The organism is Aquidulcibacter sp. (assembly GCF_049239865.1).
Taxonomy (GTDB): Bacteria; Pseudomonadota; Alphaproteobacteria; order Caulobacterales; family Aquidulcibacteraceae; genus Aquidulcibacter.
On sequence record NZ_JBMLTR010000009.1, the window covers coordinates 1 to 57,671 of the forward strand.

Annotated in this window: 49 protein-coding genes, 3 tRNA genes and 1 pseudogene (1 of these 53 running past the window's edge); 23 read left to right on the forward strand and 30 right to left on the reverse strand. The window is 56.2% G+C overall.

What is annotated here, in order from left to right:
- A partial coding sequence (locus ACOVRA_RS01325) for a hypothetical protein (RefSeq protein WP_421718739.1) occupies positions 1–646 on the forward strand: 646 nt, incomplete at its 5' end.
- 93 nt (positions 647–739) lie between these two features.
- On the opposite strand, the gene ACOVRA_RS01330 is transcribed toward ACOVRA_RS01325, so the two are convergent.
- Positions 740–1,183 (reverse strand): winged helix-turn-helix transcriptional regulator, encoded by a 444-nt coding sequence (locus ACOVRA_RS01330; protein ID WP_346382415.1) that lies wholly within the window; start codon positions 1,181–1,183, stop codon positions 740–742.
- A 116-nt stretch (positions 1,184–1,299) separates the two neighbouring features.
- Here ACOVRA_RS01330 and ACOVRA_RS01335 point away from each other — a divergent pair, with 116 nt between their 5' ends.
- The 3 genes from ACOVRA_RS01335 to ACOVRA_RS01345 are packed head-to-tail and all read left to right on the forward strand — an operon-like array spanning position 1,300 to position 3,453.
- Positions 1,300–2,040: an SDR family NAD(P)-dependent oxidoreductase gene (locus ACOVRA_RS01335; RefSeq protein WP_421718740.1), complete on the forward strand. Its 741-nt coding sequence runs from the start codon at positions 1,300–1,302 to the stop codon at positions 2,038–2,040.
- 7 nt (positions 2,041–2,047) lie between these two features.
- Complete coding sequence (locus tag ACOVRA_RS01340) at positions 2,048–2,647, forward strand: 2-hydroxychromene-2-carboxylate isomerase (RefSeq protein WP_421718741.1); 600 nt, start codon at positions 2,048–2,050, stop codon at positions 2,645–2,647.
- Complete coding sequence (locus ACOVRA_RS01345; protein ID WP_421718742.1) at positions 2,644–3,453, forward strand: thioesterase family protein; 810 nt, start codon at positions 2,644–2,646, stop codon at positions 3,451–3,453. The genes ACOVRA_RS01340 and ACOVRA_RS01345 overlap by 4 nt, the downstream gene beginning before the upstream one ends.
- A 6-nt stretch (positions 3,454–3,459) precedes the next feature.
- On the opposite strand, the gene ACOVRA_RS01350 is transcribed toward ACOVRA_RS01345, so the two are convergent.
- The 5 genes from ACOVRA_RS01350 to glmU all read right to left on the reverse strand — a co-directional run bounded on the left by ACOVRA_RS01350 (position 3,460) and on the right by glmU (position 11,105).
- Positions 3,460–4,008: a response regulator gene (locus tag ACOVRA_RS01350; protein ID WP_421718743.1), complete on the reverse strand. Its 549-nt coding sequence runs from the start codon at positions 4,006–4,008 to the stop codon at positions 3,460–3,462.
- A 121-nt stretch (positions 4,009–4,129) separates the two neighbouring features.
- Positions 4,130–5,512 carry a glutathione-disulfide reductase gene (gene gor / locus ACOVRA_RS01355; RefSeq protein WP_421718744.1) on the reverse strand — a complete coding sequence of 461 codons (1,383 nt, stop codon included), beginning with the start codon at positions 5,510–5,512 and terminating at the stop codon, positions 4,130–4,132.
- A gap of 84 nt (positions 5,513–5,596) precedes the next feature.
- Entirely contained in the window at positions 5,597–8,962 is a 3,366-nt protein-coding gene (locus ACOVRA_RS01360; protein WP_421718745.1) for a class I SAM-dependent DNA methyltransferase, read from the reverse strand.
- Positions 8,963–9,024: 62 nt separating this feature from the next.
- On the reverse strand, positions 9,025–9,738 hold the full coding sequence (gene rpiA, locus ACOVRA_RS01365; RefSeq protein WP_421718746.1) for a ribose-5-phosphate isomerase RpiA: 714 nt from the start codon (positions 9,736–9,738) through the stop codon (positions 9,025–9,027).
- Positions 9,735–11,105, reverse strand: coding sequence for a bifunctional UDP-N-acetylglucosamine diphosphorylase/glucosamine-1-phosphate N-acetyltransferase GlmU (gene glmU, locus ACOVRA_RS01370; protein ID WP_421718747.1), 1,371 nt, complete (start codon positions 11,103–11,105; stop codon positions 9,735–9,737). The genes rpiA and glmU overlap by 4 nt, the downstream gene beginning before the upstream one ends.
- 145 nt (positions 11,106–11,250) lie before the next feature.
- Between glmU and ACOVRA_RS01375 the strand changes: the two genes are divergently transcribed.
- A complete protein-coding gene (locus ACOVRA_RS01375) occupies positions 11,251–11,931 on the forward strand; it encodes an HAD-IA family hydrolase (protein WP_421718748.1) in 681 nt (226 codons plus the stop codon).
- Position 11,932: 1 nt separating this feature from the next.
- Here ACOVRA_RS01375 and ACOVRA_RS01380 read toward each other — a convergent pair whose 3' ends face one another.
- Positions 11,933–12,136: a hypothetical protein gene (locus tag ACOVRA_RS01380; RefSeq protein WP_290804814.1), complete on the reverse strand. Its 204-nt coding sequence runs from the start codon at positions 12,134–12,136 to the stop codon at positions 11,933–11,935.
- 605 nt (positions 12,137–12,741) lie between these two features.
- Here ACOVRA_RS01380 and ACOVRA_RS01385 point away from each other — a divergent pair.
- Together ACOVRA_RS01385 and ACOVRA_RS01390 are read left to right on the forward strand one after the other, a co-directional pair.
- Positions 12,742–12,816, forward strand: a tRNA-Val gene (locus tag ACOVRA_RS01385).
- 215 nt (positions 12,817–13,031) lie between these two features.
- Positions 13,032–13,802 (forward strand): RDD family protein, encoded by a 771-nt coding sequence (locus tag ACOVRA_RS01390; protein ID WP_421718749.1) that lies wholly within the window; start codon positions 13,032–13,034, stop codon positions 13,800–13,802.
- Positions 13,803–14,045: 243 nt separating this feature from the next.
- On the opposite strand, the gene ACOVRA_RS01395 is transcribed toward ACOVRA_RS01390, so the two are convergent.
- Positions 14,046–14,966 carry an alpha/beta fold hydrolase gene (locus ACOVRA_RS01395; RefSeq protein WP_421718750.1) on the reverse strand — a complete coding sequence of 307 codons (921 nt, stop codon included), beginning with the start codon at positions 14,964–14,966 and terminating at the stop codon, positions 14,046–14,048.
- A 120-nt stretch (positions 14,967–15,086) separates the two neighbouring features.
- On the opposite strand from ACOVRA_RS01395, the gene ACOVRA_RS01400 reads away from it, so the two are divergent.
- A complete protein-coding gene (locus tag ACOVRA_RS01400) occupies positions 15,087–15,398 on the forward strand; it encodes a hypothetical protein (RefSeq protein WP_290804832.1) in 312 nt (103 codons plus the stop codon).
- 21 nt (positions 15,399–15,419) lie between these two features.
- Here ACOVRA_RS01400 and ACOVRA_RS01405 read toward each other — a convergent pair whose 3' ends face one another.
- A complete protein-coding gene (locus tag ACOVRA_RS01405; protein WP_421718751.1) occupies positions 15,420–15,929 on the reverse strand; it encodes a thermonuclease family protein in 510 nt (169 codons plus the stop codon).
- 309 nt (positions 15,930–16,238) lie between these two features.
- On the reverse strand, positions 16,239–16,916 hold the full coding sequence (locus ACOVRA_RS01410; protein ID WP_298226281.1) for a nitroreductase: 678 nt from the start codon (positions 16,914–16,916) through the stop codon (positions 16,239–16,241).
- A 219-nt stretch (positions 16,917–17,135) separates the two neighbouring features.
- Between ACOVRA_RS01410 and ACOVRA_RS01415 the strand changes: the two genes are divergently transcribed.
- Positions 17,136–18,620 (forward strand): MFS transporter, encoded by a 1,485-nt coding sequence (locus tag ACOVRA_RS01415; protein WP_421718752.1) that lies wholly within the window; start codon positions 17,136–17,138, stop codon positions 18,618–18,620.
- 86 nt (positions 18,621–18,706) lie between these two features.
- Here ACOVRA_RS01415 and ACOVRA_RS01420 read toward each other — a convergent pair whose 3' ends face one another.
- From ACOVRA_RS01420 to ACOVRA_RS01435, 4 genes are all read right to left on the reverse strand, one after another.
- Entirely contained in the window at positions 18,707–19,861 is a 1,155-nt protein-coding gene (locus ACOVRA_RS01420; RefSeq protein ID WP_421718753.1) for an acyl-CoA dehydrogenase family protein, read from the reverse strand.
- A gap of 172 nt (positions 19,862–20,033) precedes the next feature.
- Positions 20,034–22,754, reverse strand: a complete 2,721-nt coding sequence (locus ACOVRA_RS01425; RefSeq protein WP_421718754.1) for a valine--tRNA ligase — start codon at positions 22,752–22,754, stop codon at positions 20,034–20,036.
- Between the two features lie 144 nt (positions 22,755–22,898).
- Positions 22,899–23,513, reverse strand: coding sequence for a DUF2497 domain-containing protein (locus ACOVRA_RS01430; protein ID WP_421718755.1), 615 nt, complete (start codon positions 23,511–23,513; stop codon positions 22,899–22,901).
- Positions 23,514–23,610: 97 nt separating this feature from the next.
- The gene (locus tag ACOVRA_RS01435; RefSeq protein WP_298226286.1) at positions 23,611–24,219 is read right to left on the reverse strand and encodes a protein-L-isoaspartate O-methyltransferase family protein; all 609 of its coding nucleotides are present in this window, start codon (positions 24,217–24,219) and stop codon (positions 23,611–23,613) included.
- A 205-nt stretch (positions 24,220–24,424) separates the two neighbouring features.
- On the opposite strand from ACOVRA_RS01435, the gene ACOVRA_RS01440 reads away from it, so the two are divergent.
- Positions 24,425–24,498 (forward strand) — tRNA-Cys (locus ACOVRA_RS01440).
- Positions 24,499–24,540: 42 nt separating this feature from the next.
- Here ACOVRA_RS01440 and soxR read toward each other — a convergent pair.
- On the reverse strand, positions 24,541–25,008 hold the full coding sequence (gene soxR / locus ACOVRA_RS01445) for a redox-sensitive transcriptional activator SoxR (protein ID WP_421718756.1): 468 nt from the start codon (positions 25,006–25,008) through the stop codon (positions 24,541–24,543).
- A 142-nt stretch (positions 25,009–25,150) separates the two neighbouring features.
- On the opposite strand from soxR, the gene ACOVRA_RS01450 reads away from it, so the two are divergent.
- Positions 25,151–25,525, forward strand: a complete 375-nt coding sequence (locus ACOVRA_RS01450; RefSeq protein WP_421718757.1) for a VOC family protein — start codon at positions 25,151–25,153, stop codon at positions 25,523–25,525.
- A gap of 10 nt (positions 25,526–25,535) precedes the next feature.
- Here the strand turns inward: ACOVRA_RS01450 and ACOVRA_RS01455 are convergent, their stop codons facing one another.
- A complete protein-coding gene (locus tag ACOVRA_RS01455) occupies positions 25,536–25,922 on the reverse strand; it encodes a VOC family protein (protein ID WP_421718758.1) in 387 nt (128 codons plus the stop codon).
- 232 nt (positions 25,923–26,154) lie between these two features.
- On the opposite strand from ACOVRA_RS01455, the gene ACOVRA_RS01460 reads away from it, so the two are divergent.
- From ACOVRA_RS01460 to ACOVRA_RS01470, 3 genes are all read left to right on the forward strand, one after another.
- Positions 26,155–27,543: a hypothetical protein gene (locus tag ACOVRA_RS01460; RefSeq protein WP_421718759.1), complete on the forward strand. Its 1,389-nt coding sequence runs from the start codon at positions 26,155–26,157 to the stop codon at positions 27,541–27,543.
- 682 nt (positions 27,544–28,225) lie between these two features.
- A complete protein-coding gene (locus tag ACOVRA_RS01465; protein WP_421718760.1) occupies positions 28,226–28,858 on the forward strand; it encodes an NAD(P)H-dependent oxidoreductase in 633 nt (210 codons plus the stop codon).
- 260 nt (positions 28,859–29,118) lie between these two features.
- Positions 29,119–29,194: transfer RNA gene (locus ACOVRA_RS01470), tRNA-Asn, on the forward strand.
- Positions 29,195–29,249: 55 nt separating this feature from the next.
- Here the strand turns inward: ACOVRA_RS01470 and ACOVRA_RS01475 are convergent.
- A complete protein-coding gene (locus ACOVRA_RS01475) occupies positions 29,250–31,067 on the reverse strand; it encodes an ABCB family ABC transporter ATP-binding protein/permease (RefSeq protein WP_421718761.1) in 1,818 nt (605 codons plus the stop codon).
- 163 nt (positions 31,068–31,230) lie between these two features.
- On the opposite strand from ACOVRA_RS01475, the gene ACOVRA_RS01480 reads away from it, so the two are divergent.
- From ACOVRA_RS01480 to ACOVRA_RS01505, 6 genes and pseudogenes are all read left to right on the forward strand, one after another.
- Positions 31,231–31,785, forward strand: a complete 555-nt coding sequence (locus ACOVRA_RS01480; RefSeq protein WP_290801349.1) for a TIGR00730 family Rossman fold protein — start codon at positions 31,231–31,233, stop codon at positions 31,783–31,785.
- 524 nt (positions 31,786–32,309) lie between these two features.
- Entirely contained in the window at positions 32,310–33,104 is a 795-nt protein-coding gene (locus tag ACOVRA_RS01485) for a TetR/AcrR family transcriptional regulator (protein ID WP_421718762.1), read from the forward strand.
- Positions 33,101–33,853: a TetR/AcrR family transcriptional regulator gene (locus ACOVRA_RS01490; protein WP_421718763.1), complete on the forward strand. Its 753-nt coding sequence runs from the start codon at positions 33,101–33,103 to the stop codon at positions 33,851–33,853. The genes ACOVRA_RS01485 and ACOVRA_RS01490 overlap by 4 nt, the downstream gene beginning before the upstream one ends.
- Positions 33,854–33,952: 99 nt before the next feature.
- Positions 33,953–35,578 carry a TetR/AcrR family transcriptional regulator gene (locus ACOVRA_RS01495; RefSeq protein WP_421718764.1) on the forward strand — a complete coding sequence of 542 codons (1,626 nt, stop codon included), beginning with the start codon at positions 33,953–33,955 and terminating at the stop codon, positions 35,576–35,578.
- 93 nt (positions 35,579–35,671) lie between these two features.
- Positions 35,672–35,887 (forward strand): annotated as a pseudogene (locus ACOVRA_RS01500) (TetR family transcriptional regulator); the annotation flags it as partial.
- Between the two features lie 162 nt (positions 35,888–36,049).
- On the forward strand, positions 36,050–37,255 hold the full coding sequence (locus tag ACOVRA_RS01505; protein ID WP_421718777.1) for a TetR/AcrR family transcriptional regulator: 1,206 nt from the start codon (positions 36,050–36,052) through the stop codon (positions 37,253–37,255).
- On the opposite strand, the gene gltX is transcribed toward ACOVRA_RS01505, so the two are convergent.
- Entirely contained in the window at positions 37,252–38,586 is a 1,335-nt protein-coding gene (gene gltX / locus ACOVRA_RS01510) for a glutamate--tRNA ligase (RefSeq protein WP_421718765.1), read from the reverse strand. The genes ACOVRA_RS01505 and gltX overlap by 4 nt on opposite strands.
- A gap of 221 nt (positions 38,587–38,807) precedes the next feature.
- Here gltX and lexA point away from each other — a divergent pair, with 221 nt between their 5' ends.
- Both lexA and ACOVRA_RS01520 read left to right on the forward strand, forming a co-directional pair.
- The gene (lexA, locus tag ACOVRA_RS01515; protein ID WP_421718766.1) at positions 38,808–39,500 is read left to right on the forward strand and encodes a transcriptional repressor LexA; all 693 of its coding nucleotides are present in this window, start codon (positions 38,808–38,810) and stop codon (positions 39,498–39,500) included.
- Positions 39,501–39,592: 92 nt separating this feature from the next.
- Positions 39,593–39,931, forward strand: a complete 339-nt coding sequence (locus ACOVRA_RS01520) for a VOC family protein (RefSeq protein ID WP_421718767.1) — start codon at positions 39,593–39,595, stop codon at positions 39,929–39,931.
- A gap of 385 nt (positions 39,932–40,316) precedes the next feature.
- Here the strand turns inward: ACOVRA_RS01520 and dnaE are convergent, their stop codons facing one another.
- The 6 genes from dnaE to mce all read right to left on the reverse strand — a co-directional run bounded on the left by dnaE (position 40,317) and on the right by mce (position 48,817).
- Positions 40,317–43,862, reverse strand: coding sequence for a DNA polymerase III subunit alpha (gene dnaE, locus ACOVRA_RS01525; RefSeq protein WP_421718768.1), 3,546 nt, complete (start codon positions 43,860–43,862; stop codon positions 40,317–40,319).
- A 287-nt stretch (positions 43,863–44,149) separates the two neighbouring features.
- Positions 44,150–44,830 carry an ABC transporter ATP-binding protein gene (locus ACOVRA_RS01530; RefSeq protein WP_421718770.1) on the reverse strand — a complete coding sequence of 227 codons (681 nt, stop codon included), beginning with the start codon at positions 44,828–44,830 and terminating at the stop codon, positions 44,150–44,152.
- Entirely contained in the window at positions 44,823–46,100 is a 1,278-nt protein-coding gene (locus tag ACOVRA_RS01535; protein WP_421718771.1) for a lipoprotein-releasing ABC transporter permease subunit, read from the reverse strand. The genes ACOVRA_RS01530 and ACOVRA_RS01535 overlap by 8 nt, the downstream gene beginning before the upstream one ends.
- On the reverse strand, positions 46,097–47,446 hold the full coding sequence (gene proS, locus ACOVRA_RS01540) for a proline--tRNA ligase (RefSeq protein ID WP_421718772.1): 1,350 nt from the start codon (positions 47,444–47,446) through the stop codon (positions 46,097–46,099). The genes ACOVRA_RS01535 and proS overlap by 4 nt, the downstream gene beginning before the upstream one ends.
- Positions 47,447–48,127: 681 nt before the next feature.
- Positions 48,128–48,391 carry a DUF1467 family protein gene (locus tag ACOVRA_RS01545; RefSeq protein WP_298230537.1) on the reverse strand — a complete coding sequence of 88 codons (264 nt, stop codon included), beginning with the start codon at positions 48,389–48,391 and terminating at the stop codon, positions 48,128–48,130.
- Positions 48,392–48,817 (reverse strand): methylmalonyl-CoA epimerase, encoded by a 426-nt coding sequence (gene mce, locus ACOVRA_RS01550; protein WP_346383201.1) that lies wholly within the window; start codon positions 48,815–48,817, stop codon positions 48,392–48,394. It abuts the gene before it with no gap.
- 156 nt (positions 48,818–48,973) lie between these two features.
- Here mce and ACOVRA_RS01555 point away from each other — a divergent pair, with 156 nt between their 5' ends.
- Positions 48,974–50,314 (forward strand): amidohydrolase, encoded by a 1,341-nt coding sequence (locus ACOVRA_RS01555; protein ID WP_421718773.1) that lies wholly within the window; start codon positions 48,974–48,976, stop codon positions 50,312–50,314.
- A gap of 142 nt (positions 50,315–50,456) precedes the next feature.
- On the opposite strand, the gene ACOVRA_RS01560 is transcribed toward ACOVRA_RS01555, so the two are convergent.
- The 6 genes from ACOVRA_RS01560 to ACOVRA_RS01585 all read right to left on the reverse strand — a co-directional run.
- Entirely contained in the window at positions 50,457–52,139 is a 1,683-nt protein-coding gene (locus ACOVRA_RS01560; RefSeq protein WP_421718774.1) for a ribonuclease J, read from the reverse strand.
- On the reverse strand, positions 52,136–52,927 hold the full coding sequence (locus tag ACOVRA_RS01565) for a type III pantothenate kinase (RefSeq protein ID WP_298230541.1): 792 nt from the start codon (positions 52,925–52,927) through the stop codon (positions 52,136–52,138). Before ACOVRA_RS01565 ends, ACOVRA_RS01560 begins: the two co-directional genes overlap by 4 nt.
- A 114-nt stretch (positions 52,928–53,041) precedes the next feature.
- A complete protein-coding gene (locus ACOVRA_RS01570) occupies positions 53,042–53,794 on the reverse strand; it encodes a biotin--[acetyl-CoA-carboxylase] ligase (protein WP_421718775.1) in 753 nt (250 codons plus the stop codon).
- Positions 53,791–55,254, reverse strand: coding sequence for an NADH-quinone oxidoreductase subunit NuoN (gene nuoN / locus ACOVRA_RS01575; protein ID WP_298230543.1), 1,464 nt, complete (start codon positions 55,252–55,254; stop codon positions 53,791–53,793). Before nuoN ends, ACOVRA_RS01570 begins: the two co-directional genes overlap by 4 nt.
- A gap of 11 nt (positions 55,255–55,265) precedes the next feature.
- The gene (locus ACOVRA_RS01580) at positions 55,266–56,756 is read right to left on the reverse strand and encodes an NADH-quinone oxidoreductase subunit M (RefSeq protein WP_290804181.1); all 1,491 of its coding nucleotides are present in this window, start codon (positions 56,754–56,756) and stop codon (positions 55,266–55,268) included.
- Positions 56,757–56,763: 7 nt separating this feature from the next.
- Positions 56,764–57,671, reverse strand: part of the annotated coding region (locus tag ACOVRA_RS01585; RefSeq protein ID WP_421718776.1) for a proton-conducting transporter membrane subunit (this coding region is incomplete at its 5' end). The annotated region continues 186 nt past the right edge of the window; 908 of its 1,094 annotated nt are in view.

A 57,671-nucleotide genomic window follows, 5' to 3' on the forward strand; every position in this document is an offset into this window, starting at 1 on the left:
CGCGGCTTCCATCGCCAAACAGCACCATGAATTAGGCCTAGACGCGACCACCTTACATGTCGGCACCGGCCTTGAGACAGATTTAGAAATGGATCGTTTGGTTGGGGCCGTTTTGGAGGCCTCGGCGCAGCATGATTATCCCCTCTATATTGAGACCCACCGCGCGACGATAACCCAAGACATCCGTCGGACGGTCGATATGGTTGGGCGCTTTCCAGAGGTCAGGTTCAACGCGGACTTGTCGCACTATTATTGCGGCCATGAGATGACCTATGGGGACATTGAAGCCAAGTTTGACTTCTTGATGCCAATTTTTGAGCGGGTTCGTTTCCTGCACGGCAGGATCGCAGACGCGTGCCATGCCCAAGTTAGCATCGCCCCAGGCGATCAGCGCCCCTTTGTTGTCCATTTTCGCGAGATGTGGCGACGCTGTTTTACCGCGTTCAAAGCGGCTTCTGACCACAAGAATGTTTTGATCTTTGCGATTGAACTTTTGCCTTACAAAGTGGCCTTCGGCGGTCAAACCCATTGGCTCTATTATGCGCATCAAGCACAGAGTGATGGCACAGGTGGCGATGCCTATGACCGCTGGACCCAAGCAGATTTACTCTGGCAAATTGCTTCAGAAGAATTTGAGGCCGCTTAAGCATAGTGCGGGGTAAGAACGCGACCTAGGCATAGTCGGCCTCCCTTCCTTCGGCAGCATCCGCGCAGGCGGCGAAGCGGCAGGGGCCAGCCCTCACGCTGCCCGCACCGCGCGGACATCCTTCGCCACCACTTCTTCCCCGCACGCAGCACAAGCGACATAAGGCGTCAGCACGTGGCCGCAGGTTTGGTGGCGATGGCGGATTTGGGTTTCGGGTTGGCCGTCAACGGCAGTCCGCCCCCATTCGCCCAGCATCAGCATGACGCCATTGAGCGCTTTGCCCTTGGCACTCAGCACATAATCATAACGGACCGGGCGATCCTGATAGGGGCGCTGGACTAAAATACCGGCCTGAACCAAATGCGCCAGACGGTCGCGCAAAATCGTGCGCGATATGCCGAGATTAGCTTGAAACGCTTCAAACCGATGGACGCCAAAGAAGCAGTCGCGCAGGATCATCAGGGTCCAGCGGTCCCCCAAAATGCTCAAGGCCCGGGCGATCGGACAATCGGCAGACTCAAGCTCGCTCCAACGCATGTGCAAATTCTCTCTCAGTTGACGTTGCGGAGGCAATTGACGCTGGCCAGCGCCACCCTTTAAGTGCGTTTAATTTATGGACTGACTATAATCGTCTGACCAAGGAAAAAGCAAGCATGACGGAAGAGCGCGCGAAAGTTTGTCTGGTTGTCGGGGCTGGCGATGGTCTTGGCGGCGCCATCGCGCGCGCCTTTGCTGCCCAGGGCATGATTGTATGCATGACGCGCCGGCCGCGTAACCTCGATAGTTTGGAGGCCTTGGCTCAATCCATCCGCGATCAAGGCGGCCAAGCCCACGCCTTTGGTATTGATGCGCGCGAAGAAGAGCCGATGGTGGCTTTGATCAACAAGATCGAGGCCGAACTTGGCGATCTGGAAGTGGTGGCGTTCAACATTGGGGCAAATGTACGCTTTTCCATCACCGAGACTACCTCGCGCGTCTATCAAAAGGTCTGGGAGATGGCGGCCTTTGCTGGCTTTGTGGCCGGGCGCGAGGCAGCGCGCGTGATGAGCCCCCGCGGTCGCGGTACCATTATTTTTACCGGCGCTACGGCGAGCTTTCGGGGTCGGGAAGGCTTCTCGGCATTCGCTGGGGCCAAACATGCCTTGCGCGCCTTGGCGCAGAGTTTGGCGCGCGAACTTGGGCCAAAGGGTCTGCATGTTGCCCATGTGATCTTAGATGGCATGGTCGAAGGCGGCTTTATCAAAGGTCTACTCCCTGATTATGAGGCGCGCTTAGCAAAGGGCGACATCATCCAAGTCGATGAAGCCGCGAAGAATTGGGTCTGGCTGTGGAGCCAGAATAAATGTGCTTGGACACATGAATTGGATCTGCGGCCTGGCAGCGAAACCTGGTGAGGAAAAGATGAAACAGCTTGAATTTATTTTCGACTTTGCAAGCCCAAATGCCTATTTGGCCTATCATGCTTTAGGGCCAATTCTGGCAGCAACCGGCGCAGAGCTTGTCATCACGCCTTGCCTGTTGGGGGGCATTTTCAAAGCCACCAGCAACCAAGCCCCGATGGTGGCGTTTGGCGGCATCAAAGGCAAGATGGATTATGAGATGCTGGAGATGCGCCGCTTTATCGCGCGGCACAAGTTGACCGCCTTTAAAATGAACCCACACTTCCCGCTGAATTCCATTCACGCCATCCGTGGTCTGATCGCCGCCCAAGCTGCAGGCGTCGGCACGCCTTATCTGGAAGCAGTTCTCAAGGGCTTTTGGGAAGATGGCTTGAAAATGGATGATCAGGCCGTGATTGCAGAAGTTTTGACCCAAGCAGGCCTAGACGGCACTGCCCTAATGGCGGCAACCGCAGAACCTGACGTCAAAGCGACCCTCGTCGCCAATACCGAGGGCGCTGTCGCCCGAGGCGTATTTGGCATCCCCAGCTTCTTTGTTGCGGGCGAGCTTTATTTCGGCAAGGACCGCTTGGGCCAAGTGGAAGAGGCATTGTCCGCATGAGTGAAATGCCAGCCCCGACCCGCTTTGACACCTTGCTGGGCCAAATGGCCGAAACAGACGGGCAGTATCACGTCAATGTTGGCCCAGATTGGATGCAGGGCCGCACCCTTTATGGCGGGATTTCAGCCGCCCTCTGCCTGCGTGCGGTGCGACTTGCGTTTCCAGACTTGCCACCCCTGCGCTCCGCTTTGATTGCTTTTGCAGGCCCTAGTGCGGGCGACGTGCATATTCGCCCCGCTATGTTGCGGCAGGGCAAGTCTGCGGCCTTTGTGACGGCTGATCTGACGAGCGAAGCAGGCTTTGGCGTACATGCGACTTTCTGTTTCGGGGCCAGTCGGGTTTCGGCCAAGCGGCAAGTGCTGCTCGAGATGCCCAGCCTGCCAACGCCCGATGATGTCTTTCGCCCCAAGCCCAAGGATCGGGTATTGCCCCACTTTACCGATCATTTCGACATGCGCGTCGCAAAAGGCGCTTTGCCTATCTCTGGCGCGACAGACGCCGATATCTGCTGGTGGCTGAAGGCGCTCGATAGCCATGAGGATTTCGCCGAAGCCACGCTTCTGGCCCTGGCCGATGCGCCGCCACCTGCCGCGCTTAGTCTGTTTGATAGCTTCACGCCCCTTAGCACCATGACCTGGATGGTCGACTTCCTATCAGACCAGCACACAAGCCCTGATGGCTGGTATGCGGCCAACCTCAAGAGCGAGGCGATTGCGGACGGCTATTCGGCGCAAAATTCCTATCTATGGGCCTCCGACGGCAAGCCCCTCTTAGCCTGCCGCCAAACGGTCGCTTTATTCGGCTAGGGATGGTCAAGATGCGTCGCGCGAGAGGATGACAAGCTCTTCGTTTCGCGTCACCCCTTGATCTTCGATCCGCTGTTTCGGCGGTTCAATATCAGGTTCCACCCGCCCCGTGCGTCGACATGGGCCATTATAGCCATCAGACGTGATAAAGGGTCGGGGCTTTTCCAACGCACCGACGAGGCGCGTCATCAGTACAGAACTTGAAAATGGCTTGACCACAAGCTCTGTGACACCAGCTTCGCGCGCCTCATACACGAAGGTCATGTCACTACGATGGGCGAGGAGGATGATAATCGCCGTGCGATTAATCCCCAGCTTACCTGACCGGATAAAGCGGGTGACGGCGACTGCATCTAGATTGGGAATACCCGAATCCAGCAAAATCACCCCATAAGGTGCTGATCGGATGGAATCGATAAAGGCCTTTGAATCAGACGCTTCTGTGACATTGCTAAATTGGTAGTGAAGAAGAACAGACCGAATGGCCGTGCGGATTTGGGGGTTGGATTCAGCCAGAAGGATCGAGGCTGTTCTGCTCTGATTAGTTGGGCGCATCGCCACCTTGCCTTATTCTCGGTGTGGATAGAGCACGCACAAAGACACTACCCATGGGTAACTTCCACGGGTTACAATTTGCCTAACACACACGAAAAATAGACAGATAGTTCTGTCAAACTTACAGGATGGGTGCGACCCACTTGTCTTTCATCGTCACTAACTCTTCAGCGACCGTGGGGTGGACGGCGCAGGTAGCGTCGAACTGCGCCTTCGTCAGCCCGTGTTTGACCGCAATGCCGACAGCTTGGATGATCTCCGCCGCATCTGGCCCGACAATGTGACAGCCAATCACGACTTGATCCGATGGCCGCACGATCAGCTTCATCAACATGCGCGTCTCGTCATTGGGCATGACATAGCGCATGGGCCGGAAGGTGGTCTTATAAATATCGACTGGGCCATATTTTGCCCGCGCGTCGGCCTCTGACAGGCCGACCGTGCCTGTAGGCGGTTGTGAGAAGACCGCCGTGGCAATCGTATCATGGTCAAAGGCCATCGGCATGCCGCCAAACACGGTCGAGGCAAAGCACGCCCCTTCCCGGATCGCCACCGGCGTCAAATTCATCCGATTGGTGACATCGCCCACCGCATAGATCGAGGGCACAGAGGTTTGTGAATAATCATCGACCTTGATCGCACCATTGGCCTGACGTTCCACGCCCGCCGCCTCACAGCCCAGACCCTCGCTATAGGGGTCGCGGCCCACGGCCAGCATCAGGGCGTCTGCGTGGATGGTCTGGCCATTAGCCAGATGGGCGGCAAGGCCTGCATCGGTCTTGTCGACTTGGGTGAGCACCGTATGGGTCACCACCCGAATGCCCTTGCGCTTCAGCTCGCCATGCACATGCAAGCGCACATCGTCATCAAAGCCGCGCAGCACCGTATCGCCACGATAAAGAAGCGTTACATCGACGCCCAAGCCCTTCAACAAAAAGGCAAATTCAACGGCGATATAGCCGCCCCCTGCGATCAGGATCGACTTGGGTAGCGCCTCTAAGAGGAAGATTTCATTCGAGGTGATCGCATGCTCAATCCCCGGCACATCGGTGGGGACAGACGGTTTGCCGCCCGTCGCGATCAGAATGACTTTCGCGGTCAAGGTCTCACCGGTAGAGAGCTTCACGCTATTAGGGCCGGTGATCTCGGCGCGCGCTTCAAAGATGGTGACGCCAGAATTACGCAGATTGCGCGCATAAATGCCGCTCAAGCGGTCAACCTCTGCGCCCACATTGTCACGCAGCGTCGGCCAGTCAAACTTCGCGCCTTCAAACGTCCAGCCATAACCAGGCGCAATATCGGCCATCTCATGACCAAATTCTGAAGCATAGATCAGAAGCTTCTTAGGCACACAACCGCGGATGACGCAGGTGCCGCCAATGCGATATTCTTCCGCCACCGCCACTTTGGCCCCATAAGCCGCACTCATCCGCGCCGCCCGCACACCCCCAGAGCCCGCACCAATGACAAACAGGTCAAAATCATAGGCGGTCGCGTCGGTCATGGCAGGTCAGCTTTCGTTGGAAGTGGTGGCCATGCATGTAGGGCGCGGGGCGGCTGATTGCTAGGTGGAGGGTGTGGTTGGGGGTTAGGCGCGGTAGCGCCCGTCGCTGGTGCGTTGAATGCGGCCATAGGTGGCAAGGGTCAGGAGGATTTGGCTGACGCGGGGTTCAATTCGTTTGCCGCCGCCTTTAAAGACGCGTGCCAATTGTGATGCGGTGACGTCTTCGCCCAAGTCGCGGACGGCGCTTTCCACTTCAAAGGGCTGGGAGTCGCGATCTTTTGGCCAGATGGGAAGGCTTGTGCCAGCAGGCAGGCTGGGTAGGCCCAAGTCCAATTCCCCCGTGGTGCGTGTATCGCCAGCTCTGCCAAAGCGGGAAATTTGAAAATCGGGTCGTAACCAACGCACCTTCCCCTTGGCTTCTTCTGCCCGACGCGCCTGATTGAGCGCCACGAGGCGACCCAATATCTCTTGCTCACCCAAATCCGCTGGCCAGCCATAAGCTTCGGCCACGGCGGCATCCAAGCGCTGATGCAAATGCTGCAAGATATAGACGCGGGCACGTCTGGCTTGGTCTTCTTCTTCAGGTGCTAGAGCGTGGATTTTTTCGAGAAGATTATAGAGGCCCGTCAGCGTCAAATCAGGGTTTTCAGCCAGCACAAGCTTGCGCGTGGCGTCCAACTCCTCGGCAATGGCCCCAATCATGGCCTTTTGCGCGTCTGTGGCGTCAGGGAATGGGAAAGGGTCGAAACAGCGGGATTTTACATAGACCGCTTCGCGATCATAAACGCCCAGCATGCCTGAGTTAGCAATGTACCAAAGATAATGGGCTCGGCTGGATAGGATACCAAGTACGTCTGGAGCATCAGAGCCAACAGCAATCAATTTGTTATCCGGCAAAATACTCGCGTCGAGGAATTGAAACACGCGGTGTTTGGATGTTTCGACAGTGACGATATAGCGGGGAAGCCCCTCGAGCGCTGGACGAAGGTCTTTTCTCGGTTCCCCGTGTATCCACCAATTATCCCTATAAGACGCGCGATTATTGTTGTCTCGATCAGGCTTAATCTGCAGTAGCATATGTTGATACACTTCGGGAAACTGCTGGCGGACCTCGGACTCCTCTAAACCGAACAGATCAATCACCATCAAATTGCGTGATCGCCCCATGATGTCCTTACCATTCCGATAAGGACGAATGTGCGTCTCAAGACCGGAACGGGCCCCGAGACCCAAAAATTGCGCCTCCTTCGGCGTGACGATGAAGCCGCTACCGTGCAAGGCCACGCCCCGGCTCGCTAGGCCCTCATTGGCGCGCAGTGCGAGCGCCTTGCTCAAATCCACCCCAATCGTCAGGTCAGGATTCACACGTCCGAATTTCTCCACCACCTGAATCTGGGGTGTGTCGGTCTCAAGCCCCGCTTCGTGCAACACTTTCAGCACTTTGCCTTCATGCGTGCCCGCTTGGGCCACCGTCATGGCAATGCGCACGCTGGCGGCGTCCTTGGTGGCTTTGGTCCAAGGATGATCGGCAATGGCGAACAGGATGGAGAGGGGCGATTTGCCGCTTAAGTGGCGCTCCACCACGCGGCGCTGAAACACTTGGGTGATGGAATTGGTGGTCACAAAGCCAAAGCGACGCAGGCGGCTGTTCTTGGCCGTCAGAATTTGTGCGGCGCGATCCCACCAATACATCACCAAATCCGCGCTATCATTCATCGCCGGATGGGCTTTCCACAGGGCTTCGGTATAGGGGCCACCCAAATTGGCCCGAATATCCTTGCCCCCAATAAAGGGCGGATTGCCAATGATGAATTCAGCCTCTGGCCAAGCGGGTTGGCGCGGATTGGGATAGGCCTCCGCCCCGCTGATGACCTGCGGCACGGGATAGCCGTCCCAGCGCAAGACCGCATCCATTTTTGTGATATTGCCAAAAGCTTGCAAGATCGGCTCTGCCGGATGGCCCTCACGGTTGCGGTAATGCTGCTGAAGATGGCCCAGCCACAACACAAGCTCGGCAATGCTGGCCGCGCGCGGATTGACTTCTAGGCCCAAGAATTGGTCGGGCGTCACGCCCTCCCCCTTCAAAAAGGCCAAGCCCTCTTGGCCGCCCAAAGCCTCCATCGCATTGAGGACTTCGCCCTCCAGGCGCTTCATCAAGTCCAAGGCGACATAGAGGAAATTGCCCGTTCCACAGGCAGGATCCAGCACGTGAAGACTGCAAAGCTCGTGGTGAAAAGCCTTCACAAGGCTGATGGCCCGCTCCCCATCGCCTTCAGATTTGGCATGTTCGGCTTTACGCAACACATGGTCCCAATCCTCTTTGAGGGTGCCCAGAATGGTGGCCTCCACCAATCGTTCCACATAGGGGCGCGGGGTGAAATGGGCGCCCAGTCGTGCCCGCTCTTTGGGGTCGAGCGCTTGTTCCAACAAGGTGCCAAAAATGGCGGGCTCCACCTCACGCCAATTCTTGCTGGCCGCGGCCAGCAATTCCCCAATCTCAGCCCGCTCTAAGTCAAACACAGTGGTGGAGGCAAATAGCCCACCATTGAAATGGCGCACTTTGGCATCAATGGCGAGGCTATCGCCGCCCTTATCCATCGCTTGCCATAAGTCCTTCAGGTTTCGTGCAAAGCGATCGGGCTTTTCAAGGCTGCGCGTCAGAAGGTCTGTGAAGCTTTTGGGCGGCAAAAGGCCGACATCTTCGGCAAACATGGTGAAGATGCAGCGCATGAGGAACAAAGCGACGTCTTCTGGGGCATAGGATTTGGCTTCCAAGGACTTCGACACTTCGGCCAGCCGGACGGCGATTTCGCGTGTGGCAACGGCGGCGCGCGTGGCTGGGTTAAGACTATGCGGGTCTATCCAAATCGCCGCAAGGCGCTTGCGAACTGCCTCGTCGCGCAAATCATCGAGTAAAATGCGATTGTTCAGACGGTCTGGAAAGGACGAATAGCCCCGGCCAGTCCCGGTCCAATCGGCATAGACATCCAAACATCGGCCCACATCAGCCACGATCAAGAAAGGCGGGGCCTTATGATCGGGCGGCAACATGGCCACATAGTCACAAGCTTGGGTGAAGGCATTGCGCATCAACGCATCCCACGCAGGCTTGCGCGTGATGGCAGTCGTGGCCTCCAGCGACGGCAGTGTCAGTTGCTCGTAATTGGGCACATATTTGGCATTATCGACGCGCCAGCGGCTTTGCTTGGCCTCAAGGATGAAGTGGTCGCGCTTATACAAGTCGATGCGCTTAGGCTGCGCATTAGGCTGCCCCACGGGCCGCACAGCCCGCTCGAACACATAATCATTCAACTCAGTCGTTGCCGCAGAAGGGTCTGGCCTCGCCACCCCAAGCACTTCCGTCAACTCACTTAAAAACGCCTGATAATTCGCTCGTTCAGCACCACCTTCTCGGCCCGACCAGCGGTCCAAGAAATAGTCTAAATCCATAGGTTGTTTTTGACGACAAAGCGATCACGCGTCAAGGCGGCAGGGCAGAAGTGCGGTGCCCCCTAAACCTCCACCATATCCACCCCATCATCATGCCCGAACAGCACGGTGCGGACGGTGCGCGGAAAGGCGAGGAAGATGCCGTTTTCGACGACGCCTGGAATGGCGTTGAGGGCGGCAGAGGTGGCGGCTGCGTCGGGGATATGGCCGCAGGCGCAGTCTAGGATGTAATTGCCATTGTCGGTGATGAAGGGTCGGCCGGGGGCACCGGCTTCGCGCAGCTTGATATCGGCGGTTCTACAGCCAGTGCCGCGCAGGGCATCAAACACTTTTTTCGCAGTGATGGTAAAGCCAAAGCTCGTAACCTCTACGGGCAGAGGAAATGCGCCTAAATCATTGACCAGCTTAGACTTATCGGCAATCACGACCAGATGGTCCGTCGCATGCGCGATGATTTTTTCCCGCAATAAGGCCCCGCCCCCGCCCTTGAGCAAGTTCAGATATTGATCGACCTCATCAGCGCCATCGACGGTCACGTCAATCCGGTCGGCTTGGTCAACTTCGATCAGTGGTATGCCAAGGCTGGCCGCGAGGCGGCGGCTGGCTTCAGAGGTTGGGATGGCACCAATGGTCAGGCCCTCGCGCACGCGCTCGCCTAGCATGGAGATGAAGTGATTGGCGGTAGAGCCAGTGCCCAGACCTACGATCATGCCATCTTCGACATATTCAAGGGCTGCGGCGGCGGCCTGCATCTTGGCAAAGTCGGGGCCGGTCACGCGCCCTCCCCCTTGGATTTCAGCGCTTTAGCGGCAGCCTTGCGGGCGCGGAATTTGGTTGCCCAGCCGTCGAGATTACGCTGATCGGCGCGCTCTAGCCCCAAAGCGCCCGGCGGCACATCCTTGGTGATGGTAGAGCCTGACCCCGTCATCGCACCCTCACCAATGGTGACAGGGGCAACCAACATGGTGTCGGACCCGATAAAGGCATTGGCGCCGATTTCGGTGTGATATTTGTCAAACCCATCATAATTACAGGTGACGGTGCCTGCTCCAATATTGGTCTTGGCCCCCACGGTAACATCGCCAAGATAGGTCAGATGATTGGCCTTGGCCCCTGCCCCAATCTTGGCCTTTTTTGTCTCAACGAAATTGCCGATATGGGCATTCTCGCCAATGTCGCTGCCCGGGCGGATCCGGGCATAGGGGCCGATCAAAGCCCCTTTGCGGATCACGCAATCTTCCAAATGCGAGAAGGCGCGAATGATTGCCCCAGTCTCCACCACCACTTTCGGGCCAAACACGACATGAGGCTCAACCGTCACATCATTGGCGATCTCGGTATCATGGGCGAAATAGACCGTGTCTGGCGCGGTTAGGGTCACCCCTGCGACCATTGCCTCATGGCGTTTGCGCGCTTGGAATTGGGCTTCAGCTTGGGCCAGCTCCACCCGGCTATTGACGCCCAAGACCTCATCTTCGGTACCGGGTACAGCCGTGGCGCGCAGGCCGCGGGCGCGGGCAAGGGCAACCACATCGGTCAGATAATATTCGCCCTTGGCATTGTCATTCTTGACCTCAGACAACAGCTCCAACAGCAATGGCGCGGGGGCGGCCAGCACGCCGGAATTACACAAGCGCACGGCGAGTTGTTCTGGGCTGGCCTCTTTAGCCTCGACAATCGCATCAAGATCGCCAGCCACATTCAGGATCAAGCGGCCATAGGCACCGGGGTCTGCGGCCTCAAAGCCCAGAACTGAGACGGCATAGCCTTGCTCAAGGCTGTCAAATACTTGGGCGGCGGTCTCGGTCCGGATCAGGGGCGTGTCGGCATAGAGCACGATGGCATCGCCCTCAAAGCCTTTCAACGCGTCCTTAGCCGCATTTACGCCGTGGGCGGTGCCGAGCGGGGGATCCTGCAGCGCTGTGGTGCCGGGGCCGAGGCTGGCTTCGGCCACCAGCTTGGCATCAGGATTATGGCTGCCGACCACCACAATGATCTTCTCGCAGCCCAAGCTTTTAGCCAAAGCAATCGTCCACGCCATCATCGGGCGACCGCCCACGGGGTGGAGGACTTTCGACAGGCTCGACTTCATGCGGGTGCCGTGTCCAGCTGCAAGAATGATGGCGGCGCGCGCGCGAGACATGGGATTTCCTTCCAGGATGCAAGTGCTGATTCGGCTTGTGCCCAAACGTCTAGCCTTCTAGCCGTCGAACGGGCAGACAGGCCAGAGGCGCCGCAGAAAAATCCTTTCTGAGTGGCCTTGTCGATGAACCAAAGGATGATGGGAAATGCGCGGAATAGATGGGCTGGCGATCTCCTTTGATCTAGACGGTACCTTGGTCGATACCGCGCCAGACCTTGTGCGCGCGACCAATGCGGTGATGGTGCGCGCCGGCCTGCCCGAAATTTCTTTGACCAGCGTGCGCGGCATGATCGGCCAGGGCGCGCGGGCCTTGGTAGTTAAAGCAGGCCTTGCAGCCGGGATTGATTTTGATGATGAGACTTTGGCCAAACATGTCGCCCATTTCCTCGAGGTCTATCAAGCGGGCCTGACGCAAGAAAGCCTGCCATTTGATGGCGTGATTGAGGTGCTGGAAGAGCTTTCGGCCAAGGGCGCGATCTTAAGCGTTTGCACCAATAAGCCCGCGCATCTGGCCCAACCCGTGCTGGAGGCCTTTGATATGGTGCGCTATTTCAAAGCCATCGTCGCCAATGGGCAGGCCGGGGTCAACAAACCCGATGGCCGCCATCTGACCTATACGATTGAAGCCAGCGGCGGCAGCGTCGAGCGGGCGCTGATGGTGGGCGACAGCATCACCGACCTGCAGGCCGCGCGCAATGCCTCTATCCCCGTGGTATTGGCGACTTTTGGGTACACCATAGAAAAAGCGTCCGCCTTGGGGGCGGACGCTATATTCGATCATTATCACGAGCTACCCGATCTGATCGAGCAGCTTTTGACAAAATGATTTATGCGGCTTCGGTCGCGGCGCGACGACGTGGCAAACCATTCACCATGTCAGAGCGCACATCGGTACGGCCCGAACGCATCGCAGGCACGAAACCTTCTTCAACCAGATCAACGCTGACGTCATAGCCACGCTCGCGCCAATACTCTTGAATCTTCAGCTTCAAACGTCGTGCGCCGTCGTTCGTGCAAAAATCGCCTTCCATTTTGGTCCTCATTTTTTCTGTTATTGATTAGTTGAGACAAACCCATAACGAGCATCGGTTTGTTTTGGATGGCGGCTTTAACTACACAAACCTGTCACATTCAAGGCAAAAATCGACGAATTTTGAGCGGACTTCGAACACCAAAAAATCATCAAAACAGGGCTTGACATCAGAATTTCTCAACATGTCCCAAAATCGCGAAAAATCGCGGTAGAAACTTGCACATTTCACAATATATGCAGAATTTTTTTGGCTAAATCAGGACAATTTCCCTGAATCACTAAAGCCGGTTACCTTTATTTTCTCCCATCATAGGTGCATTGCAAATTTGCATGGAACCGATTGCGCAGGTTGATTTAGGGCAAAAAATCGTTGAAATGAACGTTATCAACGAAAAATCACCTGCCCTAGCGTCAGCTCTTGCCCATAGAATTGATTCCCATCTGCACGGATCTGGGGATAGCGCAGCTAAACCTCAACACCATTTCTGACATCTTTTTTGCGCGCCGCCAGATCATGATTGGCATATCGCCCTCTTGACGTTGCCGCCTTCAACCTTCATGACGCCGCCTCTCGCACACAGCGCCACGTATGGCCCTGCGGACGGGCGATTAGCTCAGCGGAAGAGCACTGCATTCACACTGCAGGGGTCACTGGTTCAATCCCAGTATCGCCCACCATTTTTCAGATCAACTGAACTTTGACCCTTGAGGGGCACAAACACCTAGCCTCACACTCGACCTCGCGGTTTGGGTCTGGTTCAGCCTGCACCCAAACGCGTCAAAAGCATTTTTCGGCGCGCAGCGCAGCGCTGGGCTCCGCGACCAAGCGCTACACCTCTTGCCAGCTGGGATTAAATCGCTGCATGTTATGCAACCATAGCGAGAGGGCGGGGATGAGCGAAGCAGATCAGTGGTTCTATAAGATGGGCGAAGCAGAATTGGGGCCAGTGTCTGAAGCCGAGCTTATCGACTTGTATCGTGATGGCCACATGTCTGGTGAGACCCTTGTCCGACAAGCGGGGCAGGAAACAGGGAAGCAGATGGTCGAGGCCTTCCCGCACTTGATCGAAGTTCCGCCGTTAGCATCTCCAGGGGACGGGTGGACGGATTCCAGTCCCCACCCTTGGCGCAGATTTTTCGCGCGCACCATCGATCTGAATGTAAACGCATTTGTCTTCGTTTTCGCATGGACCTTGTCGATGACCACGACGGCCCCAAATCAGTCCGACTTTTGGGCCCCATTCTTTGTTGATCAAGCCTATAGTTTTCCAAGGGCGCTTCTCACAACCGCGTTTAGCTTCTTGGGCAACATCCCTTTTATGGCCTATAGCGGAACGACATTGGGCAAATGGATTTTCGGCATTCGCATTACCCAATTGGACGGACGGCCCATGGGCTTGTGGATCGCACTCAAGCGCGAGTTCGCTGTTTATGTGCGCGCGTATTTCCTGATGATACCGATCGCGAACTTTTTCACGCTCGCGGGTGCGTATGAAACTTTGACCAGCGAGGGCAAGACATCTTGGGACCGAGACTATGCTCTGATGGTAAAACAGCGTCCAGATAGCGAAGTTCAGACGCTGGTAGGCGTCGTCGTCGTCATTCTGTTCGTGGTGGCCGCTATTTGGACCAATTTGCCGCCGGAATTCTCGAAAGCACCGTGAGCTTGGCGAGAGATATGTGCCTGACTGGCAAAGGTGCACTCCAAGCGGAATGTCCGCTCCACATCTGAAGTGATGCTGGGTGATAAGTTGCATTATTCCCACCTATGGCTGCCCCCTTGAATGCGCGGCAAAGGATAGAAGTGATGCGATCAAGTTCGACTTAGAACGCCTCAAGGCCGCATGCCGCTTGCCTCAAAGCCGCTGGATAAGTCTGTCTGCGCAAGTTGGGGGCGGCCCAACCCCCTACCCCGCCAAAAACGCCAGCAATGGCAAAAGGCTCTCCGCCGCGTCTTCTTCATGCGGCACATGGCCCAGATTGTCGAACGTGATCAAGGACGCATTGGGCAGGGCTTTGCGATAATCTTGCGCATTGGCCACCGGGATCAGAGCGTCTTTCTGGCCCCAGAGTAGTAAGACGGGCTGGGTGATTGTGGGCAGGATTGGACGAGGGTCGACCAAGACGGTTTGTTGCATCCGGGCGAGCATGGCTTCCCGACTACCCGGGGCCAGTGTCAGATCATAATAGCGGTCGAAGACGGCCTTTGTCAGGCGCGTGGGGTCGGCATAGGCAGCCTCAATATTGGGCCGATAGAGCGCCTTGGGCAGCACAAAGGTCATGACGGACAAGAAGGTGGGCACCTCGGCCTTCTGGCCATAGGCGAAGCCGGGGCTGGCAAAGCCATCTGGCGAGATTAGGACAAGCTTGGTTACACGATCTGGATGCTTTGCGGCAAAGGTCCAAGCTAGCCTGCCGCCTAGGGAATTACCGATAAAGACAGCCTTTTGAATGCTCAGTCTATCCATCAGCTTTAGGATCAACGCGTGGGTGCGGGCATCGGTATAGTCACCCGTCGGGTCAGGGTCGGATAGGCCTGCGCCGGGCAAGTCTAAGCGCACGACGCGGTAATCGCGCTCGAGCGGCCCCGCCCAGCCGTCCCACGTCTGTAAGCTAGAGCCAAAGCCGTGCAGGAGAATGAGGGTTGGCGCATTTTTGGGGCCGGTGTCGCGCACATGCAGGCGAAATCCGCCCAGATCGACGAGATCGCTGGGGCTGTTGAGATAGCGCGCTTCAAGCTCTGCCCGTGACCGATCCGGCGTCCACAGCCAAAAGGTGAGGCCGACTAGCAAGATCAAGCTGATGGCACCGGCCAGTTTGAGAGTCACGTTCTTCCTGCTTTCATCTTACTTTTGCCCAGATGTAACAGCGGCCAAGAAATGTGGTTGTCAATCCTCGACAGATACTTATGATGGAACTGCCTTGTCACCGAGCGAAGGGTTAAGCGCGTGAAAAAAGCGATCATTTGTTTGCCCTTACTTCTCAGCGCGTGCCTCCTCAGCGCCTGTGTGTCACCCTCTGGCCTGTGGGGCTCGGTACCAAATCCGGAAGACCCCCAATATAACTCGCCCAATTGCCGCGCCATTCGCGCCATGGCGGCCGATTATGATTTCAGGTCTTACTCGCGCACGGGTTTGGCGTTGGCCGCAGAGGGTTCGAACAAGCGGATCAAGGAAGTGCCGTCTGCTGGCGCTTTTGCCAAGCATCAAGAGCGCGGGCCGATGATTGAAGCCGGCGTGCGGGACCTGTGCACGTCTTAGCCCTTTAAGCCCCTCAGCCTTTTAGGATTTTGGCCTGCGCCGCCAGTCCCACGGGGCCTCGAAACTGCCTGTCCACATGCCCGCGCCAGTCGCCTTGGCTTCGGCTTCTTGAGAGCGATAGGCTTTCGAATAACGCAGGAAGGCGAGTGCGTGGCCATTGCGCACCATCCAGGCTTGCAAGTCCTCACCGGCCAGCGAGCAGCGCGCCACGATGCGGCCATAGCGGTCCTTGCCAGTGGGCTGACAGGAGACCGGACGCGCACCCACTTTATCTGACAAGGCAAAGGCCGCGCGCTGGCCACAGCGATAGGTTCTGCCTGATTCATCCAAACAGGTTTGTGCGGATTCGGGGGCATCGATGCCAAATAGGCGAATGCGTTCGCCACGAACTTCCAACGTATCGCCATCAATGACCGAGGCCCGGCCTTGCACCACGCCTGTCGAGGCGGTCGCACCAGCCGCCATGGCAAGCGCGACTAGGCCACCCAAAGCGGCTAGACATAATATTATTTTAGTTGCATTATGTCTCATACTAACTTTAGGTAATAACATGTACACCGCACATTACAAAACGCTTGTTGCCGCCCTCATCATGGTTTGCGCCCCAGCGCAACTCCAATCCTCGCCGATTCACCTTCTGCCTACGACTTTTGAGGGCGGGATCACCTATGCCTCAGACTTTAGCGTCGGGCGGTGCAGCGGTTGCGGCTGTCGCGGTGGCCCCGGCTGGCGGTCAAAACGGACGGGCCAATGCGTAGGCTGGAAAAATCTTGCGAGAGAATGCGGCAACCCACCAAGCCCCGCGCGGTGTACGAAGGAAAACTAAGCAAGTTTAAAGGCTTAGCTGTCGAAGCCAACAAAGGTGGTGGCGTCGGCCACGCTCTTGCGCTCAGAGACAACCGCATTGGCAGGGAAGCTCTCGTCGGGCCAGCCCAAGGCGATGCTCTTCATAATGACTTGGTCGTCAGCAATGCCGGCATGTTCGCGCACCACCGGCGATTGCATAATGCCTTGGCTGTTGATGACCGTGCCTAGGCCCCGCGACCAAGCCGCGTTGACCAAGGCCGTTGCCACGGCCCCGCAGTCAAACGGGGTGTCGTCGCTGCCGTCGAGGACCTTGTCATAGGTGATGATAATACAAACCGGCGCATCAAACTGGCGGAAGCCGCGCAGCACCCAATCTTGCCGCATCACTTGGTCTTCGCGCGCAATACCCATAGCGGCAAACAATTGCTTGGCGACGCCAACTTGGCGGTCGCGGTGTATGCCTGCAAAGGCTTGGCCAATACGAAACTCGCGCGAGTGCGGCACACCTGCCAGATTACGCTCTGTATTGCCCGCGCGAATGCGGTCCAAGGGCTCACCGGTTAGCACATAGAAATTCCAAGGCTGGGTGTTCATCGAGGATGGCGCACGCATAGCCAGCGCCAAAATCTCTTCGATCAAGGCTTTTGGAACGGGATCGGGCTTATAGCCACGGATACTGCGACGGCCCAAAACAACTTGATCGAATTCCATGTGATACTCCTTAGTCATTCTACGCAGAACAAGCTTGTCCCTCTCCTACAGGGACTCAGGCGGGAAGGTCAAAATACAATGACGGGAGTTTGATGTCGTACCCGCCGAAAACCAACTATCTAAAGCTTCTGAATTTACAAAGCCCAGAAACGCGCCCACATTCCATCAAAAGCGCCCACGATTTCAGATCAGATGCAGGCGCAAATCGCGGGGGCGGACATGACAGACGGGATTTTTTCTCCATCAGACACCACAAACACGAAGGGGAGTGTCCCACCACCCAGTTTGGCGACGAAGATTTCCTATGGCTTTGGGGCCATTGCCTATGGTGTGAAGGACAATGGGTTTGGCTTCTTTTTATTGATTTTTTATAGCCAGGTTCTGGGCGTAGATGCGCGGCTTATCGGGCTTGCCATGACGATTGCCTTATTTCTGGATGCGCTCAGCGATCCAGTTGTTGGCTATTGGTCGGATAATTTTAGATCCAGATGGGGTCGTCGCCATCCCTTCATGTATGCATCAGCGCTTCCGGTTGCGGCGTCCTTCTTCCTTCTATGGAACCCGCCAGAAGGCTGGTCGGATATGGCCTTGTTTTGGTATGTGCTGGTGATTTCTGTTTTGATCAGAACGTGCATCACTTTCTATGAAACACCCAGTTCCGCCTTGGCCCCTGAGTTAAGCGACAATTACGACCAACGCAGCGGGCTTCTCAGCCTCCGCTTTTTCTTTGGCTGGACCGGCGGCAATTTGATGGCCGTAATTATGTTTGTGGTGCTGTTTCCAGCGTTTGTGACCCCCACGATCCCAAATGGCCAGTTCAATAAGGATGCCTATTCGACCTATGGCTTGATCGCTTCTGGTTTGATTTTTGTAGCCATTATGGTCTCCGCGCTGGGAACTCACCGACGCATTGCTCATCTCAAGGCTCCGCCTCCCAAACGCAGTCTGTCCATCGGTTTGGTGTTCAAAGAGATTTTTGAAACCTTGGCCAATCGATCGTTCATTGCTTTGTTTCTCGCGGCGATCTTCGGGTCGATTGCGTCGGGGCTCTCTGCGTCCATGACCTTTTACTTCACCTCCTTCTTTTGGGGGTTTACGCCCCAACAGACAGGACTATTGACCATCAGTGTCTTTGTCTCCGCAATCCTCGGGGCTGTCATGGCCCCGATTGTGACCAAGTCCATCGGCAAGAAACAGGGTGCCATGATTATCGGCTTGGTTGCCTTTTTGGGGGCACCATTACCCATCGTGCTGCGTCTTTTGGGAGTCATGCCAGAAAATGGCGACCCCAGCCTGTTCTGGATCGTCATGCTCGCCAATATGGTTGATACTGGGCTGATCATTTGCTTCCAAATCCTGTCGGCATCCATGCTGGCAGATTTGGTGGAAGACGCAGAAATTAAGACAGGGCGGCGGTCCGAAGGCATTTTCTTTGCCGCATCGACCTTCATTCGCAAGTCGGTGCAAGGACTTGGTGTCATCACGGCCGGCTTTGTCTTGGCAGCCGCGCAATTCCCTGCGGGCGTCAAGCCAGACCAGATACCCGAAGAAGCCCTAACCCGCCTCGGGCTCTACTATGTGCCAACCATCCTATTCCTGTGGTTGACCATGTTGGCAATCATGTCGACCTATCGCCTCAAGCGCGAAGATCATGAAAACAACCTCCGCGAGCTTGCGTCGAGACAGAGCCAAGCTGTCGACTGAGATGGGTTTGCACGCGCGATCACCAGCAAAAAGGCCAGCCTTTTGGGCTGGCCTTTCCGTTTGTAATCCTATTGAGCCGCCGCAGCTTAAGCCGCAGCCTTTTCCCCGGCGCTCAAAGCGGCATAGCGCTTCAAATGCCAATCGGCGCTGCCGGCTTGGGTGTCGATCATGGTCAAGCGCTTGAAGTAATGGCCGATGGCCAATTCGTCCGTCATGCCCATACCGCCAAAGATTTGGATGGCGTTCTGGCCGACAAAGCGTCCACCGCGACCAATTTGGGTCTTGGCCCCAGCGCAAGCCTTCGCCCGCTCCAGCACATCATCTTCGCCGCAACGGATGGCCGCGAGATAGGCCATGGAGGTTGATTGCTCGGTCCACATGAACATGTCGACCATGCGGTGCTGAAGCACTTGGAACGAGCCGATGGCGACGCCAAACTGCTTGCGCTGGCGGGCATAATCGACAGTCATCGCATGGGCGACGCGCATGCCGCCGACTGCCTCGGCGCACAAAGCGGCGATGACATTGTCTTGGGTTTCTTCCAGCGCTGGCAAGATGCCATCGACTGCGCCGATGACGGCATCTGCGCCAACCGAAACATTTTCCAGATAGACGTCGCTGGCGCGCAAGCCGTCGACGGTTGGGTAATCCTTGGTCGAAACCCCGGCTGCGGTCTTGGACACCAGGAAGGCGGTCAAGCCTGCACGCTCACGCTGGCCACCTGCCGTACGGGCGATAACAATCAGCGTGTCGGCTTGTGGGCCACCAATCACGACCGACTTATGGCCGTTCAAAATGTAGCCCGAGCCATCTTTTTTCGCGGTGGTTGACACATCTGCCAGATCATAGCGGCTCTTAGGCTCACTGGTGGCGAGGGCATAAATCCCCTCACCCGTGGTGATGCGGCCACCATGTTCTTCTTGTTGGGCGGCAGAGCCTGCCAGGCGCAACAAATTGCCACTGGCGACAACGGATGGGATGAAAGGCTCTACAACCAAGCCTTTGCCAAATTCTTCCATGATGACGAGTGTGTCGATAGCGCCGCCGCCGAGGCCGCCCATGGACTCAGGAAGGGGGGCCATCATCAGACCCATCTCAGCCATCTCTGCCCAGATCTCTGGCCGCCAGCCCAAGTCGGAATGAATGGCCTTGCGACGCGTGTCGAAATCATACTTTTGCTGGACGAGCTTTGCGATCGAGTCCCGCAGCATGTTTTGTTCGTCGGTAAAATTGAAATCCATGTGGACGTTCCCTGAGTTCGTGCCTGTTCAGGCTCTGCATTATCGATGAATTGATAGCGCGTTTAGCGCACGATGCTAGGGGGGAGACGCCGTTTAATTCAGGCGATTACACATCAAAACGCAAACAAGCCCGCGTTTCGGCGGGCTTGTTCTTTAGACTGAACAAAGGCGCTTAGCCCAGGCGGGTCAAAGCTGCTTCATATTTCTGCTTCTCAGCTTCATAGGTGGCGCGCCGCTCACGCTGTTCGTCGATCACTTCGGCCGGTGCTTTGGCGACAAAGCCTGGGTTGTCGAGCTTGCGTGACACCGTCTCGATTTCCTTGGTGCAGCGCGCAATCTCTTTGGTGAGACGGGCTTTTTCCGCACCAATATCCATCACGCCCGCCAAGGGAATGGCGACAATGGCTTCACCCAACACAAAGGTCACGCTGCCAGCAGGGGCGGCTTCGGCCACCACGGAATATTCCAAGCGCGCCAACCGGTCGATTTCGGCCTGATAGCGCTCAAGGCGTTGTGCGGTCTCTTTCGACGCCCCGATCAACAAAGCTGGAACCTTAGCGCCTGCAGGCACATTGGTTTCGCTGCGCAAGGACCGCAGGCCTGTAACCAGATCAACTACCCAACCCACTTCGGCGGCTGCAGCCTCATCAATCAGACTGGAATCCAGCTTGGGCCAAGATTCATTGATCAAAAAGCTGGTGCGTTTGGGGCCAAATTCGGCGGTCTTGTCCCACAATTCTTCCGTCACGAACGGCATGAAGGGATGAAGGATTTTCAAAATCTGATCGAGGACCCACGCAACCGTCCGGCGCGTCTCGGCCTTGGCTTCTTCATCTTCCCCGTTCAGAAGCGGTTTCACGAGCTCAAGATAGAGGTCGCAGAACACGCCCCACACAAAGGCATAAGAGGTCTGGGCGGCTTCATCGAACCGATGGGTCGAGAGGGCGGCTTCAACGCCTGTGGCGGTCTTGGTCAATTCCGACACGATCCAGCGGTTGAGCGTGTGCTTTACCGTGCTAGGGTCAAAGGCCTCCCACAAGGTGCACTCATTCATTTGGGCGAAGCGGGCAGCGTTCCACAATTTCGTACCGAAGTTCCGGTACCCTTCAACCCGCTTGTCACTCATGCGGATGTCACGACCGGGGCCTGCGGCAATCGCCAAGGTAAAGCGCAGCGCGTCTGCCCCATAGGTGTCGATCAAGACCGTTGGGTCGATGATATTGCCCTTGGACTTCGACATTTTCTTGCCGTGCTCATCGACCACACGGGAATGAATCACCACGGTGGAGAATGGCGCTTTTCCGGTGAAGTGGCAGCCAAACATCATCATCCGGGCAACCCAGAAGAAGATGATGTCAAACATCGTGACCAAGGTGCTGGTCGGATAAAAGCGCGCCATCTCGGGCGTGGCGTCTGGCCAGCCCAAGGTCGAAAATGGCCAAAGCCCGGATGAGAACCACGTATCCAAGACGTCTTCGTCCTGAACCAAAGTCACATCCCGGCCGTGCTTAGCCTTGGCTGCGGCCAAAGCTTCGGCTTCGGTCTCTTCAACGAAGATTTGGCCTTCTTCATCATACCAAGCCGGGATCCGATGGCCCCACCAGAGCTGGCGCGACACGCACCACGGCTCGATATTGCGCATCCATTGATAATAGGTCGCTGTCCAGCTTTCGGGGACGAACTTGGTCTCGCCGCTTTCCACCGCCTTGAGCGCATTGACAGCCAGCTTGGCCGCATCGACATACCATTGGTCGGTCAACATTGGCTCAATCACAACGTCCGACCGCTCACCCAAAGGCTGGGTGATCAGCTTGTCTTCAACCTTCAGCATCAAGCCGCGCGCATCAATATCGGCAACCACTTGCTTGCGCGCGTCAAACCGGTCGAGGCCGCGATAGGCTTCGGGGATATAATCGGCGTCCAGCATCCGGCCCTTGGTATCGAGCAGCACGAACATCTCAATATTGTGGCGGCGGGCGACCTTATAATCGTTGAAGTCGTGCGCGCCGGTGATCTTTACCGCACCGGAACCAAAGTCTGGATCGGGATACTCATCCGCAATGATCGGGATCAGGCGATCCGCCAGCGGCAGAAGGCAGCGCTTGCCGACGATCGCCGCATAGCGCTTGTCGTTTGGATGAACCGCTACCGCGCCATCGCCCAACATGGTTTCAGGACGTGTGGTGGCGATGGAGATATAGTCGCGGGTTTCAAATTCTGTGGGCTCACCATCCTCATCAAAGGCGATGGGGAACTCATACGTCTCGCCATTTTCCAGCGGATATTTGAAGTGCCAGAAATGGCCGGCCCGCTCTTCATTGATCACTTCAAGATCCGACACGGCGGTTTCAAAGTGCGGATCCCAATTCACCAAGCGCTTGTCGCGATAGATCAGGCCTTCCTTATGGAGTTGGACAAAGACTTTGCGCACGGCAGCCGACAGGCCGTCGTCCATGGTGAAGCGCTCGCGGCTCCAATCACATGACGCGCCCAAGCGTTTGAGCTGAGTGGTGATCGTCCCACCGCTTTCCGACTTCCACGACCAGACGCGCTCTAGGAACTTTTCGCGACCCAGAGTGCGGCGGTTTTCGTTGGTGCCCGATTGCGCCATCTGGCGCTCCACTACCATTTGCGTGGCAATGCCCGCGTGATCGAGGCCTGGTTGCCACAGCACCGACTTACCGCGCATCCGCTCAAACCGGCAGAGAATGTCTTGCAGCGTGCAATTGAGCGCATGGCCAATATGCAGCGACCCCGTCACATTTGGTGGCGGAATAACGATGGAGAAAGTTTCAGAATCTGGGTCGGCCTTTGGCTTAAACGCACCCGATTGTTCCCATGCCGCATATAGACGAGGCTCTGCGGCTTGAGCGGAGAAATGACTTTCTAACATGTGTGTCCCGAGTGATTATGATGTGGGCGACGGGGGTTAGCCCCATTGGCACCAAACAAAAGCGACGTTGGCATACCATGCCAACGCCGTTCTTTTGAAGACTTTCTGCTGTTGGAAGCAGCCCTATGGGCGCAAAGCACAGTCTCAGAAGGAGCGACGGGCGATCCGTGCGACTTCTGCTTCGACTTTTTCTTCCACAATGCGAGGCAGATTTGCGTCAAGCCAGTCTTTCAACATCGGCTTGATCAACTCGCCCACCATGGCCTCTACCGTATTGCCCGAGATAAACATGCCCGGCAGCGTGGTGTTAGGGGCCAATTTTTGGAACACGGACGACGCCCGGTCTGCGATTGGATCGCTGACCAGACCTTGATCAAATGGGAATGGCGTGGGCGCAGGCTCTGGCGCATAGACAGGTGCGGCTGCCACGGGGGCGGGCGCAGGGGCTGGTGCGGGTGCTGGCGCTGGTGCGGGTTCTGGCTCTTCCCAGCGATCTTCGACGATGATCTCCTCAAGTGCCACTTCAGGCTCATCATCGACGGGCAAAGCGTCAAAGTCGAAATCTGGCGAAACCGTTTCCGGCATTTCCATGACAGGCTCGTTCAATTCCAGAATCTCGTCACCGAAATCTGGCTCAGCTGTCGCCGCAGGCGCGGCATCAGCTGGTGTAGCACCACTGTCATCTTCAGAAATAATCCGGCGGATCGAAGCCAGGATTTCTTCCATAGTCGGTTCGGCTTGTGCGTCTGCGGCGCTCATAATATCCCCATGGTGTGCGAATCGCACATGAAGTTCAGTAAGCTAACGTGGATTGCCAATCAAAGTCTAGCGATGCCCCGAATCTGACAACAATTCGTTAAAAGGCAAATGCTGGTGCGACTGAAAAGCCCGGCAATTGAGGAACAGTTGCGTCGAAAACAACGCGTCCAGCGACACTTGTGCCGCTCTTGGTGAATATATTGGCTGTACCCATTGGACCTTTCAGCACAACGACGCACAAGCGGCCCTGCTCTGCCAAAACTTTTGTCCAAGCATCTGGGAACGTCTCAACCCCGCCATCCACGAACACCACGTCGAACGGACCGGCTGGGGGATTGGCCAGAGCACCCACCGAGCTGTCTACGCCCGGCAAATCAACGGCCACTTCATCTAAAATGGTGACAGTACAGCCCAGAGCCGCGAAAACAGCCGCGCTATAGCCACCCGCGCCACCGATCACCAAAACCCGCTCACCTGCCATGACGTTCGCGGCTTGGGCCAATTTCGAAAAATCGCGCGGCTTCCACAACCAGCGGCCAGACGGCGTGGGTGAGGTGACTTCGGCATAAGCGAAGGCGCGCTTTTCTGCCACGACGAACGTCTCACGCTCAACCACCCGCATCGCACCTTGCAGTGCCAAATCGCTGACATCATTGGTACGCACTTGGCTTTCGATCATCGTGTCGCGTGCTGCCGCAAAATCCATGTCGGTCCCCGTACCTTTGCTTTAAGCTATTCAATCCAGCGTGCGGACTCATTACAAGGAATTGGGTCTTGCGGGCAAGAATGGATAACTGTCCAAAGTCGTCAGCATCGCGCTTTAGTTGCAGCAGCAACCTGCAGACATTCATTGCCGCTTAAGGCCTCCTCTGTTACATCCCCCGTCCACCCGCTTGCTTCTGCGTCCAGAAGGCCTCGTGGCGGAGTGGTGACGCAGCGGATTGCAAATCCGTGTACCCCGGTTCGATTCCGGGCGAGGCCTCCAAATACTTCCCCAAATTCTTGCCTGCCTTTGACCAAATTTCACCTAACGATTATTTGCGTGTGGAATGTCGTCACCCAACAAATACCGGGGCCCCGCCCCGCTTTTTCCCGCTTGGTCATCCGGATTGAACAAGGCGCAGGTCTCCAGCGATAGACAGCCACAGCCGATACAACCGTCCAAACGGTCGCGTGTTTGGGTCAGGGCTTGGATCTTCTGATCTAGAGTCGCCGCAATGGCGGTGCTGATCCCGCGCCAATCGCGTGCATTCGGCGCACGGCCCAATGGCAATCGGTCCAACTCTGCCTTGATCTCGTCTAGGCTTAATCCGAGTTGTTGGGCGATTTTGATGAAAGACAGCCGGCGGATATCGGCGCGATGATAGCGCCTTTGCTGGCCTGCCGTGCGGTGCGCCATGACCAAGCCGCGCGCCTCATAAAACCGGATCGCGGACACAGAAAGGCCAACACGATTGGCGATCTCGCCGATTGAGAGCGCTTCTTTTGCCTGCACTGCCTTTTCCTTTCCAACATAGATTGACCTCAATCTAGGTTGAGGTTGCATAAAGCCATCTGTCAAGTGACCCGAACCCTGAAGCGTGTCCCGACCCATCCAGCTCGAGCGCGCGCAAGACAAAAACTTAGGAGCTTTTCAGATGACCCAATCCTTCCTCGAGCATGTCAATGTCACCGTAGCCGACGCCGATCAGACTGCAGCCTTATTGGTCGACTTGTTTGACTGGCACATTCGCTGGTCCGGCCCTGCGCGCGATGGCGGCTACACGGTCCATGTCGGGACGGAGGCGCAGTATCTGGCGGTCTATCGCCCCCGCAAAGGCCAGAGCCGCGATTTTCCCAAAGGCGCGCCGCTGAATCACCTCGCCATCGTCGTGGATGATTTAGACGCGGTGGAAGCCAAAGTGATCGCGCAAGGGCTGACGCCCTTCAACCATGGCGATTATGAACCCGGCAGGCGTTTCTATTTCTTCGACGCCAATGGCATTGAGTTTGAGGTGGTGTCTTATCGCTGAGGCGGCGCACCTAAGTGGTCGAGAGGCGGGCAAAGGCGCAAATCTTATGCCCCTCTGGCGCGCGCAGATACGCACCATAGGTCATGCGATCCCCGCTAGGGCGGGGGCCGGGCGCGCCCTCATCTAAGCCACCGACGATCAGGCCTGCAGCATGGAAAGCATCCACGGCCGCAGGTGTTGCGGCGCGAAAGCCAATGGTGCCGCCATTGCCTGCTTCGGCACCAAACCCATCAACCGGACGCATCACCAAAAACGCCCCCGCCTCTGCTCCCACATAGACGAGGCGGTCGGCCGGGCTATTTTCCTGCCGTTTAAGGCCAAGTGGGCCGAGCACCGCATCGTAAAATTGGGCAGCCTTGTTGAGATCGTCGGTACCGACAACAATATGGGTGAACATGGGGACCTCCGGCGGAATGCGACAACCGATCGGCGTCGAACTATCCAAGAACCAACCCGATCGTCGACGCATTGACAAGAAGGCGCGAGGTGAGACTGTAGACTTTTAGTTGAGCGAGATGTTGTCGATGAGAAATTGGATGATCACAAGCCTAGCCTGCCTAATTGGGTTAGTGGCACCCTCGGTGCAGGCACAAGAAACGGTTTACCCCTTTTGGAACTCAAACCAAGTCTTGCCGCTGCGCGCTTCTGGTGAGCAAACAGCCCTGAGATTCAGCTACAGCTTCACACAGCAAAAGGAAAAAGAATCAGAAAACCTCACCCAACGCGCAGTTCGTCTGGGAGAGGACTATGATCTCGTCACGACTAAGGATACCCGAATACTCACCGATTATCGCTTGTGCCGGGTATTTATCTGGAAGACAACCGAGACCGATTTTGCCAATCAAAGTTGTTATGCCGACCCAGCTTTTCGTCCACTTGAATTACAGAACCGCTTTGCTCTCGTCGATCTCCTGTCGGGCGCAATGGGTAAGGACAAGCAGCCCACTAAGCTCGAAGCTCGGTTTTGGCAAGAACAGGAATTGAGCGTTCAACTAGAAGATTCAAGTCCGTTGACGACCAAAGTCACTTCAGACGGCACCGAGTGGCTGCTTGGGCAACAAGTTGTCGCAAAAATTAGCAAGTCCGGCCTAGTCCTTAATCCTAAAGAGCGTCAGCCTTTCGCCCGTTTCTTGGCGCGCAACCTAACCCTGCACCCACAGGTTCGGCGCGCCATTATGGACAGTGGCATCCTGCCGGCACGGATTGAAGTTACCCGACAAGCAATGGCCGGAGAGACAAGCAAAGACATCCATGTTTTCGCCAATGTCGAGCGCATCACGGGCCCCTATCCACTTCCCGCAAATCTCACGTCAGATTTGTACAAGAAGGCGCAAGAGGAAACCCCGTCCGGACGGATGTGGCGCTCCAGCCTCAAGGCAGCAACGGGCGCAGATAACCTAAACAGACCTACATTGGACGCCTTACTTGAACAGATGAAGTCAGCCAGTGCACGCAAAAGCAGCCTTGAGACGACATTGCTTTTCCTTAAAATCACGCAAGTCTTCGGTGGGGAAATATCGGCAAATCCAACTACGTTTCAGAAGATCAGAGCCGCGATTGTCGCTGTTCAGTCAGACATTGGTGCCGGCGATGCCGAGGCACTTTGGATCGCCAATAAACTCGCTGGCGAGAGGGGGGAAGGCAAGGAACGAGAAGACCTTGCGCGTTACCTTGCCAACGCAAGCGAACTCGACAAACTAGACTTTGGGACCTTCCGCTACCTGACCTTCAGCAATCTGGAAAACATGACGAAAGATTCTGAAAAGTGGGACCCGAAGATCAAGCAAGCCATGCCCGAGAGAGCAGACCGCTTTCGAATCCATATCGCGGCGCAACCATGGGGAAGCAATGCCTATTTCGATTTTGGGAATCAAATCTTTGGCGAGTATGACCCGTGGGAGGCTTGGCAAATATGGGATTTAGGGCGCGCGATTGATCCCGACGCCTCTGATGCTCTGATGGCGAGGATCAAGAGGTTTGAAGGGAATCTACGAAAACAACAGCCCGATAGCTTCTGAGTAAGAAGTCTGGCTCGCCACTCCCTTACAGAAATGCGCTCCGCGCGTTAGGGTATATTCCACCAATGGAATGCACCATGGTCAATCAATTCCCGAGCTTGTTCATGTGGGGGCTTAGCCCAATCACTTGGAACGGTTCAATGCGTCGCTCCGCTTGCCTTGAAGCCGCTGGACGATTGTTTCTGCGCAAGATGGGGTGTCAAGGGGTGCAATCGGCTTCGCCGACGCGCGAAGCGCGCCCCTTGACGCCCCAGCTTGCGCGCTCAAACTCGAACACGGCCTTTGCGAAGGCATAGCCTGCGGCAAAGGCTGTCTAAGTAGAAAAGGCTAAAACCGAGACCAATGTTTATGGAGTGGTGCAGTCCCAGTGGACTGCACCCTACCTGACTGCGAATGTCCGCTTCCGAGCAACCGCCAACCCACCCCAAATGGCAACCTTTGGCGCAAAGCCGCCCCAAAGCCTAACTTGGAAATAGATGATTACCCATGTAGGGCAGCGTATGGCGGTCTTAAGAGCCGGACCTATGTCGACGGTTCTGCGCAGGGAACATTTCTCGAAGGTGGTTGCCCGCCAAATTGGCCAACCAGTGACCGCCTTACAGTGCCCCCTATTCCCTCGCGCCTGTACGTACCCCAGATGTCACCCAATCGGCACCGTGCTGATCACCAGAAGGAAACTCATATGCTTATCGATCAGCTCAAGTGGCGCTATGCAACCAAGAAAATGGACCCGAGCAAAAAAGTCGCTGAAGACAAGATTGCGGCGATCCTTGAAGCCATTCGTCTCACGCCAACTTCGAGCGGTTTGCAGCCTTACGAAGTGATCCTCGTCACCAATCCAGAAGTCCGTGCTCAGATTCAGGCCGCCGCTTGGAACCAAGCTCAAATCACTGAGGGCTCCCACCTGTTGGTTTTTGCAGCCTGGGACAATTATACCGCTGACCGCATCAACCACATGTTTGACCTGACCAATGCAATCCGCGGGTTTAAAAACGAAGGCTGGGAAAATTATCGCAACATGCTGCTGGCGACTTATCCACAGCGCGATGCGGAAACCAATTATCAGCATGCCGCCCGTCAGGCCTATATTGGCGTCGGTGTGGCAATGGTTGCGGCTGCCGAAGCTAAAGTGGATGCCACCCCCATGGAAGGCTTTGACCCAACAGCTGTCGACAAGATTTTGGGCCTCAGCGAACGTGGTCTGCGCAGCGTGGTCATCATCCCGCTTGGCTATCGCCAAGAAGAAGGCGATTGGCTGGTAAACCTGACGAAAGTGCGCCGTCCTACGGCTGATTTCGTGACGGAGGTCCGCTAAAAACAGCCAATTATTTACCCATAAGTAATGGCGATATTAACCGAACATTAAGGTTAGAATCATATTAACTGGTGCTGTCTTCTTTGGAAGACACCCCACCATACCCGATCTTAACGGGGGGCCCGCAACGGCTCCCCGCTTTTTTTGGGCGCTGTGGTTTAAGGAGCCTTAGGTGTCATGATCTGCAGCTTGCTGCATTCAATCGGCATCAAAGGCTTGCACGATCCGAAGGTGGCGGTATAAGGCGCGCCTTCAAGTGTTCCCCGATAGCTCAGTTGGTAGAGCAAGCGACTGTTAATCGCTTTGTCGTAGGTTCGAGCCCTACTCGGGGAGCCACTTTCCTCCACTCCCAAAATTGCAACACTGAATTCTACCAAGACCCGTCATGCGTCTAGGCTGGCTCTGCATTCATGCGGGCCTGCATTTCCCACAATTCGGCATAGACCGCGCCCTTGGCCAAAAGCGCGTCATGGGTGCCTCGCTCTGCGACTTGGCCGTCAGCCAGCACAATGATCTCGTCTGCATCTGCGACCGTCGACAGGCGGTGGGCAACCACAAGGGTCGTCCGGCCCTTGGCGGCATCCTCTAGGGCCTCGCGCACTTCGGCTTCAGTGACCGAATCGAGGCTGGAGGTGGCTTCATCGAGTACGAGGATCGGTGGGTTCTTCAACAAAGCGCGGGCAATGCCGACGCGCTGACGCTCGCCACCCGACAGCTTTAAGCCACGCTCCCCCACTTTGGTTGCCAGTCCCATGGGTGCGGCCGCGATCAAGCCCTCTAGGCGGGCCATTTTGGCAGCCTGTTCAATTTCTTCTTGTGGGGCATCTGGGCGGCCGTAGGCGATATTATAGGCCAAGGTGTCGTTGAACAGGACAACGTCCTGCGGCACGAGGCCGATGGCCGCACGGACACTTTCTTGGGTCACATCGCGCAAGTCTTGGCCATCAATGCGCACGGCACCAGCTTGGGGGTCATAGAAGCGGAACAGCAAGCGCACAATGGTAGACTTACCCGAACCAGACGGGCCGACAATCGCCACCGTCTTGCCCGTGGGGATGGTGAAGGACACGTCGGACAGGCCCGCGTGACGGCCATCATGCACAAAGGCGACGCGATCAAATTGCACCTCACCTTTACTGACATTCAAGGCGGGCGCGGCTGGCTTGTCAGCAATATCGGGCACTTCATCGAGCAGTGCATACATGGCTTCCATATCGATGGAGCTTTGTTTGATCTCGCGCCAAGCAAAGCCCAAGATATTCAGCGGCCCATAGAGGTTCAGCATCACCAATGTGACGGCGGCAATATCCCCTGCCCCCATCGTCCCGCGTGAGATCGCATAGCCGGCAGCCGCCACCATCGCCGCAAGGCCTAAGTTCTGGATAAAGCCTTGCGCGGCATTGAGGCCCTGTAAGGTGGCGTTCGATTGAACCGAAGCACGGGCATAGGTTCGCACCGCTTGATTGTAGCGCTCCGTCTCGCGCGCTTCGGCGGCAAAAGCTTTGACGGTCTCGAAATTCATCAAGGAATCGACCGCCCGACCTGTTGCTTCGCTATCGGCATCATTCATGTCGCGACGATATTGCAGGCGCCATTCCGTGATCGCCAAGGTGATGATCGTATAAACCACGACGGTCGATGCCGCGATCAAGGCAAAGAACCAACCATAGCGCACCCCGAGAACAACGGCTGCCATGACGAGCTCAATCAAGGTTGGTCCGATGTTGAAGGCGACAAAGCGGGTTAGAAAATCGATGGCGCGAACCCCGCGCTCAATCGTGCGCCACACCGCCCCCGTTCGCTTGGACTGATGAAATCGGATCCCAAGGGCATGTACATGGCCAAAGACGGCAACCCCTGCCCGCCTTTGGGCTTCCTCGCTAACGGGCTGGAAAATGGTGTCGCGCAATTGCGGCGCGCCAGAGCCCAAAAAGCGCATCAAGGCCCAAGCGCCAATCGCCATCAGAAACACGCTGTCCCAAGACGGATTGCTGCCGCTCGTGAGGCCATTGACGGCATCGGCGAGCACAAGAGGCGCCCCGACGATGAAAACCTTTGAAATCAGGGTCAGCCCCAATGCCAACCCGACGCGCACGCGTAGCTCGGTTGTATCAAGTCCACCGATCAATCGAACCAAGCGCGACAACGCACGACCGATGGGTGAAATCTCATTGGCTGCGTCGGCAGCGGTGCGTTCGCCTTTTCTCATAAAGAGCACATAGGCAATGTTGCGTCCGATTGAACAGCCCAAATGCGTTTGCTGGCAAGGCTTGATGCACAATTGTCAGGAAACATGCATATAGCCCACGCAAAATCATGTGTCGCACCAACCGAGTCGCGTGCATGTGTCAGAACGGCTTAAGGAGCAGGGCATGAGCAAACTGAAATCTGTCTGTGTCTATTGTGGTTCTTCCAACCTTGTGGACCCAGCTTACCTTGAGCTTGCCACCCAGATGGGCCAAGCAATCGCCAAGCGCGGCATTCGGCTCGTCTATGGCGGCGGCAATGTCGGTCTGATGGGGGCCTCCTCGCGGGCAGCCCATGAAGCCGGTGGCGAAGTCTTGGGGATCATGCCGCACTTTTTGACCAAGTGGGAAAAGCCCAATCCAGCTTTTGAAACGCGGATGGTGGAGACCATGCACGAGCGTAAATGGGGCCTGTTTGCAGAATCCGACGCTTTCATCGTTCTGCCCGGCGGCATAGGCACCCTGGAAGAAGTGGTTGAGACCCTGTCGTGGCAACGCCTCGAACTGCACCGCAAGCCCGTGGTGTTCGTTGGGCGCACATTCTGGCAGCCCTTTGTCGATCTGATTGAGGCAACCATTGTCACCAAATTCACGCCCGAGGCGTTCCGCAATTCCTTCTTTTGCGTGGACACACCAGAAGAAGCGTTGGATGGTTTAGCCGCCGCTCAAAGCAAGGCTTAACGCCCCTCTTACCGCAGTCGAAATCCGCCGCTTTTGGACGTCGCCAGAACATGGCGCGCCGGCCTTCGCGTGCGTGCTCAGCCACGGCCAAACTATCCCGCGAAAATCAGAAATACGCCAAAGTAAATTTGAGTATATTTTTCCTACATTGCGATTAAAGTTTGCAGCAAATAAATTTAAAATTTTATATTATACATTTCTGAGGGGAAATTAGCGAATTTTTAACGTGTAAGTCATTGAATTTACGATTATTTTAATCGTTAACTGTAATTGAATATTTATTTCGAATTTGATTCGTTTTATTCTTTGTACGGCAACAAAGTAAACACATTACTTTTTGGTATAAAGGCCAAGTCAACTCTTAAGATGCCCGCCTTTGCGGGGTGATTGAAAAGGGTGATCTGGAACAAAGCCAAGCGATCGTTCTAGGGCCATGAATGGCTCGCCTGAGGTCGAAAGGGGTGTGTGAACTTGGGAGCATGAGCACCAGCCGCAAAGCAGCTGGAGAATGAGGCTGTGGGTTGATGAAAATGGAAAATTTTACCTTCAAGCTAAGTGAGGTTGACGGCCCTGAGGGTAGCGCCTTGGCGTCCCAAATTGCCACCCCTGAAGGTGGACTGTATTTCGACAACCAAATCCGACGCTACCTCAAGGCCGCTGTGCGTCGAAACGATGCGAAGGCGCGCAATAACCGAACCCTTGCGAGCGTCCTGCAAGAATGGACCGAGGTGGGTTATCTGAAAGGGCAAGTGTCCAGCATCGCCAATCGGGCCGGTATGTCGACAGCAACCCTTTACCGAGACTTCCCCGACAAATCATTTCTGTTCCGCCAGGCCCTCCAATTTGGGCAGGCAATCCTGATTGAAGCGGTTTCGACCTATCCTTCGCACCCAAACCCGATCCGGGACTTGACGGGCATGCTGTGTAACCACGCCGAGACACTCGCCCATCCCGCCCCCCAGCAAATGTTACTGGCTCAACGCCTGATGCTGCTGGAGCCTGATTTGCAAAGCGCTGTCAGTGCGATTGCCGCCGAAAATCATGAAAAGCTCAAACAGGTCTGGTACGCAAAAATCCAAGCGCTGGTCGATAGCGGCTGGATCAAACTCGACCATATGGAATGGCAACGCTGTCGCTTGGTTGGCGCACTGGAAGCGCGGACTTTTGGCTGGTTTATGATGGGCCATGCGCCGCGTAGCCCGGCCATTAGCTGGGAGCACGATGCACACCAAGTCGTCCTGGATTTCTTCCGGCTCTATGGCACTGCGAAATTCGATGAACATCGCCGCCTCTATAATTGGGATTGGGGGCTGGTGTGACCACCTCGCAAGAGCCTAAGGATGTTGATGAATTCATTCTGCAACAGCTTGAACTTATGCTTTCACAAAAGGGCAATCGCTTAGATGCGACCAACCGTAAGCAACGCATTGCGGCGGCAGTTCATTTTGAAACGCTCTCCAAAAACTACACGCAACTCAGTGTGCCGGCCGTGGCAAAGCGCGCCGGCGTATCAACGGCGACGCTCTATCGGCTGTTTCCAGACGATAATTCGCTCTATGAGGCGGGCTACAATTTGGGTCTACAACAATATCTGGCTTGGCTATCCTATGATTTCGTCCATCCAAATCCACTCATGCGGTTAGCGACGTTATTGGATCGGCGCATTCAATGTTGGACGCGACCAAAGGCGATGGAAGCGCTGTCGCCGCTTTATTACATGATCTGCGACCGCGACCCGAAGCTGAGTGAGCGCGCCACGCCGGGCTTGAAGCTTTCGTCAGACTTCTGGCTTGGACAATTTAACAAGCTGAAGGCAGAGGGCTATCTCGACGCTGAGCCAGACTGGAACCTGATCGAGATCTTTTGGGGGCCAATCGAAAGCCTTCACTTCTATCCCATAGTTCTGACGGATGTGCCTTATGTGTCGCAGACATCTCGGTTCGAAGATTGCTGGCGGACGGTAGACGATTTTCTGACGCTCTATGGAACGCCTCATTTTCAGGCAAGTCGGAAAAAATTTAACTGGGATGCCGATTTGGCGGCATTTCGAACCACAAAGTCAGTATAAGGAACTTGCGATGATCAGCCTTTATCTTTCTACTCAACTCAATCGATTGTTGAACCATCTGGCCGGGCGGACAGAGGAAGCGCTCAAACGAGGCTAGGAATGAATGCTCCCTTTCCCCGTGCAGAACAGCACCGCTGTTTCGAGCAACAGATTCGCACCCAATTGGCGGTGCGGGTGCGCCGTCATGATGATGGCACGCGCTCTTATCTGATCCTTGCGGCTGTCCTACAGGAATGGGCGGAAGTCGGCCTCTTAAGCGCCCAAATGACAACCATTGCAGCCCGCGCCAAGGTTTCAACCGCGACGCTTTATCGCCTTTTCCCCAATCGCGATGACATGCATCTGGAAGCCCTAGCGTTAGGCCAACAATTGCTGGTCGAGGCGATGAAGAAGTGTGCAGTCCACCCCAATTCGGTGCGCGCACTCTTTGACCTTGCACATTATGTCACCGCAATTTTGCAAGAGCCCTATTTCAAGCAATTCTCTCTCAGCCAAACTTTTCTCGTGCGGATGGATTCCCCCGTCAAGGAACAAGCAAGCATTATCGCGGTGGCAGGCAATAGCGCTATCAAAAAATTCTGGCGCGACCGCATAGAGGCCTTGATTGCAGACGGCTTTGTTCGCGATGACTCACGCACTCACATGATTTTCCGCCTCATCGGCCCGATTGAGGCCAGGACTTTGCATTGGTATCAAAGCGGTCGCGGCACCTACCAGCCTGAAAAGAGCTGGCCCGTAGAGATCAATCGTATTGTTGAAGCATTTTTCGATATTTATGGGACGCAAAAGTATCATACTGCACGCAAGTCACTAGCTTGGGACTCGGAGAGCTTTGCCGCTGTCAATCCTCAGGGGATGACTGGTTCAGCGACGGCTGCAGATACGGTGATACCAGCCAAACGCCTCCTTCATCTCGATGCGCTTGAGCGCTCGGTTGCAGAGGGTCCGCTGCCTACCGACTTCATCGCCTTTGTTGAAGCGCAGCTCCAACAAATGCTGACACATACGAGCCATCGGCTCGACACGAGCGATCGCTATTTACGAATCGTCGCCGCGACCTTGTATGAAAATTATCTTTTCGGCTTTGAACAAATCAGCATGGCGGGCGTTGCAAAGCGCGCCGGCGTGTCGACTAAAACCCTCTATCAGACATTCCCCGATGACTTGAGACTCTATCAAGAGGCCCATAGTTTGGGTTTAGCTTTCTTCAGCGCTTGGGTGTCCCGCGATGTAGCTAACGCCAATCCTTTGAAGCGCGTTAGCGACTTCCTCAAAATCGCCGTCGACACTTATTTGGACCCCCGCAGCCTGCAGGTCAGCTCAATCCAATTTGGCCTGCTGGCCGATCAAGGGCGCGAGACAAAGCTTCACACCTCAAATTTCATCAAAAGCTATATTTTCGCCTTTTGGTCTCGTCGATTTAGTCGCCTAAAGGCGGAAGGCTACCTCCAAGGCGAGATTGACTGGGCCATGATCCACGCCCTTTATGGCCCCATCCAGAGCCTGTCTTGGGGGCACAAAAGCAACCTCGGAGCTACGCCTAAGCCCGAAGGCAACTGGGCCGAGGCCTGCTGGCAAGTCGCCGAAGACTTCTTCGTCATTTATGGCACCCCGCAATTCCACGCCAAACGAAAGGCATTGGGCTGGGACGCGGCCGAGGAGCCAGAACCCGACACCAACTCATCCAATGAAGTCATGGCTGTGGTTCGGACAAATGAAATTTAGATATCGCTTGGCGAGAACACGGAGCTAGGCATTTGTGGGATTTGTGGAACAAACTTCACGCATGAAAAACAACGGTTTCTAGGCGCTAAAACGATGGACATTCGCACCAAGCCCGCACCAAGGCGGTTGAAATTTGACGAGAGAATACAAGCGCTTTTGCTACCCCATGCCAAGCGCCAAGATGATATCACGCGCAAACAACGCATTTGCGCAAGCCAATTGATAGAGTGGGTCAGTTTTGGACTGGCCGCCACAAATATGGCACGAATTGCGGAACGGGCAGGCGTTTCAACGGCTACACTTTATCGTCTGTACCCTGACCGAAATTATCTGACGGTTGATGCTCTGAAACTCGGCAACAAGGTTCTTCTCGAGACCATTCAGGAAGCGCCGCGCCATCCCCACCCTTTCCGCGATTTGGTAGAGATTGTCGACCACCTCTTAGCGATCTACCGAGAGTCCAGCGTGCTCATGCTCTGGCACACGCAAGCTTTCACCCTACAAAGTGAGACAGAAATATTTGCTGACGTCCAAAATAATTCAGCCTTATTCATTCAAGAACTACAAGAATTCTTTTTCAATATAATTGATCGGTTAGTTGCGGACGGATTTATTCAAGATAACAATCGATTGAGCATGTTCTTACGAATTCAGGGAGCGATTGAAGACAGGACGGTTGAATGGCAGGGGCGATATAAAGTGCCGTTTCAACCCGTCGTCAGTTGGTCTGAAGAGGCAGTGAAAATCGCCGAAGAGTTCTTCATTGTCCATGGCACAGCTAAGTTTAGAGCCTTGCGGCAGCAGGGCCAAGTTGCTTGGTTGGATGGTAAAAGCCTGCAGAAAAAAGCGCTGGAACCGGTTGATGAAAAAAGGCTTCAGGCGTCGATTGATCGCCAACTCCCCTTTTTGAGAGACGTCGAAGCGTCGTTACGTGCCAAGCCAAGGCCTGCGACGTCGGACGCATTCATCTGGCAAGAATTAGAGAGATTCATGCCCAAAAGCGGCAATAGGTTAGACGCCAGCAATCGGCGCAGCCGCATTGTGGCTTCCGCCATTGTGGTCAATTATTCGCAAGGCTTCCAAAACGTTAATATGGCAGCAGTGGCCAAGCAGGCGGGTGTTTCGACGGCCACTCTCTATCGTCTTTATCCCGATGACAGAGCCCTTTACGAGGCCGCGCATGGGCTAGGGACCAGTTTTTATATGGCGTGGCTGGCACAGGAATCCACGTCCCCAAACCCCCTTGTGCAATTTTGCGAATACACCTCGATTTCAATTGAAACTTTCCTTGACCCGCGCGTCAAAAACGCCATCTCGATGGGGGCATTCACCAATGCGCTGCAGCAATTGGACGAACATCTCAGCATCGGCGACTTGATTGTTATTTATACGAATATGCTTTGGCGAAAGCGCTTCGCGAGACTCTTGGAGGAAGGCTTCATTGACCAACCGCCGAGTTGGGACATGCTGCACGCGCTGCAAGGCACGACCTCGGCCATTATCGGCCTCTATCTGAGGCACGGCATCCAGCTTCAACCAAATGGGTCATGGTTCGCCGAATGCCGGACTGTCGTCGACGACTTCTTCCAGATCTATGGCACCCCTCATTTCCATGCGATGCGCAAGAAAATGAGGTGGGATGACGCTTTAGAAGCCCATCGTGCCAAGTCGCCTTAAGAAGCTTTGCCCGCCAAACGGCTTGCCGCCCGCTCTGGGCCGATCAGCATAAAGATCAACTTCATTTCTGGCCCATGCTCTTGCCCTGTCAGCGCCTTGCGCAAGGGCATGAACAGGCCCTTGCCTTTCGCACCAGTTGCCGCCTTCACCGCCTCGGTAAAGCCTGACCAAGAGGTCTCATCATAGGGTCCAGCTGGCAAAAGGCCCGCCGCCGTGGCGATAAAGTCTGGCTCGTCAATTTGCGGCTCAATCGGGCCTTGGACGACACGTGCCCAGAGCGCCACATCATCAAACTTCGCGAGATTACCGCGCACCGCCAGCCAAAAGGCTTCCCCCAGATCGCACTCAATCGCGGCAAGGCGCGGCTGGATCGCCGCATAGTCCGCATGCTGCAGCAATTGCGCATCCAAACGGCGGACATCTTCAGGGTCGAAGCGGGCTGGTGCACGGCCGATCTTGCCAAAGTCAAAACCCGCCACCAGAGCGTCCAAATTATCAACCGCCTCAACCGGGTCAGAGGTGCCGATCCGCGCCATCAAGGACAGGACCGCCAAGGGCGCTACCCCCTGCTCACGAAGGCTTTCAACCGACAGCGAACCGATACGCTTCGACAAGGTCTCGCCATCGGCCCCCACCAAAAGCGGGAAATGGCCGAATTCAGGTCGGGAGCCGCCGGTCAAGGCTTCAAAAATCTCAGCTTGAGCGCCCGTATTGGTCACATGGTCTTCACCCCGGATCACATGCGTCACGCCCAAATCCACATCGTCCACGACCGATGGCAGCGTATAGAGATAAGCGCCATCTTCGCGGATCAACACGGGGTCAGACATAGAGGCCGTATCCACCGTTTGCTCGCCGCGGATCAAATCTTGCCAAGCAACCCGCTTGCCCGAGAGCTTAAAGCGCCAATGGGGCTTGCGCCCTTCGGCTTCAAAGGCGGCCTTTTCAGCGTCCGTCAGGGCAAGGGCCGCGCGGTCATACACCGGGGGCAATTTACGCGACAAAGCGATCTTACGCTTGCGGTCTAATTCTTCGGACGTCTCATAACAGGGATAGAGGAGGCCTGCCGCGATCAGCCGATCCCGCGCCTTGTCATACACGTCAAAGCGGGCCGATTGGCGCGCCTCTTCATCCCAGGTCAGGCCCAGCCATGTCAGGTCCGTCCGGATCCCGTCTTCATAGGCTTGGGTGGAGCGCGCCGTATCGGTGTCGTCAATGCGCAACAAGAAGGTGCCGCCATGTTGGCGCACAAACAACCAATTGCGCAATGCGGTGATCACATTGCCGACGTGGAGCTTGCCGGTGGGAGAAGGTGCAAATCTGACTTTCATGTTTCTTTCCTATCAGGGGTGACTTAGCAGTCATGGCCCCGACAGGCGAGAGGGGCATGTGCAGGTCAACCGTGCTTTGGCTGCGGAAAAATTTGCAGCGGACTATAGACGTAAAAACGGAACAGAGTTAGAACATCGCTGCTTTGTTCGTGCATCGTTCACGGTGCCATCGGATTTATAGGGGCCAAGCGTACACGCGCGCCACGAGATAGGGGGAATTGATGCTGACGTCCAAACAACGAGAGCTTTTGCTATTCATTCATGAGCGTCTCAAGGAAACAGGTGTCTCGCCGTCCTTTGACGAAATGAAGGATGCGTTGGACTTGGCATCGAAGTCGGGCATTCACCGCCTGATCACCGCTCTGGAAGAGCGTGGCTTTTTACGGCGTCTGGCGCACCGGGCACGGGCCTTGGAAGTGTTGAAACTGCCCGATAGCGCCACAACCGCCGCCCCACCCAAGGGCCGCCAGCCCTTTACGCCACTGGTCGTGGGCTCCACGCCCGCAAGTGCCGCACCACCTTCACCACCACGGGCAGCCAATGACATTGCGGTTCTGGGTCGGATTGCCGCCGGTGTGCCCATCGCGGCCATTCAGCATGAGATCGACCGGATTGCAGCCCCTGACCAACTAGACCCTGCCCTGCACTTTGCCTTGGAAGTCAAAGGCGATTCCATGATTGATGCTGGCATTCTCGAAGGTGACTTTGTCATCATCCGCCGCACCGATGACGCCCAATCAGGCGATATCGTGGTCGCTTTGGTTGATGATGAAGAAGCAACCCTGAAGCGCTTGCGCCGCCGCGGCCAGTCTATCGCTTTGGAAGCCGCCAACCCCCGTTATGAGACCCGCATCTTCGGGCCAGATCGCGTGAAGGTTCAAGGCGTGCTGGCGGGGCTTTATCGGCGGTACTAGGCGCTGTTGCTGGGCTGGCTTTGGGCGGCGCACCGGGCAACCAGCCTGCGGCGGACAACAAAAAAAACACGCACCCAAACTGTGGAGTTCAAATGATGTCTCGTATCTGCTATGTTGAATTACCCGCAGCCGACTTGCCCGCAACGCGCGCCTTTTATGGCGATGCGTTCGGCCTTGCCTTGACCGACTATGGCCCCAGCTATTCCTGCACGACAAATGGTGACGTCGACCTCGGCCTACAGGGGGACTTAAGCGAGGCCACTACCGCACCACTGGCCGTCATCGCCGTCGATGATTTGGAGGCTTGCCTTGAGGCGGTGACCCAGGCGGGTGGCGTTATCACCAAACCGCTATTTGCCTTTCCAGGTGGTCGCCGCTTTCACTTCCGCGATCCAAGCGGCAACGAGCTTGCCGCCCTGAAGGCAGACTGAAAGCAAGCCTCACCTCCTCGGTGTTGAGGGCCCTGCAGCTTCTTTCCACGAGCCAGCCCTGGCCGCAGGCTTTGCCTTTGCAAAGGCATAGTTCGAGTTTGTGTGTGAAAGGTGGGTGGGTGTGATGGACCGCGCAACACGAGTTGCGCTTGCCGCTGCGTACACATGCGCAGCTTCTGCTGCGCGGTCCTTTCGGCGCGCCATTTCGCAATAACAATTGTCGGGTGGCTTCAAGATGAGCAGAGCGACGCTTTGAGCCGTACCAAGTTATTTCAGGGAATACCTAAGCCCATTTTAGCGCTACCTTGGACCGCGCAACAAAAGTTGCGCATGCCACCGCGTCGACAGGCGCAGCCCTTGCTGCGCGGTCCTTGGCTAAGGTCCCCTAAAACTCCGCCACCAAATCCACGCCGGATGCGCTTTTCAAAGCCCGGCGTGCGGCGACATCGATGGGGAAGCGGCCGGGGGCTTGGATTTCGACTTCGCGGCCATCGGCCAGTTCGACGACGACGCGCAATTCGCCAAAGCTGGATGAGGTGGCACCGCGCAAGGTCTCGGTCACACGAGCTAATTCTTCGATTGGCGCACCGCGCGCTAGGAACACTTTAATCCCCGCACAGCCCGACATATCGGTTTGATCCAACAGCTCAATCTTTTCAGCCGATAGTTTCAAATCGCCATCGCGCAGGCGCGCCTTGGCCCGGAAGCTGACCGAGGTTCCGGGGTCGAGATAATCGCGCGCCTCGTTGAGGGTTTCGGGCATAATCATGACTTCAAACTCGCCCGTGGGATCGCTCAACGTCACCCAGGCAAACTTGCCGCCATCGCGCGCCGGGCGTTCCTTGCGCGCCCGCACGACACCGGCCATGCGGAAAATCGCGTCTGATCCCTGCATTTTGGAGTGAATTTCAGAGAAGAAGACCGTCTGCCTACGCCGCAAAGCCTCAATCAAATCATCCAATGGATGGCCCGACAGGAACAGGCCAAGGGCGGCAAACTCATTATCCAAGCGCTCTTGCGCGGACCAAGGTTTAACGCTGGGCAAGGGTGCGCGCGGCGGAGGTGCGGAATCGCCAAACAGGCTCGTCTGGGCGCTTTGGCGATCCGAGGCAGCCGCATTGGCATGGGCCACCAATTGATCGGACGAAGCAAACACCAAAGCACGATTGGGCTCGATCGAATCAAAGGCCCCGGCCTTGGACAAAGTCTCCCAAGTCCGCCTACCCAGCACGCGCGGATCGACCCGCTCGGCCAGATCATGCAGGGATTTGAACTTGCCGCCTGCTTGGCGGATCTCCACCACTTGGGCCATAGCCGCCACGCCAACCGACTTAATCCCGCCGAGCGCATAGCGAATGGCGTTGTCTTGGACCGAGAAATCGGCCCCAGAATAATTAAGATCGGGCGACAACACCTTGATCTTCATGCTTTTTGCCTCTTGCATGAAGGCACCAAGTTTGTCGGTATCATCAATATCGAGCGACATAGAGGCCGCCATGAACTCGACGGGATGATTGGCCTTAAGATAGGCGGTTTGATAGGCGATCACGGCATAGGCGGCAGCGTGGGACTTGTTGAAGCCATAGCCGGCAAACTCGCTCACCAATTCAAAGATGCGGTCGGCAAGCTCGGCGTCCACGCCCCGTTCGGTGGCCCCGCTGACGAAGCGGTCCTTTTGCTTGGCCATTTCTTCGGGCTTCTTCTTACCCATAGCGCGGCGGAGCAAATCGGCCTCGCCCAAGGAATAGCCCGACAGAATCTGGGCGATCTGCATCACCTGTTCCTGATAAATGATGACGCCTTGGGTTTCTTTGAGAACGGAGACCAAGCTTTCATGCAAATAATCGGCATCTTTGCGACCAAATTTCACGTCGCAATAGGTCTCGATATTCTTCATCGGACCCGGCCGATAGAGCGAAATCAGAGCGATGATGTCGTCCAACGTGTCGGCCCGCATTTTGCGCAAGGTGTCGCGCATGCCTTGGCTTTCCAACTGGAACACGCCCATGGTCTTGCCCGAGGCCAAAAGCTCATAGGTTTTGGGATCGTCAAACGGCAGCGTGTCGAGATCGACCACAATGTCGCGTGCCTTCAAGAAGTCCAAGGCGCGCTGGATCACGGTGAGGGTTTTGAGACCCAAGAAGTCGAATTTCACAAGACCTGCCGGCTCGACCCATTTCATATTGAATTGGGTGGCAGGTAGGCTGGAGCGCGGGTCCTTATAGAGCGGCACCAACTCATGCAGCGGACGGTCGCCAATCACCACACCGGCGGCGTGGGTAGAGGCGTTGCGGTAAAGGCCTTCGAGCTCAATCGCAGCATCAAGCAGCGTGCGCACATCCGCATCGCGCGACCGCTCCTCCTGCAGACGCGGCTCATCCTTAATGGCTTGGGCCAAAGTTACGGGTGCAGCGGGGTTATTCGGCACCATTTTGGCCAGTCGGTCGACTTGGCCGTAAGACATATCCAAAACGCGGCCAACGTCGCGAAGGGCGGCGCGCGCCTGCAGCGTTCCGAAGGTGATGATCTGTGCGACACGGTCTGCACCGTACTTCTTCTGCACATAGTCAATGACTTTATCGCGCTTCTCCTGACAGAAGTCGATATCGAAGTCGGGCATGGAGACGCGTTCTGGGTTCAAGAAGCGCTCAAACAATAGGCCAAAGGCCAAGGGATCAAGGTCGGTAATCGTCAGTGAATAAGCGACCAGCGAGCCCGCGCCAGAGCCCCGGCCCGGACCGACTGGAATATTGTTTTCCTTCGACCATTTGATGAAGTCCGCAACGATCAAGAAGTAGCCCGCAAACCCCATCCGATTGATCACATTGATTTCGTGTTCCAACCGCTGGTCATAGATTTCGCGCGCCACAACAGGGGGGCGCTTCAGAAGGCGCGCTTCCAAGCCTTGGCGAGCTTGGCTTGCCAATTCCTCCGGCTCATCGCGGCCTTCGGCGGTGGTAAAGCGCGGCAGGATGGGTGCGCGCATCAAGGGCCGGATCGCGCAACGCCGTGCAATATCGACACTATTGGCCAAAGCCTCCGGCAAATCGGCAAACAGCGCCACCATATCGGCTTCACTGCGGAAGCAATGATTGGCCGAAACCCGCTCGCGCTTGTCATCGGCCACGCGGGTGGCCTGACCGATACACATGAGGATATCTTGCGCGCGATGCCGCTCTGGGCTGTCAAAGCGCACATCATTGGTCGCCACCAGCGGCAGATTGTTTTGATAGGCTAGATCAATCAGAAGCGGCTCAATTTGGGCCTCATCGGCCATGCCATGGCGCTGCAGCTCTATATAAAGTCGGTTTGGAAATGCCTTGGCCAACTGGCGCAGCAGCATGTCGGCCTCTGACTTCAAATTGGCCAGAAGTGCACGGCTTAACAGCCCTTCCCGCCCACCGGTAAGGCAGATCACGCCATCGCTATGGTCCAGCACTTTTTGCAAATCGACATGAGGTAAACTGCCAGCTGGTACTTCTAGGAAGGAAAGGCTGGAAAGCGCCATCAGATTGGCCCAGCCGACTTCATTCTGGGCGATCAGTGCCAGACTGCCATCTGGCCCCGCCGCCGCACCGGGCTTTTGGCTGAGGAAAGAGACCGGCAGCGTCAGGCCCATAATGGGCTGAATGCCTTTTTCGGCCAAGGCTTCTGAAAACTCCAGCGCGCCAAACAGGTTTGGATCCGAGATGCCGACCGCGACACAGTTCGCCTTAGCGGCAAAGCCCGCGAGCTTTTTGACGGTCATCGCGCCATCGAGCAGCGAATAGGCCGACCTTACCCGCAGATGGACAAAACCCGGGCCTGCCAAAGCAGGTCTTTCGACTTGCCCTGCCCCAGTTGACGCCCCACCTGGCCCCGTCAATGCGACATCACCCGAGCCCTGATCACCGTCAGAGAAAGCGCCGCCTGAAAGAGTAGTATCTGCCATGGGGCCACCTGAATCCGTCGACTGAATCATCACCAAAGAGCGGATCAGTGTGACAGGACTCTCAGGCCTCTGTCAGCCCTCGCCGACAGAAAATTCAAAGCCATCCTCAACCGATCACAGCACCCCAGCCCCAAGCCATCAGGGTGAATGCGAGAATAGCTGCGAAAGCGGCTGCGTCTTGAAGTTGGGCCATGTTTCACCTCGTTTGTTCTGCCTTCGTTCTATTCTTGTTTTGCTCTCATGGCAAGAGGTAATTTGCATAAACGTGGAACAAGATTTTGGGCACTTCAGTCTTGGACGAGGCGTCCGCCATCGATGCGGAAAACGCGGTCCATTTGCCGAGCTAAATCAATGTTATGCGTGGCAACTAGGGCAGAGGTCCCCTCCTCCCGCGTGGCTTTGCGGAAGGTGTCGAAGACAAAGCTCGAGGTGGCAGGGTCAAGGTTGCCGGTAGGCTCATCAGCAATCAAGAGCGCCGGTTGATTGGCCAGTGCGCGCGCAATGGCGACGCGCTGCTGCTCGCCACCTGAAAGCTGACCCGGCTGGTGGAGTTTCCGGTTTGCCAGTCCCATCATGTCGAGGAGTTGCTCTGCCCGTGCGCGTGCTTCGGCTTGGCCAACGCCGGCAATCCATTGTGGCAACGCGACATTATCAACGGCGCTAAATTCTGGCAGCAAATGGTGGAATTGATACACAAAGCCCAAGGCCGTGCGGCGCAGCGCCGTGCGGGCGGCATCGGGCAGTTTTGTCGCGTCAATGCCCGCCAGCTCTACCGTGCCGCCTTGAACAGCCTCTAACAGGCCCGCGGCATGGAGGAGCGAGGACTTGCCAGAACCCGACGGGCCGATCAGGGCCACAATTTCGCCGGGCATAATGGTGAGATTGGCACCTTTAAGGACTTCGAGCTCGCCTGCCCGAGTCTGATAGACGCGGCGCAAATCGGTCAGGCGGAGAACAGGGCTACTCATAGCGAAGCGCCTCCACTGGATCGAGCTTGGAGGCACGCCAAGACGGTGGCAAGGTGGCAACAACACTCGCGATGGCTGCGAACAAAGCCGTGGTGATCACCTCGTGCCATTCCACTTTCGCGGGGATCTGGCTCAAGAAATAGATGTCGGCATTGAAGACCGGGCCAAACACAAACTCGACGACCTTTTGAATGGTGCCGATATTGAGACAGAACAAAGTCCCGCCAATAGCTCCTGCAAGCGTGGCAAGGATACCGACACTGGCCCCAGACATCATGAACACCCGCATAATTGAGGCGCGCGAGGCCCCCATGGTGCGCAGAATGGCGATATCACGGCCTTTATTCTTCACCAGCATCACAAGGCCAGAGATGATGTTCATAGCGGCAATTGCGACAATCAGCATCAGGATCAAGCGCATCACATTGCGCTCAATCTGCAAAGCCGAGACGAGGCTTTCTGATTGCTGCCGCCAGTCGGTTACGTAACGGTTTTGGCTGAATTTCGCGACTTCCAGCGCCAAAAGGTCGGCTTTATCAGGATCCTGCATCCGCAGTTCGATCGTGTCCCAAGAGGTTTCTTTGGAGAAGAAGAGTTGGGCTTGCTCGATCGGCATATAGATGAAGGTGGCGTCATACTCGCTCATGCCAATGTCGAAAATGGCCGAGACGGTGTAGTCCTTGATGCGCGGGGTCGTGCCAAAGGGCGTTGAGGCCCCTTGGGGCGAAATCAATTGCACCGAATCCCCCGGCAGAACGCCTAACGCTTCCGCGAGCCTCGACCCCATGGCGATCTCGTCCCCGCCATATTCGCCCGTGCCCCAGGTCTTGAGGTTGCCGCCAACCAGATTGCCCGAGACGATTTTGAGCTTAGCGAGGTCAGAAGCTGAAAGCCCAGTGACCATCGCACCGCGTGCGAGATTGCCACCTTGGCCGACCGCCATCACTTGGCCGTCAATCTTGGGCATGACGTCCACAACGCCGGGCAAAGCTTTGGCTTTGGCCACAATGGCGCGAGCTTCTGGGATGGGCATGTTGCGCACATCCACAAAAACATGGCCGTTGACGCCCAAAATCCGGCCTAACAATTCAGCGCGAAAGCCATTCATCACGCTCATCACGATGATGAGCACGGCGACAGCCAGAAAGATGCCGATAAAGCTAATCAGCGAGATCAAAGCGACCCCGCCATCTTCACGCCGAGCCCGCAAATAGCGTGCGGCTAGCGTGCGCTCCCACATGCCAAAGGGCCCCGCGCCGCCAGCTTTCATGCCGATGCCTTAGCAGTCAGACGCGAGAGCGCGCTTTCCAAGGACACTTCTTCCTTGGTGCCCGTCTTGCGGTCCTTCACTTCCACCAGCCCATTGGCAAGGCCCTTCGGCCCAACGATCAATTGAGTGGGCACCCCGATCAAATCCATCGTGGCAAACTTCGCGCCCGGACGACCTTGGCTATCATCATAAAGCGGGTCCATGCCGGCCTTCAAAAGCGTTTGATAGGCTTGCTCACAGGCTGTATCGACGGCCTCATCGCCCGGACGCAAGCTGATCACGCCAACATCAAACGGGGCAACCGCATCTGGCCAAATAATGCCATTGTCATCATGGCTGGCTTCAATGATTGCCCCAACCAGACGCGACACGCCAATGCCGTAGGAACCCATTTGCACTGAGACATCTTTCCCATCAGGGCCAGAGACTTTGGCGTTCATGGGTGCGGAATATTTGGTGCCAAAGAAGAAGATATGGCCCACTTCGATGCCGCGACCCGTACGGCGGCGATCCATCGGCACTTCGGTTTCAAAGCGACCCTCATCATGGATTTCGTCAGTTGCCGCATAAGCTTTGACGATGCGTGAGACGGTTTCGGCGCGATTAGCGCGAGCCGCGTCATTATTGTCAAAACTGATATCCATGCCGGCCCAATCGGTTTCGTCATAAATGGCATCATAGAAGACGCCACTTTCGCCCGTGGGGGCCAATACCAAAAACTCATGGCTTAGATCGCCACCGATCGGCCCGGTATCGGCGCGCATTGGCACCGCCTGCAGGCCCAAGCGCTGGAACGTCTTCAGATAGGCCAGAAACATCTTATTATAGGCATCGCGCGCGCCAGCTTCATCCAGATCAAAGCTATAGGCATCTTTCATCAAGAATTCGCGGCCGCGCATCACGCCAAAGCGGGGGCGGACTTCGTCGCGGAACTTCCATTGGATATTATAGAGGTTCAGCGGCAATTCCTTGTAAGACCGCACATGGTTGCGGAAAATATCGGTTACGACTTCTTCTGCCGTCGGCCCAAACAACAAATCGCGCTCGTGCCGATCGGTGATGCGCAGCATTTCGGCACCATAGGCGTCATAGCGGCCGCTTTCCCGCCACAGGTCCGCGCCTTGCATGGTCGGCATCAAGACTTCCAGTGCGCCGGAACGGTTTTGCTCCTCGCGCACAATCGCCTCAATCTTTTGCAAGACTTTCAAGCCCAAAGGCAGCCAGGAATAGATACCGGCGGAATGTTGCTTGATCATACCGGTGCGCAGCATCAGCTTGTGCGACACGATTTCGGCATTGGCTGGGGTTTCTTTTGTAACGGGCAGGAAATAGCGCGACATGCGCATGGCGATCACCTTCTCTTTGACGCTCTGCCATAGTCTGTGCCGCGCGCTGAGGCAATTAGTCAGCGCTGCGGGTGGTGTGGTGGGGGGGCAAGCAGAAGTTCTTTTCGTCTGGACCCATTTTGGTAGAAACTATGTTTCACCAAAATAGATCATCGAGGATGAGAGCGACATCTGGGTAGTCAAGTGCGCAGCTTTGCTGCGTCGCGAGCGATCCGTTTTCAAAGAAAACGGACACTTGACGACCCACATGTCGCAAAGAGAATTGAGGTAGCGCTTTGGTGAACCAAAATGGGCACCAAAGCGCTTCTAGGTGAAAGGCATTGGGCTAGCTTGTCCGCTACGCCAAGGTGCGCCCAAAGGACCGCGCACCACTAGGTGCGCAGCTAATGCTGCGCGCTCCATCATTCGACCACCCCCCAAACGAAAAAAGGCCGCGCTTGAACAAGTCAGGCGCGGCGCAAAGGTTCTGGGAGGAAACGCCATCAGGCATTTACGAGGGGGCGACAGGCCCGTCTCGCAAGTGCACAATCGCCGTTCCTGCTCGCAGGTGCAACATGATGGCTGCCCAATTGCCGCAAAAAGATGCCATTGCCCATGAGGCGGCTAAATGTCGTGCAAACCCTGCTCTCTTTTTGGGCTCGTCGCCTAAATTACCCCTATTTCAGGGACGATAAGGCCACCTCACCCCATCAACCGACCCAAGGGATGTTCCAAAGAGACCCAGCCAGACATCAAAAGCAGAGCAAAGGCTGTCCACACAATGGACGTGATCGCCGTCGTCCAAATGAGTTTCTGCTTGATATTGGCAATCACCGGTGCGCCGGGGTCTGTTCCAGCGACGACTTCACCGCTTTCTTCTTGGCTGCGCACGCCAATTGGCAAAACGCAGAAGAGGATCACCCACCACATGGTGAGGAAGATTGCGATCCCGGTGAACCAATCCATTTAGTGGGCCCCTTTCGGCGTTTCCATCAATTCGATCAACACCCCATTAGAATTCTTTGGGTGGACGAAGATAATCAAAGTGCCGTGAGCCCCAATGCGGGGCTCGCCCAGAATAGTGGCCCCATTGGCTTTCATGGCGTCGCGCGCGGCATAAATCTCGGGCACTTCAAAGCACACATGGTGCTGGCCGCCATTGGGGTTCTTTTCGAGGAATTTATGGATGGGTGAGGCTTCACCCAAGGGTTCAATCAACTCAAGCTGGCTATTAGGAATATCGACAAAAGCCACCTTCACGCCTTGCTCAGGCATATCGCGCATCGGCGTGATATCGGCGTCGGTGACACCATAAAGCGCTTTGTAGTTTTCCAAGGCTGCAGCGATAGAAGGCACGGCAATGCCGACGTGATTGAGACGACCCAGTTTCATGATGCTGTTCCTGTATGAGTTGCCTGCTTCCATCATGGCTTTAGGCGGCTACGTCAATCTTAGCCGACAGGTAGGCTTCACTTTTGAATAGACAAGTGCGGCGGGGGTCCTTAGCCTCACAAGGCTGTGATCAGAAAAATGATCGGGGAGACCAGAATGAAACGAACTTCTACCTTGGCCACATTGGCTGCTCTTATGATTTTGGGTGCCGCCGCGCCTAAGCCGACTGCGCCAGTGCAGACGTTGAAGATTCCAGAATTGAGCGCCAGTGTCGCGGCTGATTATTCAAGCTCGCTAAAAGCCTTGTGGGAAGATTTGCACGCCAATCCAGAATTGTCCTTCCGCGAGACCCGCACAGCAGGCGTTGTGGTGCGAGAGCTGCGGGCCATTGGCGGGATTGAAATCACCGAGAAGGTTGGCGGCACGGGTGTTGTTGGCGTAATCCGCAATGGCGCGGGGCCAATTGTGATGTTGCGCGCCGATATGGACGGCCTACCCATCCTAGAGCGCAATGGTCTGCCGTATGAATCGAAAGTCCGCCAAATTGACGCGGACGGGGTTGAGATGCCCGTCATGCATGCTTGCGGCCATGATGTGCATGTTGCTGCTTTGATCGGTGCGGCGAAGCAATTGATGGCGCGTAAGAGCCTGTGGCGTGGCACGATTGTGCTGGTCTTCCAGCCGGCTGAAGAGCGTCTGGGCGGGGCCTTGGCCATGTTGCAAGACGGCCTTTATACCCGCTTCCCCAAACCAGACATCGCCTTGGGCTTGCACATTGGCAGCGGCCAAGAGCGCGGCAAGTTCAAAGTGGAAAGCCGCGTTGCCAATTCCAGCTCTGACGGCGTCAACATCATTGTGCGCGGTGTGGGCGGTCATGGGGCTTCGCCACAACAGACGGTGGACCCCATTGTTGTCGCCTCTAACCTCGTCATGGCCTTGCAGACCCTAGTCAGCCGTAACATCTCGCCGTTAGAGCCTGGCATTGTGACTGTGGGCGTTGTCCACGCCGGTTCTAAGCGCAACATCATTCCCGAAGAAGCCCGTTTGGAGCTGACCGTGCGTGCTGATACGCCGGAAGTACGGGCAAAGCTGCTCGACGGGATCAAACGCATTTCTGATGGGGTGGCCAGAACCTATGGCGTGCCCGAAGATCGCATGCCGATTGTCACCAATCTGGCCGAAAAAGCCCCACCCAATCTGAACGATCCTGAAAATGCCGCCAAGCTGCGCGCCAGTCTTGAAGCGGCCTTTGGTGCTGACCGCATGTCGAAAATCCCCCGTGCTGGCATGGGTGCGGAAGACTTCGCCTATTATGGCGCGCCCGAGTGGGGCGGCATCAAAAGCGTGTTCTTCAATGTCGGTGGCAGCATCACCGATGACATGAGCAAAGCCCCGCCCCACCACTCGCCTCTGTTCCGGATTGAACCCGAAGCCTCGGTCAAGTCGAGTGTCGAAGGCTATGTGGTTGCGGCCATGACGTTCTTGGGCACGCCTTAGGGGCAAAACTTGGAGGACTTGAATGCCAGCAGAGTGCGGCATTCAAGTCTACCCTAATTTTGATATTGCGCTTGGCACAGCTAGCACCAAAGCGCTTCTAAGTCGGGTTCGCCGATCATGCAGAGGTGCTAGTCACAGCACCCTAAATCGTCATCACCACCACATCGACGATGGGTCGTTTGCCGAAGATGCGGTCGCAGGCCTTGCGGACGGCGCGCATAACAAAGCCTTCGGCGGCTTCTTCATCCATGCGTTGATCTGGCTTTAAGCGGTTGAAGGCCTCTTCGGCGGCATCGGCCAATTGCTCAAGTCGGCCTTCAGCAGGGCTACCATTGCGCTCAGACAAGCCGCGTGCCCGCACATCGGGACCAGCTTTGATCCGGCCTTTGGCATCAATGGCGATGGAGACCATCACATAGCCATGCTCGCTCAAACGAATGCGGTCGCGGATGGTCTCGCTGTCCGAAGCGATGATGGCATCACCATCGACCAACAATCGACCGTTGGGCACTTCATCAATCACCGCTGCAGGGCCTGGCGCCAGACGGATCATGTCACCGTTTTTGACGGCCAAGGCCTCTGGAACCTGAAGGCTCAAGGCAAACTTCGCATGTTCCATCAAATGGCGCTGTTCGCCATGGGTCGGAATGGCGATTTGCGGGCGCACCATCTCATACATGGCGCGCAACTCATCCCGGCACGGGTGGCCCGAGACGTGGATGTGGCGATCCTTGCCGGTGATGATATTGACGCCGCGCATGGCAAGCTTGTTTTGAAGCTCTAAGATCGCCCGCTCATTGCCGGGAATTTCGCGGCTAGAGAAGAGGCAGGTATCGCCGCGTCCAAGGGTGACAAAGGGGTGGCTGCCTTCGGCGATGCGGGCCAAAGCGGCGCGCGGCTCACCTTGGCTGCCCGTGCACAGATAGAGCACTTTGTCGTCGGGCAAATGGCGCGCCATTTCCGGCTCAATAAAGGTTGCGTCTTGCAACAGGCCAACCGCTTTGGCGGCCCCCGTGATGCGCAACATGGAGCGACCGATCAGAGAGACCGAGCGGCCAGCCGCTGTTGCAGCTTCCACGGTCGACAAGATGCGTGCCACATTAGACGCAAAGCAAGCCACAGCCACTTTGCCCTTTTGCTCCGCGATGGCCTCAAACAGCCCGTCACGAACACCGGCTTCAGAGCCTGCTTCGCCTTCGGAAAAGACGTTCGTGCTGTCGCAGACCATCGCCAAGACGCCATCATCGCCAATCTGGCGGATGCGGGCGCTGTCGGTTTGCTCGCCGATCAGAGGATCAATGTCGATCTTCCAGTCGCCGGTATGCATCACTGTGCCCAGCGGCGTGTGGATGGCCAGACCATTGGGTTCGGCAATCGAGTGGGTCAGTGTGACATATTCAATGTCGAAGGGGCCGATTTGAAAGCGGTGCTTCAAAGGCACTTCATGCAGGGGGACTTTACGCTCGATCCCGCGCTCACGCAGCTTGTCGCGCAACAGGTGGGCGGTGAAGGGCGTTGCATAGACGGGTGCCGGAAAGCGCGGCCAAAGCCAGCCCATGGCCCCGATATGGTCCTCATGCGCATGGGTCAGCACGATGGCGAGAATATCGTCCTTATTGGTCTCGAGAAACTCTGGGTCAGGCAGGATCAAGTCCACGCCCGGTATGCCCTCCTCGCCGGCGAAGGTGACACCGACATCAACCACAATCCACTTCTTATCGCCCTCCGGCCCGAAGCCGTAAGCGTTGAGGTTCATGCCGATTTCATTAGAGCCACCGAGGGGGAGAAAGACGAGTTCATCTGTTTTATTTTTTGTTTTTGTCACGTTGGGTTCCGATTGGCGGACCTACCGCCATTGCGTTCAAAGATTTCTAAAAGCCCGACAGTCGTCAGGTCCTGATCATAATGATCAATATGGGTCGATGCGCCTTCAAACAAAGAGGCGACACCCCCGGTTGCGATTACTTTCATGGGCTTGCCATACTCGGCTTTAATTCGGTCGATCAGACCATCAATCAGCTCAATATAGCCCCAAAATACGCCAGATTGCATCGCACCGACCGTGTCGATACCGATGACTTTGTCTGGCTTGCGAATTTCAATGCGCGGCAAACGTGCTGCGGCTGTATGTAGCGCCTGAAGAGACAAATTGATCCCTGGCGAAATCACACCGCCCTCAAATGCGCCATCTGCCCCTACAATGTCAAATGTGGTCGCGGTCCCGCTGTCGATCACAATGCAAGGGCCACCATATTGGATGAAGGAACCAATAGCATTGACGAGACGGTCTGCCCCGGCTTCTGATGGTTTTGGAATGCGCACATCAATGCCCAGTTCCGCATTCTCGCCCACGACCCAAGGCTCTGCCCCCACATAGCGGCGCGACAGATTGCGTAAGTGAAACAAGGCTTGCGGCACCACGGTTGAGATCACACAATGATTGAGGTCGTTGATCGATAAGCCAGCAAAGCGCATCGCCGCATCGAGCCAAACAGCATATTCATCCGCTGTGCGCGAGGAGTTACTGGCCGCGCGCCAAGTGCCGCGCCAATGGGTGCCATCATGGACAGCAAATTTCGAATTGGTGTTCCCAACGTCAATGGCCAGCAGCATGTATCCCCCTAGGTCTGTCTCTGATACGGGGCCAGGCCCACGCGGGTTACCATTTTCGCGCTCTCTTTAGCCTGTCCGACAGGGACTGCGCCAGTGCTAAGGGTGCAGGCCGTCTTAGCCAAAGAACACATCCCCGGCCGTCACTTCGTGGATGGTGCCATCGGGCTGTTCCAATTGCAGCGCACCGCTGGGTGCGAGGCCATGAAAGCGGCCTTCCAGTGTCTCGTGCGGCAAGCGCACAATGATAGGCTGGCCAACGCCAGAAGCCCGTGCCAGCCAAGCCCCTGCAATCGGGGCAAAGCCCAGTTTCGCCCAAATGTCGAACCAGTCGTGAAAACGCGCCCGCAAGCCCTCAAACAGAATTTCCGCGCTAACTTGTGGCGCCCCTGTTAGAACGTGATCCGTGACACAGGTGATCGGCTGATCAATGCCATCGGGGCTGGTACGCACATTCACGCCAATGCCGACTGCCAAGTGAAAGCCATAAGGCCCCTGCCAGCTTTCCAGCAAAATGCCGCTGGTCTTCTTGCCCCCGATCAACACGTCATTCGGCCATTTAAGGCTGACAGCACCTTGGGCCACAAAAGGGTCGATGGCTTCAGCCACGGCCAAAGCGGCAACAAAGGACAGATTGGCGGCCTCCGCTGGCCCACAGCTCAACGTAAAAAGGCCTGTTGTGAACAGATTGCCGGGCTGCCCCAACCACGTCCGACCACGCCGTCCCCTGCCCTTGGTCTGTTCAAGGCTGCGCACCCATAAGGGGCCAGTCTCGCCGCCTTCGCTCAGACGGCGTGCTTCGTCATTGGTGGAATCAATCGTGTCATAAAGCCGGACGTCGCCCAGCCCGCCCCCTCGGCTTGGCCTCAATGGAAGCCAGCCCCAGCGATGCTGGCGGCAGAGCCGACAAGGCCGATCACCAAGGTCAAAGCCGCCAAGACAAAGGTCGCCCCGGTCAGCGTCAAAGTGGTGGATGCCCCAACGGGCACCATGGCAATGCGCGGCTCGTCAAACCAAACGGTCTTGATGATACGGAGATAATAGAAGGCCGAGACTACCGACGCCAAGATCAGGACAATGGCGAGCGGTAAAAGCCCCGACGCGCTGGTCGCCAAGATCACTTCCCACTTCCCGAAGAAGCCTGCCAAAGGCGGGATCCCCATGACTGAGAATAACAGCATGGTCAAAGCCGAAGCCAAAAGCGGGTTGGACCGCGAGAGGCCCGACAGTGCGGAAATGGTCTCCACCCGTTCGCCTTCAGTGTTACGCAAGGAGAGCACGACGCCAAACAGACCCACCGAAGTGATGGCATAAATGGAAACAAAGACCAGAAGCGCCTTTGGCCCAAACTCTGGCCCGCAAGCAATCGCGACCAGCGCATAGCCCATGTTCGCGATGGAAGAATAGGCAAGCAGGCGCTTGATATTGGTCTGCTGCAGCGCGAACAAAGCGCCAATTGCCATGGACAGGACGGCCATGATGACAACAATGCCCAGCCAATCCTTTTGGAGAGGGCCAAAGGCTTCAAAGCAGACGCGGGCAAACAGGACCGAAGCCGCAACCTTGGGCGCAGAAGCAAAGAAGGCGGTCGAAACCGTGGGCGAGCCCTCATACACATCGGGCGTCCACATATGGAATGGGGCTGCCGACATCTTAAACGCCAGACCACACAGGATGAAGACGAGGCCAAAGACGACTCCGATGGAGCGCTCGCCAGCCACTTGGGCAGCGATCACGTCGAAATTGACTGAACCGGTAAAGCCGTACACGAGCGAGCAGCCGTAGAGCAAAAGGCCAGACGACAAAGCACCGAGCACGAAATATTTGAGGCCAGCTTCAGAGCTTCTGGCGTCATCCCGGGCATAGGCTGCGAGCACATAAAGCGCCAAGGATTGCATCTCAACGCCGACATAAAGCGCGATCAAATCATGGGCGGAGACCATGATGAACATGCCCAAGGTCGCAAGAAGTGCCAAAACCGGAAACTCTGGCTTATCGAGCTTTTTCTCGGCCAAGAAGTCGATGGAGAGCAAAAGCGCACTACTGGCGGTCAAGGCAATGATCAGCTTGGCATAGGCGGAAAAACCGTCTGCCGCATAGGAGCCAGAAAAGACCACCACTTGCTCTGGCGGCATGTGCAGGACAGCCATAGAGCCAGCAGCCACAATGGTGGCAACGCACAGCCAAGTGACCAAGCGTGCACCCTTATCGCCCATGAAGGCACCGATCAGCATGATGATCAAAGCCCCCGCTGCGAGGGTGATCTCCGGCAGGATATAGGGAACCTGCTGGAAGAAGAGCTCTGCTGTCATGGTTTGGTTGATGGCCATTACCGCACCGGTCACTTAAAGTTGGCGTGGAAGGCGTCCACGAGCGCAACGGCAGAAGTCGCCGTCTGGTCAAAGATGAGGTTGGGTTGGAAGCCCAAATAAAGCGCCGCCACGATCAAGGGCACGAAGATCAAGATCTCGCGCGCATTCATGTCGGTTATCGTGTTGAGCGCCGGATTGACGATCGTGCCAAAAATCACCTTGCGATAGAGCGTCAACATATAGGCCGCCGACAAGATCACGCCGCTGGCGGCCACCATCGCCGTGACTGGGTCGACATTGAATGCGCCCTGCATGGTGAGGATTTCGCCGACAAAGCCCGACGTGCCCGGTAAGCCGACATTGCCCATGGTGAAGAGCAAAAACACCGCCGCATAAATCGGCATGCGGTTCACAAGGCCACCATATTGGGCGATCTCGCGGGTATGCATGCGGTCATAGATAACACCGACGCAAAGGAACAAAGCGCCCGAGATCACACCGTGGCTGAGCATTTGGAACAAAGCGCCTTGAATGCCTTGCTCATTGCCCGAGAAAATCCCCATGGTGACAAAGCCCATGTGCGCGACCGAGGAATAAGCAATCAGCTTTTTGATGTCGGTCTGACGGAAGGCGACCAGCGAAGTGTAGACAATCGCAATGCCTGACAGAGCGAACACAAAGGGTGCAAAGTCGTTGGAGGCGTCTGGGAACATGGGCAAGGAGAAGCGCAGGAAGCCATAGCCGCCCATCTTCAACAAGACCCCAGCCAGAATGACAGAACCTGCCGTCGGCGCTTCCACGTGGGCATCCGGCAACCAAGTGTGGACCGGCCACATCGGCATTTTGACAGCGAATGAGGCAAAGAAGGCCAACCACAACCAAGTCTGGGCGTCCTTGGCAAATTCAAAGGCTTGCAGGTCGGGGATCGAGGTCGTCTTGGCGGTGATCGCCATCCACGCAATCGCGATCAGCAAGAAGAGCGAGCCCAAAAGTGTGTAGAGGAAGAATTTGTAAGCCGCATAAACGCGGTTCTTCCCGCCCCAAATCCCGATGATCAGATACATCGGGATCAGGCCAGCTTCGAAGAAGATATAGAAGAGCACGATATCAAGCGCGCAGAACACGCCGATCATCAGCGTCTGCAACAGCAAGAAGGCCGCCATATATTCGACGACGCGCTTCTCAATCGAGGTCCAACTCGCCAAGATGCACAAGGGCATCAAAAAGGCGGTCAACAGGATCAACAGCACCGAAATGCCGTCAATGCCCAGATGATATTGGATCATACCATACCAATCGGCCCGCTCTACGAATTGATAGCCGGATTTGGTTTCGTCAAACGCCAAGGTCATCCAAAGCGCTAAGCCGAACACGATGACGGTCGTCACCAAGGCAATCCAACGGGCCGCATTGGCACGCGCGGCCTCTGGGCTTTTGATGAGCTGGGGCAAAAACAGGATCAGGACGGCCGCCACAGCGGGCAGCCACGTGAGGATCGAGAGGATGGGCAGCGTGTCCATGATAGCCTCAGGCACCCCGGAATAGAACAAAAGCGCCAAGCGCGACCGCCGCGATCAGCATCAAAAAGGCATAGTGATAGACATAGCCCGACTGGATTTTGACGGCTTTCTTCGAACCAAAGTTCAAAGCTGCGGCAATGCCATTGGGTCCGAGCCCATCGATCAGCTTGCCGTCACCGATTTTCCAGAAGAAGTCGCCCAGCGCGCGGGCACCCTTCACAAAGACGATCTCATAGAGCTCGTCGAAATACCATTTGTTCTCCAAGAAGGCGTGCGCCATGCCCTTGCGGTCGGCGATCTTCTTACCCAAGCCCTCATTGAACAGATAGAAATAGAGGGCAGCCGCAAGGCCGATCACCATCACGACCAAAGGTGCATAGAAGACCCAGCCTGGGATGGAATATTTGTCCTTCAGGACTGTATTGTCTGGCGCGGTATAGATGGAGCTGCCCCAGAATTCCTTGGCATGATGGCCAACAAAGGCATCATAGAAAATCGAACCCGCAAACACAGCACCCAAGGCCAAAAGCACCAGCGGGATCAACATCACCAGCGGGCTTTCATGCGGGCCATGCCAAGCATGGTGACCATGGTCGTCATCATGGCTGCCAGCCGCATCGCTACCGACTTCACCGACATGGGCAACCGCAGGCAGGCCATGGGCATGGGCGGCATCGCTATGGCCATGGTCGTCATGATGGCTATGATCGCCATCGGCTTTCCACTTGGGCGTGCCATGGAAGGTCATGAAGGCCAAGCGCCACGAATAGAAGCTTGTCAGGGTGGCAGCCAGCAAGGCCATCCAGAAGGCCATTTGTGCGGCTGTATTACCCGTCATACCGGCAGCATAAGTGGTTTCGATAATGGCATCTTTGGAGAAGAAGCCAGCAAAGCCGAAGGGCGTGTGCGGGATAC

Coding starts and splice junctions, on each gene's coding strand:
- ACOVRA_RS01330 (WP_346382415.1), bottom strand. CDS start 1,183: ATGCGTTGGAGCGAGCTTGAGTCTGCCGATTGTCCGATCGCCCGGGCC.
- ACOVRA_RS01375 (WP_421718748.1), top strand. CDS start 11,251: ATGCGCGGAATAGATGGGCTGGCGATCTCCTTTGATCTAGACGGTACC.
- ACOVRA_RS01530 (WP_421718770.1), bottom strand. CDS start 44,830: ATGAGTAGCCCTGTTCTCCGCCTGACCGATTTGCGCCGCGTCTATCAG.
- ACOVRA_RS01495 (WP_421718764.1), top strand. CDS start 33,953: ATGAATGCTCCCTTTCCCCGTGCAGAACAGCACCGCTGTTTCGAGCAA.
- gltX (WP_421718765.1), bottom strand. CDS start 38,586: ATGAAAGTCAGATTTGCACCTTCTCCCACCGGCAAGCTCCACGTCGGC.
- ACOVRA_RS01340 (WP_421718741.1), top strand. CDS start 2,048: ATGAAACAGCTTGAATTTATTTTCGACTTTGCAAGCCCAAATGCCTAT.
- ACOVRA_RS01410 (WP_298226281.1), bottom strand. CDS start 16,916: ATGGAATTCGATCAAGTTGTTTTGGGCCGTCGCAGTATCCGTGGCTAT.
- ACOVRA_RS01435 (WP_298226286.1), bottom strand. CDS start 24,219: ATGGATTTTGCGGCAGCACGCGACACGATGATCGAAAGCCAAGTGCGT.
- ACOVRA_RS01465 (WP_421718760.1), top strand. CDS start 28,226: ATGCTTATCGATCAGCTCAAGTGGCGCTATGCAACCAAGAAAATGGAC.
- ACOVRA_RS01350 (WP_421718743.1), bottom strand. CDS start 4,008: ATGCGCCCAACTAATCAGAGCAGAACAGCCTCGATCCTTCTGGCTGAA.
- gor (WP_421718744.1), bottom strand. CDS start 5,512: ATGACCGACGCGACCGCCTATGATTTTGACCTGTTTGTCATTGGTGCG.
- ACOVRA_RS01430 (WP_421718755.1), bottom strand. CDS start 23,513: ATGAGCGCCGCAGACGCACAAGCCGAACCGACTATGGAAGAAATCCTG.
- ACOVRA_RS01450 (WP_421718757.1), top strand. CDS start 25,151: ATGACCCAATCCTTCCTCGAGCATGTCAATGTCACCGTAGCCGACGCC.
- ACOVRA_RS01335 (WP_421718740.1), top strand. CDS start 1,300: ATGACGGAAGAGCGCGCGAAAGTTTGTCTGGTTGTCGGGGCTGGCGAT.
- ACOVRA_RS01345 (WP_421718742.1), top strand. CDS start 2,644: ATGAGTGAAATGCCAGCCCCGACCCGCTTTGACACCTTGCTGGGCCAA.
- ACOVRA_RS01405 (WP_421718751.1), bottom strand. CDS start 15,929: ATGAGACATAATGCAACTAAAATAATATTATGTCTAGCCGCTTTGGGT.
- ACOVRA_RS01535 (WP_421718771.1), bottom strand. CDS start 46,100: ATGAAAGCTGGCGGCGCGGGGCCCTTTGGCATGTGGGAGCGCACGCTA.
- ACOVRA_RS01360 (WP_421718745.1), bottom strand. CDS start 8,962: ATGGATTTAGACTATTTCTTGGACCGCTGGTCGGGCCGAGAAGGTGGT.
- ACOVRA_RS01485 (WP_421718762.1), top strand. CDS start 32,310: ATGAAAATGGAAAATTTTACCTTCAAGCTAAGTGAGGTTGACGGCCCT.
- ACOVRA_RS01380 (WP_290804814.1), bottom strand. CDS start 12,136: ATGGAAGGCGATTTTTGCACGAACGACGGCGCACGACGTTTGAAGCTG.
- ACOVRA_RS01545 (WP_298230537.1), bottom strand. CDS start 48,391: ATGGATTGGTTCACCGGGATCGCAATCTTCCTCACCATGTGGTGGGTG.
- dnaE (WP_421718768.1), bottom strand. CDS start 43,862: ATGGCAGATACTACTCTTTCAGGCGGCGCTTTCTCTGACGGTGATCAG.
- mce (WP_346383201.1), bottom strand. CDS start 48,817: ATGAAACTGGGTCGTCTCAATCACGTCGGCATTGCCGTGCCTTCTATC.
- lexA (WP_421718766.1), top strand. CDS start 38,808: ATGCTGACGTCCAAACAACGAGAGCTTTTGCTATTCATTCATGAGCGT.
- nuoN (WP_298230543.1), bottom strand. CDS start 55,254: ATGGCCATCAACCAAACCATGACAGCAGAGCTCTTCTTCCAGCAGGTT.
- ACOVRA_RS01415 (WP_421718752.1), top strand. CDS start 17,136: ATGACAGACGGGATTTTTTCTCCATCAGACACCACAAACACGAAGGGG.
- ACOVRA_RS01475 (WP_421718761.1), bottom strand. CDS start 31,067: ATGAGAAAAGGCGAACGCACCGCTGCCGACGCAGCCAATGAGATTTCA.
- ACOVRA_RS01420 (WP_421718753.1), bottom strand. CDS start 19,861: ATGGATTTCAATTTTACCGACGAACAAAACATGCTGCGGGACTCGATC.
- ACOVRA_RS01520 (WP_421718767.1), top strand. CDS start 39,593: ATGATGTCTCGTATCTGCTATGTTGAATTACCCGCAGCCGACTTGCCC.
- ACOVRA_RS01505 (WP_421718777.1), top strand. CDS start 36,050: ATGCTCTGGCACACGCAAGCTTTCACCCTACAAAGTGAGACAGAAATA.
- glmU (WP_421718747.1), bottom strand. CDS start 11,105: ATGTCTCGCGCGCGCGCCGCCATCATTCTTGCAGCTGGACACGGCACC.
- proS (WP_421718772.1), bottom strand. CDS start 47,446: ATGCGCATGTCGCGCTATTTCCTGCCCGTTACAAAAGAAACCCCAGCC.
- ACOVRA_RS01555 (WP_421718773.1), top strand. CDS start 48,974: ATGAAACGAACTTCTACCTTGGCCACATTGGCTGCTCTTATGATTTTG.
- ACOVRA_RS01580 (WP_290804181.1), bottom strand. CDS start 56,756: ATGGACACGCTGCCCATCCTCTCGATCCTCACGTGGCTGCCCGCTGTG.
- ACOVRA_RS01455 (WP_421718758.1), bottom strand. CDS start 25,922: ATGTTCACCCATATTGTTGTCGGTACCGACGATCTCAACAAGGCTGCC.
- ACOVRA_RS01565 (WP_298230541.1), bottom strand. CDS start 52,927: ATGCTGCTGGCCATTGACGTTGGGAACACCAATTCGAAATTTGCTGTC.
- ACOVRA_RS01425 (WP_421718754.1), bottom strand. CDS start 22,754: ATGTTAGAAAGTCATTTCTCCGCTCAAGCCGCAGAGCCTCGTCTATAT.
- ACOVRA_RS01480 (WP_290801349.1), top strand. CDS start 31,231: ATGAGCAAACTGAAATCTGTCTGTGTCTATTGTGGTTCTTCCAACCTT.
- ACOVRA_RS01390 (WP_421718749.1), top strand. CDS start 13,032: ATGAGCGAAGCAGATCAGTGGTTCTATAAGATGGGCGAAGCAGAATTG.